Source organism: Streptomyces sp. NPDC001848 (assembly GCF_042891915.1).
Taxonomy (GTDB): Bacteria; Actinomycetota; Actinomycetes; order Streptomycetales; family Streptomycetaceae; genus Streptomyces.
This window is the reverse complement of the sequence record NZ_JBIATP010000019.1, coordinates 1-57,671: the sequence shown is the minus strand read 5'-3', so window position 1 is coordinate 57,671 and position 57,671 is coordinate 1. Positions and strand designations below refer to the sequence as shown.

Below are 57,671 nucleotides of genomic sequence, written 5' to 3'. Positions count from 1 at the left end.
TTGTTCCACAGGCGGCGCGCGGTCATGAGGTCACCGCCGCAGGCGCGGACCCAGCCTTCCACGGTCCGCCAGGAGACGCGGGGGTCTCCGTTGTGAGCCTTGGACAGAGAGCCTTCCGAGACCCCGGACAGCTGAGCGATCTTGTTCAGGGTCATGGGGTCGGTGATCGTGCTGGCGTTGGCCTGCGTGACACGCAGGAACCGCGCGAGGTTGATCACCGGATCGTCCCGCTGGGGCAGCGGGTCGGGGGTACGGGCCATCACCGGTCTCCTTTCCGTCCGGCCCGGGGGCCGGGACCCGTCAGGGCCCCGGCCGAAGGTCCAGGACGTCAGGCGGCCAGCGAGGAGCGGACGTGGTTGGCCAGCAGAGCGATCAGCACAACCCCCGTGACGATCGCCTCGGTGGACTTGCCCATGACCACGAAGGCAACGACGACCGCCGCCACGATCGCCGTGATCGCCACCGACGGCCAGGACACGGCGTTCGCCGTGCGCGTGGTCGTGCCGCCCGCCGTGTCCGCCGCGGGCGGGACAACGCCGTGGACGAGCAGCGGCGCCGAACCAGGCCCCGGCACGGACACCTGATTGGCCGGTACGGTCGGCACGTAGGGCTGCACGGCACCGTCGACGATGATGAACGGCCCCGCCGGTGTAGCGGGCGCGGCCGGGGCGGCCGAAAACGTCGAGCCGGCCGGGACACCACTCGTGTCCTGCACGGAGTTCTGGGTGAAGTGGACCATCCGGCCGTCGACGAGCATGAACGGCTCGGCCCCGATAGAAGGTGTGTTCGAAGGATCGTTGAACTGCACTGGTTGCTCCGGTTCTTCGTCATTTCTGCGGGTTCAGACGGGGCGATCGGCGGCGCCGCCACAGCGGCGCCACCTCGCGTGAACTCCTTTCATCTGTTGGTCCAGACGGGGATTTCGTCGTGCTCGAGAACCCGTGAACTCGTCGCGCGGTTGCAGCCGACACGCCGAGCCCGAGAGGTCCTCGGTACCAATCATGACCTACGCGCTACCACTTCCCAGGGCCGTGAGCCACTTCTGAAGATCACTCACTGGCTCCTGCTCCAGGATCAGTTGGGCATCCCCGCTGCTGAAGCGGCAGTCGAAGCCGCTCAACACCGGTGCGCCGCCGTTGCGTCGAAGACCGAAAACGCGACCCATGAACACCTCCCGCCCTCGACGTATCAGCTGACGCACCCCAACGACACCCCAACGGACCGGCCGCTCGACCGAGTTCCCGACCTCCCTCCCCGGCACCTCGGGGCACCGGCAGAACAAGCCCGGCGCCCCGGCGACCCGGCGATCCGACGACCGAGGCCGACCCGGCCAACGCGTCGGCCGTCACTCCGCGCCGCTCGGCCCCATAGCCTCCCCGCCCGCCACCCCGGACGGCGACCTGCGCCCGAGCGTTACAACGCCGTCGCGCTACTGGGCCTGACGGCCACCGCCGAGGGCAAGCACATCGTCACCGAGACCCTGAAGAAACGGCCCTTCGTCGCGACCTTGCCGATGTCCGAGGGGCCGACATCCTTGCCCGCACCGCACGCCCCTGCGCGGCGGCCGCGTTCAACAACGCGGCGGCACTGCTCGTCCTCGCCCCACGGCAGCCAGACGACCAGGACGATCCCGACGGGCATCGGGGCGGGCAGCCGCGTGCGGTGTCCACATGCTCCTTCGGGGACATGGCGTACAGCCGCGACCTCGTCTTCGGTGAGCAGGGCCTCGCGTGCCCGATCGGCAGGGCGTCGTCTGTTCGGCAAGATCGCGGGGAGCTCGTCGCGCATCGTGCGCCGACCTCGCCGACGGGCTCCGCCCCCGGTGCTGAGAACACAGCGGTGCGGCCACTCGGGGCTGATGACTTCCAGGGTCCAGCCGCCGGCAGCGGTGGTGTACAGCCCACCTCAGAGCCCGGCTATGTGTACTCGGGTCCCGGCGACCGGCCCGAGCCCGGGGCAGGACAGATCGGGCCGTCCGGAATGGTGTCGTCGGGGCCACGTGCGTCAGGCCGCTGAGGATGTAGACCACGGAACGGGCCAGCTCCGCCATCGGCAGGCGGCGATCGGGCACCTCGGAGCGCTGGACCAGGACGTCATAGTCGATCAGCGACAGGTCCGTGCTCCCGCAGCTCCGCGTCTAGGCGCGCGGTGAGCAGGGCGCGCCCCTTGAGGACGCCGCGCTACGCACGTTCCCGGTCGGCATCCAGGAGGTTTTCTGCCGCGGTGGGAATCGTGCGTCCCGGGAGATAGTTGAGATTACAATTATCCGCAGGTGAGCGACCCTCGTTCTGGGTCGCTCCCTGCGCTGGTTCGACCGCGCATTCACTGCCGCCGCCGGATGCACTCCGGCGTCTGGCCATGACCCTTTTGTAGGGATTCCGATGTCATTCGCTGTTGACTCGACCGCCCTGGACGTCTTGTTCCGTGAGGCCCACACCACGCACGGCTTCATCGACGAGCCGGTGACCGATGAGCAGGTGCAGGCCATCTACGATCTGGTCAAGCTCGCGCCGACCGCGTACAACCAGTCCCCGCTGCGCCTGACCGTCGTCCGTTCGCCGGAGGCCCGTGAGCGCCTGGTGTCGGTCATGGCCGAGGGCAACCAGGCCAAGACCGCCGCCGCCCCGCTGGCGGTGATTCTCTCCGCCGACGCCGAGTTCCACGAGGAGCTGCCCCGTCTCCTCCCTGCCTTCCCCGCGGCGAAGGACGCGTTCTTCTCCGAGCGCCCGGTCCGTGAGCAGGCGGCCGTGCTCAATGCCGCGATGCAGGCGGCGTACTTCATCATCGGCGTGCGGGCCATGGGTCTGGCCGCCGGGCCGATGAACGGCATGGACCACGCCGCCATCCAGAAGGAGTTCCTCGACGAAGACCACCTGCCGCTCATGGTGGTCAACATCGGCAAGCCCGCGCCCGACGGCCACCGTCCGCGTTCCCCGCGGCTGGACTACTCCGAAGTCAGCACGACCGTCTGAGCCTGTGTCCCGGAGGGTGCCTCCGACCCGGCCGTACGCGCAAGGCTCGCTCGACGCCTCGCCGCCGGTCCGGGGGCGCCCTCCGGCGCTTGTGCACGAAAGGCACCCGCCCCCCGGCACCAAAGCCGCCGCACGCCGCGTGCGCATGAAGGAGCTGCGCCGCGCCGAGCGTGGTATCTGCTCTACACGGCCAACAAGAAAGAGCGGGCGGCCCAGGGCGGCTCCGATCGTTGGTGAGACGACGTGGCCCAAGCTGAGCCGGAACCACGCCACCACCCCGGTCGCCTATACCCGATGACGCCTCCCGTCGGCGGCGACCCCACGCCCGTTCGGCAGAACCGCGACGGCGAGGTCTACAGCGGCCAGATCCTCGACGACAACGCCGTGCACGCCATGGAGCACGGCGCGGTCTGGGGCACGCACAACGACAACGCCGCTCGCGCGCACGTCACGGCGCTGGCGGCCATGGTGGCCAAGAGGCCGTACACCCTGAAGAAGAAGCCGCTGTCCCACTTGACGGCCGCGGCATTGATCATCGTGCCGACGGCCGCGGCCCAGGGGCGTCATCGCCCCGAGCGCGAGACCGAGCCCGCCGAACAGTTCGCTCAAGCCTGGCTGTCACGGTCATGACCAGGCTCCGGTCACGCGTCCGACGTGATCGTGCACGCGGAGACGTTGCCGGAGCTGGATGGGTTCCACGTCGACACTCAGGTGAGGACGACCTCGACGGGCAGCTGATGCCGTTGACGAAGTTGGAGCGGACCCGCGGTACGTCGCCGGCCAGCTTGATGTCGGCGATCCGCGGGATGAGCTCCTCGAACATGATGCGGATCTCGGTGCGGGCGAGGAGGTCGCCCAGGCACAGGTGGGGACTGCCCTTGCCGAAAGTGACGTGGTCGTTGTTCGTGCGGGTGACGTCGAAGGCGTAGGGGTTGCCGAAGACCTCCTCGTCGCGGTTGCCGGAGGCGAACCACATGACGACCTTGTCGCCCTCCTTGATGTGTTTACCGCCGAGTTCGACGTCGCGGGTGGCGGTGCGGCGGAAGTGGTACACCGGGGAGGCCCAGCGCAGGAACTCCTCGACCGCCCCCGGGATCAAGGAGGGGTCGTCCTTGAGCCTGGCGAGCTGCTCGGGGTGCTGGAGGAGGGCCAGCATGGAGTGGGAAATGGTGTGACGGGTGGTCTCGTTGCCGGCGACGACCAGGAGCAGGTCTCGCTCGGAGAGCGGGACGCCGTCGCGCGGCGTGGTGTTGACCAGCTGGAGACCAAGTCCGTGCCATTGCCGCCCCGCCGTTGCCGGGCCAGCTCGCGCCCGTACTCGAAGACCTCGATCGAGACGGGGAAGCGGAAGGGCAGGTCGCGGTACTTTTCACTCTCCTCGCTGTGCAGGAGCACGTCGGCGTAGTCGGGATCGGTGTTGCCGATGATGCGGTTGCCCCAGTCGATGAGCTGCTGGTTGTCCTCCGGCGGCACGTCGAGGAGGCGGGCGAGAACGTTGATGGGGAAGTCGGCGGAGACGGAGGCCGCGTGTTCCCCGTTCCCATCCGAGCGCTGGCAGCTCTACAGCGCGCACTCATCATTGCTCTGCTCGTTCCGGTCCTGTTGCTCATCACCCTCGCGGCCGTGCCGACCCTCGTCTTGATGCCATTCTTCCCCGGTGGCACGGAACGCATGATCACGCTGCTGCGCACTAATATCGCCTACACGCGTGGGCTGCTGAGCGGTAGCTGCTCTGCATCCGACGGCGTTCACCGGAGGTAGCTGTCGCCGTGCTGAATCTGAGGACAATGTTTCCGCTGGCGGCCAATGGGGCTGGGTGATTCCGGTGGCTGCGTTGGAGTAGTGGCCTGTCGGGTTGTTGCCTCCTCGCGGGTCGCGAATGCCGGCGGTCGTTGACTGCTGGAACGGTACGCGTTCGCCACTCGTCGTCGGTCGACGGGCTGCGCAAGGAGCCGACCGTATCCGTGCTGGCCGTGGCCGAGCAGGAACGGCAGGAGGGTGATCACTCGCAGGCGGGTCTTGGGACAGCGACAGCGCCGCCGACGCGGCGGCCCCCGGATCCGCGGGTACGGCCACGCCGTCGGCGTCCCGGGATGTGGTCCGTGGCTCTGCCGGCAGGGGAGTTGCTTCCCGCCGCCCCTCCAGCGCGGGTGCCTCGGTTCCCTGTCTGCCATGGCCCGGTTGTCGGGCCGCAACGTCTGCGGGGATGAACAGAGGCGCATACCCTGCAACGGTCGGGCGTCCCCGCCGGGCGCCCCCCCAGCTTTTGAACTTCGGCCAAAGCTGCATTGAGCGCTTCCTCCAACTCGGCATGCTCCCGCCCCGGTTGGTGCTGCTCACGAGTCGCAGAGCCGTGTGTCGGGTGCCCACTTTTGGGGGACACCGCGGCACAGGCTCGAGCGGCTACGATCCTCGCAACCCACCCCCGTGCAATTGCATATGGGATTGCATTCCCCGTGTGAGCAGTGCAGTGGTCCGTGTGCGGGCGCCCAGAGGGGCTCGCTCGGTGGGACTTCGTCGAGTGAACAGAGAAGGTGGCACCATTGCAGTACCCGAACGGAGTTCCGGCCGCCGAGATCAACGGGGCAGTGTGGGTGAAGAGCACCCACAGCAACGCCACAGGCGGCAACTGCGTCGAAGTGACGGCTTTGCCCGGTGGAGGCGTCGCGGTGCGTAATTCCCGTGATCCGCAGGGTCCGGCGCTGGTGTACTCCCGCGCCGAGATGACGGCCTTCCTGGCGGGCGCCAAAGACGGCGAGTTCGACCATCTGAGCGCCTGACCAAGCTGACGGCAACCGTCGGACATGCAGAGTGCGAGTCTGCAAAACTGGCGCGGTTCAAGGCCGTTCTGCAGGGGAGCTTGCATGTCCGACGGTTCCGCGGTGCGTGAGGACGCCGTTGCGCCTGTCATTGCCGACAACGGGCAACACGCCAGGCCGGAAGCGGCGGCGCGCCTGCTGGGCGAGGCCTTGCGGCAGGCCCGCAAGGAGCGCCGTTTGGCGCTGCGGGATGTGGCTCCGGTCATTCGTGGTTCGGTATCCAAGCTGAGCCGTCTGGAACGGGGCGAGAGTCCCCCCAAGGAGCGCGACGTGCGTGACTTGGTGGCGTTTTACCGGATGACCGGCGAACAGGCCCATGAGATCGAGAGCCTTCTGCGGCAGGCCAGGGACAGCGCCTGGTGGCAGCAGTACAGCGATGTCACACCGAACTGGCTCAAGCGCCTGATTGGTCTCGAATCGGCTGCCACTCAGATCTACTGCTACGAAAACCATGTGGTGCCGGGGTTGCTGCAGACTGCCGACTACACCCGCTCACTGGTTACCAACGGGCTTCCGGGCGCAAGCCGCGAGGAAGTCGAGCGCCGGGTGCGGCTGCGCCTGGACCGCCAGCGCATCCTGCGTAGCGTGCAACGGCCCGGCCTCGTTGCGATGCTGGATGAGGGGATCCTGCAACGGCCTGTCGGGGGGCCAGCGGTGATGTGGCGGCAGTTGGACCATCTCCTGCAGCTTTCACGCCAGGACGGCGTCAATATTCGCATCGTGCCGTTCGAGCGGAGCGCCAGCGTTGCTCCCAGTTACCCGATCACTCATCTGGTCTTCGGTGACGGTGGCCCCTCCGAACTCATCTACGTGGAGCTCATCGACAGTGCCATGTATCTCAGCCGTACTGCGGAGCTTGAGCAGTACCGGAATGTACTGCTCAACCTTCTGGACGCCTCCGCGCGGATGAAAGAGAGCGAAAGCATGCTGGAGGAAGCCCGGGCCCGCTATGCGGCGCGGGCGGGATATGCCGACCGGTAGGGCCCGTATGGACCGCCGGCGGTCACAAGCGGGCCACGCCCCCCCACTCCACCCACTCGTCTGTCTTGGCCCGGGGCACGACCTCGCTGTCCGGCCGCCAGTCGGTGACGTCCACCAATCCTGGCTCCAGAAGCTGCATGCCGTCGAAGAAGCTCCGCACCTCGTGTTCCTCGCGTACTCTGCCCCAGTGGTCGTCGGTGGCCACACGCATCAGCTCTGTCACTCGCTCGCGCACGTCGGCGCGACGGCTGACGAGTTGGCAGACCACCAGGAAACTGCCGGACGGAAGTCGCTGCGCCACCTGTCGCACCAGTTCGCCGGGGCGGTCACGGTCGGGCAGACAGTGCAGCACGGATACGAACAGGGCCGCGACAGGCTGTGTGAAATCGATCAGGTGCCGTACTTCAGGGTGCGAAAAGATCCTGTCCGTGTCCCGCATGTCGGCGTTGAGGACGAGGGTGTTGTCGTTCTCTTCCAGAACGGCCCGCCCGTGGGCCAGCACGCTGGGGTCGTTGTCGACGTAGACCACCCGGGACCGCTTGTCGACCCGCTGGGCGATCTGGTGCACATTGTCCTGCGTTGGGAGCCCTGAGCCGTGGTCGATGAACTGACGGACACCGTATTCCTGAGCCAGGACCCGTACCACCCTGCGGAGGAAGCTGCGATTGTTTTGGGCAAGCGCCCTGGAGTTAGGGGCGATCTGCAGGAGCTTCTCGCATTCCCTGCGGTCCGCGGCGTAGTTTTCGACGCCGCCCAGCAGCCAGTCGTACATCCGCGCCACACTTGGCTTGCTCACGTCAATACCGGATGTCGCGGCATTTCTCACCCCGTACGTCATTGATCCCCCAGACCGTCCGTCGCTGCGAAAGGCCCATGCTAGGGCGGTCCATGGCGGCTTCCAAGCCACGAACGAGGGAAGCTGAGGGGAGTGAAAATGCGTCCGCCGGGAGAGAGAAAAATGCGCCCCGCGCAGTGCAGGGCGCGCCAGCCTTCGCTTGCTGGTAGGCCCGGGGGAGCGGGAATCTGCCGCGACCGGCACCCCAGCTGCCGCTACGGAGGATCGGGCGGCTTCACCCGCGCCGATGCAGGGTCAGGGGGTGTGCGGTGTCGGGACGTGGCAGCCGGCGCAGCCCAACTGCCGCGGCATCTGGGGGCCGTCCAGGGAAATGGCGGCCTGGAGTACCGCCTGCCACAGCGGTTCAATGTCTTCGCTTTGCCCGCCCAGTGCCCGCACCAGCCGGGCGGTGGCCGGCCAGGGAGGAGCATGATGCCCAGCCAGCACCTGCCCGATACAGGCAGAAGGCAGAAGTGCCTGCCTGCTGAGGCTGTCGAGCGCGGGGGAACCGGCGGCCAGATGCAAGCCGCGCAGCGCGGCCGCCAAATATCCCGCCATGCCTTGTGACGGCAACCGAGGGGAGTGCACGCTCCCGCGGGCGCTCTCCCACAGCACGCGCAAGTCCTCGGCCGCACCAGCGAACACGGTCGCCAGCGTGTACACCTCCGGCCACGCCGGCACACAGCGGCCGTCTAGGACCTGCAGCAGATAGGGCACCTCCAGGCCGGCTTGCTCAGCCGCCTCGTCCACCGACACCCCGGAGCTCAGCTGCAGGTATGCCAGCGCATCCGCCAGGCGCTGGATGGCGCCGCGGCGGTCCGTCTGCCGCTGCCGTGGCGGAAACAGTGCGCGCAGCGTAGGCGTGTCCCACCGGGCACTGGCCTGCGGCGCCGTCATGCCGGCTGCGGCCGCAATCTCCTCCCAGCTGGCTCCCGCCTGCTGCGACTCATACACCGCTGCCGCTGCACACCGCTCGGCCTGCCGCAGGACGCTGTCGAGCAGATCCAGCGTGGCGTGCAGCGGCAACCGCAGCCGCTGCACCGCGACCAGTCGCCCCGCCACAGCCGCCAGATCGCGCGCCGTCCGCAGACTGCTGGGCACCACGACCGGCCGCCCCCGCAGGGCATCCCGTTCCCGCTGAGCCTTCCGGCGGCACACGTCATCGCAGTACTCCCGCCGCCGTCCGCGCCCTTCTCCCGGACGCAGGGGCTGTTCGCAAAATCCGCACTTTCTGCGCTGTGACGGCGTACGCACTGCGCTCCTGTCCCTTCGCACGATCGATCTCGGTGAGACCCCATCGGCAGACTGCATCAACGAGCAGTCCGCCCGAGGGAGCAGCCGCCGGAGCACCCTCCTCCGGCGGCATGCCAAGCGGCGCTACAGGACCTGGACGTGCACGTAATGCACCGAGGACTGGCCTGCCAAGTGGACAGCCGGCAGCAGCAGCCACGGAGTGGCGCCCGGTGCCCCCAGAACCCACAGCGTGATGATCAGCACGATGACCAGGCTCAGCTGCAGACGGATGTCGAGTGCACGCACGCTGCCGGTTTGTGGAATGAGAAGGCGCGGAATGGTATTTTCGCGAGACGCCGGGGGCATGCACAGCAGCCCCCGGAGGAGTCGGGCAGTCATATGGTTAGCAGCCTTTCTGAGTGATTGTCCGCAACAGGGCCCCGGTAGTGTCGCCACACTGCCGGGGCCCGCCCTCGTTGAGAGCGCACGGCTGTTTGCTGGGGAGGAAGCTACCCCCTCATCCTTCCCTGCGTCACGTTAACTTAGCAATTCGGCGCCGTGTTGCCGCGCAAAACCGAGGGGTCAACGCGTACTCCCATCAGGGGAGTCCCCGTTTCTGACGAAAATCACTCCAGACAAAGCCTCAAGCATTCAAGAAGCGATCATATTCGATCTTCCGTATTCACTTTTGGACGGAAACCGGGTGCAGTTGGCCGCGAGGTCGACTGCCTGATCCGTTGCGGCCATCACGCGATGTCCAATTCCTTCACTCTTGCGGGAAACGACGCCTGGAACGGAGGGCATCATTCCGGTCGCCTGCACGTGCACATGCAAAAAATGGAGGCTCCGTGACACGAAACCGCCACCCACACCCCAGCTCGTTGCCCGAGGTAACCCACTGCTCCCCGCAGGGGACGCCGACACTCCACATGCCGGTTCCGCAGCCACGCAAAAGAGCGGGCAACGGCTCACCACCCGACACGTTTTCGTCCGATCCTGCTCGCTGGGTGGGCGGCGACCGCCACAATGAGACAGCGCTGCGAGGGAAAGACAACACCAGCTCCGCTACGCAGGCGAACGAATGTTCTGCCCTCCATGCGCACCGCAGCACGAGCCGGGGGAGTGCATGGCACCACGCAGCATCACAGAAGCCGAAGCAATCCGGGCCTTCTTGGAGCGGGGCGCACACCCCCTCGAGCCCTTCCCCGGCACCCAACGCCCGTGGCGATCACAGTGCCTGCACTGCGGACAGATCAACTCGCCCCGCTACAACGATGTCGTCAACAAGGGCAGCGGACCATGCCGAGGGGCCTGCCGCTCACAGAAGATCGCCAGCAAGCTCATGCACGACAGCACCAAAGCCGCCGCCGCCATGGAAAGCCGGGACTGGCTGCCTCTCGAGCCCTACCCCGGAGCCGCCAAGCCCTGGCGCTGCCGATGCGCGCACTGCGCAGCCATCAAAATCAAGCGACTCTCCCACGTCCGCAAGGGTCGCGCGCGCTGCACCGACTGCGCAGGCAACACCATCAGTGCCGCCACCGCAGCAGCCATCATGACCGCAGCCGACCTCGAACCTCTCACCGACTACCCCGGCCAGCAGCTCCGCCCCTGGATTGCCAAGTGCCTGCGCTGCGGACATCTCGGCACACCCACCCTCGCCTCCGTCCGCATCCGCGGCCACCAATGCTGGGCCTGCCGCGCCGCACCCTTCCCGGCGCGCCAACCCCTGGACGAGAAACAAGCCGTCGCCTGCATGCTGGCCCACGGGCTCCAGCCGCTCGACCCCTACCCAGGCCACACCAACGCACCCTGGAAATCCCGCTGCATCACCTGCGACAACCATTCGACACCAGTCCCCGGTGCCCTCCCGGGGCACCACGGAGCCTGCCCCGTCTGCGCCCGGCAGGGCATCAACCCCAGCGAACCCGGATACCTCTACCTCGTCGTCCACGACAGCCTCCGCGCCCTCGGATGGGGAGTAGCCAATTCCGGCCGACGACACCCCCACCCCGCCTCCTGGCCCTGGCGCCCCCTGGCTCGCTGGCACTTCGCCGCCGCCCAGGACGCCTGGGCCTTCGGACGCCACCTCAAGCAACGGATCCGCAGCAACGGCTGCCCCCCGGTCCCGCACGCCGAGCCGGAAACCGGACCAGCACGCGCACAGACCGCCTCTCTCGACGACTTCTCCTATGAGCAGGCCGTCCGGATCATGGAGGAGGTAGCCGGTCCTGCCTCCTGACGGAGCCAGGACGGTCGCACCTGTCCGCCCTTCGGCCGAATCCTGCCTCGCCGAGGGACCGATACCAGGCAAGTCGGCTTCGACGCCCCCGGCTGAACGGCCGGAAGGCGATTGCTGACGCGCAGGCTCTGCACAGCCCTGGGTGCTACCGAGCGGTGCCGTCTCAGAAGACCCCGGCGCCGATACCTGAATGCCCAGGCAGGGGCCGAGCAGTGTCCTTTGACGGGCAGCCAGCACGCCCCTAAGATCATGCCTAATCCAATATCTGATTCGGCATGCATTGGACGGGGTTGATGCTACTCACGACCGGTCAGGCGGCCGAAGAGCTGGGCTGCGCCGTCACCACCTTCCGCCGTCTCATGCACGCCGGGCTGCTGCCGGACCTGTCCAGGCGCGGAGTACGCGTTATGGTCCCCCTCCACGTCGTCCAAGCACTCAGCACACGGCCACCGACACCACTGGACCGGCTGAACGCCCACGAGGTCGCCGTCCTGCGCATTGATACGGCCCAGCGGACCGACGAGCCGGACCGTGACTGGATTGGCTTTTCCACCTCCCTCACCCCCGGGGACCTCCTCAAAGCTCTGCGCGGCTGGTGGCGCTGCGACCCGGAGAGTGTTGCGTCCGGGGGAGTACTGCCGGTGACGTTGTCGGGCTACGTCGTGGCCGTCCTGACCGGTCTGGAGAAGTGGGAAAAGAACTCCGCGGGCCGTCACGCCTTCCCAAGCGCCCGTCTGGCCGGCTACGTCACCGACCTGGCCACCCCACACGTGGCCATCACCTCCTCCATCGACAGCGACCGCCGACTTGCCGAACTCCTCCTGGGCACACGGCTCGCCTCCCACTCCGGCGGGCCGATCGCCTACGTCCCCACACACACCGCTGGCTGAGCCAGTCCGGACAAGGAACCCCGATGGACGCACAGAGCTACAACTCCGCGCTCGCCGATCTGCGGGCCGTGCGGGACGAGATCAAGAAAGTCCGGACAGCGCTGGCGAGGCTGGAAGCCGACCGCGACAGGCGGATCACCCAGCTGGCCTCTTACAAGAAAGCCAAGGCAGAGCGCATCGCCCCAGCGGCCGGCCTGGGTGTGGCCGACGTCGTCGCGTTGGCTCCCGCCCTTGCCCCCGACAGCCTTGCCGCACACGACGACGCGCCACCGCAGCCTCCGGCTCCAGAGCCGTCCACGGCCCAGGACACTGGCAAGACCAATCCACAGACGCCGCAGCCGGCAGCGATCGCTCCCGCGATGAGCACGGCTGCCCCGCCCTCTGCCGCGCTACCGGCGTCAGCCGAGGCCATGGCCCCCGTCGCACCCGCTGCACCCCGGGAACCGCGCAGCCTGCCCTCCCTTCCCCAAGGAGCCGTCGGCGATGCCTGGTTCACCCACACGCCCGGCCTGGCCTCCACCCGGCCGAATTTCACCCAGCAGGCCCGCATCACCGTCTTCCTAGACGCCACGACCGGCGTGCTGGTCCACCGCAACCAGACCCACCGTCTCGATCTCGGCGCCGCCACTGCAGCCGACATCCTCACCGCCGTCTTCCGCACGATCCCCGATGATGTGGAGCGGATTTACATCACGGCAGGTGACCCTTGGCACCGCGACGCCGACCGCTACCCCTACCTGCGCGACGCCGTCGCCGCCTGGCTGAACGCCCCGATCCAGGGATGGCGCACCGACACCGGCCGCGGCCGCGACCGCATGGCAGGGCACTTCGTCCACGCCCGCAACCCCGTCGGCCGCTACCAGCGCGAGACCGGCGACAGCCACGTCGAGATCCGCTCCGTGGGGGAGTGGTTCGACGTCGACGGCGACGACCCCGCCACCGTCCGGGACGCCTTTGTCCTGCTGTGGCAGGCCCTGCGCCGCCACTGGCCCGACGCAGTCATCATGGGCTCTCCCTCGCAGACCGGCCGTGACCTGTGGACTCGCACCATCCCTACCCGCGGCCAGCACTCCGACGGCTTCCCCGTCCTGTCGGAAGAACTACGCGGCCTGCTCCACGCCACCGCAGGACAAGGCCGCAACGAACTGATCACCCCACCCCGCGTCCCCGAGCAGCTGTCCCAGCTCATCGAATACGACCGCACCTTCGCCTACGCCAAGCACACCTGGAAATCCCCCGTCGGCACCCCCCGCCGCATCACCGCCGCCACCTTCGCCTCCTGGTCCGAGAAAGAGCAGATCCGTGCCCTGTACGGGTGCGGGCACTGGCAGGTGCGGGTCACCGTCCCCGATACCTGGAATCACGTCGGCCTCCTCCCGGCTCCTGCCCCCGGCGACCGCGCCTGGCACTACCCGGCCGCGCCCGGCACCACCTTCACCACCTGGGCTGGCGGCCCCGAAATCCACACCGCCCTGACCAACCCCATCCAGCCGTGGAAGATCGAAATCCTCGACGGCATCCTATGGGAGGACGGCAAACCCCTCGACGACTGGGCCAAGAAACTCAAAGAGACCTGGACCAACCTCTCCACCCAAGCCCACTTCCAAGGCGACCCCCAGCAAGCCCGCGCCGCCCACCTCGCCTCCCGCGCCGTACGCTCCATCCTCCTGTACGGCATCGGCTCCTTCGCCCAGCGCCCGCGGATGGTCACCGGCACAACCCCCCGCACTGCCGAACGCGACGTGCCCCCGGACGCCGAAATCATCGGCTTCGACGACCAGCAGATCACCTGGCAGAAGCCCACAGGCTTCAGCCGCGACCCCAACGCCCACCCCGAATGGGCCGCCGCCATCTGGTCCGGCGCCCGCGCCGCCCTGCTCACTCAACGCCACCGCGACGACGACACCTACGCCGGCGCCCTGCACACCCCGCCCGGCAGCGTCATCGCCTTCCGCACCGACGCCCTCTACCTCACCCAGCCCCAGAACTGGCCCTACCACCACCAGCCCGGCGACTACCTCCTCCGCGGCCACCTCACCGGCCCAATGCCCGCCCCCACCACCGAAGAAGAACTCCTCACCCTGCGGAACGCCGGACGCGCCACCCTCACCGCCACCGGCCAGGAGGCCTGATGCCACCCCGCCCCCGCCGCAACCGCCCAAGAGGCCGGCGCGAGCTGAACGAAGCGGCCCGCCTCGCCGACCGCCTCCAACAAGCCGGCTACACCAAACGCGACATCGCCCGCATCCTCAACCGCGACCCCTCTCTCGTCTCGCAGTTCTACACACGGAACAAAGGCGCCGCCTTCGTCACCGCCTTGCGCGAAGTCCTCACCGCCATCGAGGTCGGCGGCATCACCGAACTGCCCGAACTCGCCGCCATCGCCGCCCGCCACACCACCCGACGCACCACCGCCACCGGCGCCCCCGCCCGGGTGCGCACCAAAGCCGTCCTGATCACCCCCACCGGCACTGGCGCCGGCCGCGTCGGCGCACAGGCCATCGCCTCCGGCTCCACCCGCCTGCGCCCCCTGATCGCCGAAGCCGCCCGCCTCGGCCTGCGCCTGGCCTTCACCGTCCGCCTCGCCAAGACCGGCTACCTGCACCCCTCTGGCAGCCGCACCGACTCACCCGGCATTCGCCGCAACGTCATCCAACGCGCCGACCACACAGAAGAACGCTCCTACGGCTCCGGCCCGACCGGCGGCTTTGACGCCGCCGAGTTCGCCCGCCGCGTCGATGCCGCTGCCGGTGACGTCACCGCCGCGGTACGCCAGTGGCTCGTGGAAACCGGACGTATCCGGGCAGACGCGCAGATCATTCATCTCGAAGTACGTACCTGGCGCCCTCGGTGACCCGGCCGAGCGCGCGGCCGCACGGCGGCCGTTGGGACGCCGCTAGCTGGGTGGACGCTCTGAGGTAACCGCTGCAGGCTGTGATCTTCGTTGGGAGCAGCAGCCAGGGTGGGCCGCCGCTCTGGTGGACTGGCTGCGCTTCGTTGCCTGAGCCGTCCTGGTCCTCGAGCGTAGGCCTGAGGCGGCGCCGCGAGGAAACGGTCAGATCATGGAGCAACACGGTTAGGCATAGCCGGTTTGGTCCTATGGCCTGTGCGGGGCCGGCGTTCGGCCTACCGTGTTCCTGGTGATCCGCTGAGCACGGTAGGACGCCCATTGGAGCCTGTCCCGGCTGGCGACTCAGCATGACCAAACCGGGGGAGCAATGCTTGAGCAACCTGGCCTCGACGCCCTGGCGCAGGCCGCCACTGTCGAGATCGGACCTGTGAATCAGCAAGCCTGCTGGGGGACCGGATTCTTCGTCGCGCCAGGAACTGTGCTGACAGCCGCACATGTGGTCGCGCCTCTCTTCAGGCGGGACCCGGAGGGGATCTGCGAGGTGCGCGGTGGCCTATTCAACAACGGGGCGCCGGCCCGGATGCATTTGGAGCAGTGGCTTGTGACTGATCCGGCCGTCGACCGCATTCCCCCCGAAAAGGATCTCGCCCTTCTGCAACTATGGGACGAGCCAGTCGAACATGAATGCGTCTGGTTATCTGACTCCGCGTCCTGGTACGGCCGGTACGTGGCGTGCTATGGCCACCGCGCTTCGCCGGATGCGACCGAACCCTGGCGCTGGCAGGCGCGGCTGGAGGTCAACGTACGCGATGGCCGATACGGCGTAGTGTTCGCCTCATCCGCCCAAGTCCCGAACGGTGTCGCCGGTGGGCCCTTGGTCGACAGCAACACCGGTGCGGTCATCGGCATGCTCAAGGCGCGCAGGGCAAACAACGACGGAGGGCTGGGCGTCCTCATCTCCGCGCTACGCCGGTTCGGATCCACCTACCAGGAACTTATGAGGGCCCACGATGAATGGCACGGAAACCGTCCGCTGAGCGGAAGCGTCCGCAACTGGGTGGATGAGCAACACAATCTCGTCGCAGTCGATGACAGACTCAGCGCTGGCGGCGACGTGTGGACTCCTCGGGACCGCAGGACCGCTCTGCGACTGCTCGCTGCGCTGCCGCAGCCATCCGACGCCATCACAGTGGCAAGCCTGGCACGCAAAGCGGCGCAAGGCTGGGAATGGGCTGGTGTCACTCCGGAGCTTCTGTGCTGGCGCGATGGCCATGGACTGCTGTACGAGGGTGCCACCCCTAGGCCGTGTATCGAAAAGGCTGGTCAGGACCATTGAGTCCTCGGCAACCAGGACTAGGACCAGCGCCCGATGGCACGCAGTCACTTAATCTCTAAGCTCACTGCTGTCCAAGCCCACGGACACAGCCACTGGTTCATGCTGGGCCTGCCCCTATCACGAGGTAGAACGATGTCGGCCGACGCCGCAGCTCACATCCGCATAGCCCGACCCTCACACGACCTCCGAGCGGCTGAACGCTTCTGGGTTTCAGGTCTCGGCCTCGACGTCCTGTATCAGCATGCGGCGGACGGCACCCCGGGCCGGAGCTCGCTCCTGATGGTCGGCTGGCCCGGGGCCGGCTGGCATCTGGAACTCGTTCACGATCCTGCTGCTCCTTTCGAACCGCGGCCAACCGTTGAAGACCTGCTGGTCATCTACCTCGGCGAACCAGTGCCCGACTCTCTCGTGGAGCAGCTCGAGCGGCACGGCGGGAAGCGAGTGCCCGCCCATAATCCGTACTGGGACACCTGGGGCATGACTTTTCAGGACCCCGACGGCTATCTGCTGGTGCTGTCCACTCGCGACTGGTCCAACTCGTAGACCTCACAAACATGCATGTCAAAGCCACTCGTTGATGGCAGCGACCAGCACGGTCGCCTCGAAGCGGACCGCGAGCTTGTCGTATCGTGTGGCGACGGCTCGGTGTCTCTTGAGCCGATTGATCCCGCACTCGACCGCATGGCGCTCGCGGTAGTCGGCCGGGTCGAAGCGCGGCGGCCGACCGCCGCGGGAGCCGAGCTTTCGGCGGTTGCGTGCCTGGTCAGCCTTCTCCGGGATGGTGCAGCGGATCCCGCGGCGGCGCAGATAGGCGCGGTTCCTGCGGGAGGCGTACGCTTTGTCGGCCCGCACGCGGTCGGGACGGACACGCGGCCGGCCCGCCCCGATGCGGGGCACACGGACCTTTGCCAGCACGGGTTCGAACTGCGGCGAGTCCCCGCGCTGTCCTGCCGTCACCACGATCGCCATGGGCTTTTGACCCTGCTCGACGGCGAGATGCAGCTTGGTGGTGAAGCCGCCTCGCGACCGTCCCAGCCCGTGATCACGAGGCTCGATGAACACGCCGCCTGGTGGCTCCTTCTGCAGGTCGCCCTGCTTGCGGGCCCCGGCCGCATGCTGGTGGGCGCGGCAGACCGTGGAGTCGACGTTCAGGTCCCACGTGATCGCACCCCTCGCATCGGCCAGGGATTGGAGCTGGGTGAGGATCCGGTGCCAGGTGCCGTTCCGCTGCCATCGGCGGAACAGGTCGTAGACCCGGCCCCACGGCCCGTACTCGGCAGGTACATCCCGCCACGGAACACCGGTACGTACCCGGAACCGTATGCCGTCGACCAACCGCCGCCGGGGCCACACCGGCGGCCGCCCCACCCTGGCGCCCTCCGGCAACAACGGCTCCAGCACCGCCCACTGCTCGTCCGTGAGATCTCCCCGACCCATGAACTGAGATCATTCACAGCCCAAGATCCACTTTCGGCACACGGCCTAGACGCGCAGCGACCTTCCTTCAGTACCTGCACCTGGTTGCCGACCACGTAAGGAGCAACGGGGGCGACGTCGAGGAACTCATGGAGTGGATCGACGACCGTCGGCAAACTCTGGGCCTTGGCAGGAGAGCCCGGCGGAACACCGGCAGCAGCAGTGCACCGTCTTCCGGGGCGCGGATCGCTCCGCCGCCACATGCCACCACAAGCGAACCGATCGCACCCCTTGAATGCTGGACGACAGGCGGCGCCGTTTTGGTCGGAGTAGGCAACTACGAATACCTGCCGAACGTACCAGCGATCCACAACAATCTCAGCGACCTGCGACAGCTCCTGGTGTCGGCGGAGTTCGGCATCCCGGAAGACAACTGCCGCGTCCTGACGGACCCACACGACCCCAAACGCGTCCATGCCGCGATCGAGGAGGTCGTGGAGACGGTAGATCCTGTGTCCGGTGCGTTCCTCTTCTACTACGCGGGACACGGTAGATCCCACCCGTCTCACGGACGGCTACTGCTGTCGATGGCGGACACACAAGAGCACCAGACCTATTCCTACTGGAGCTTCGATAACCTCCGGGACCAGATCGCCGAGTCCGGGCTGTCGACCCGGCTGGTCATCCTCGACAGCTGCTACAGCGGCTCCGCCCTGGACCTCCTGGCCGGGCTGACCGACTCCTCAGCGGCCATCCGAGGCACGTACGTCATGACCTCTTCCGGGGCCACCGAGCCATCCACAGCGCCCCTAGGCGCCCGAAACACCGACTTCACAGGCCAGATACTGGCGACACTGATATCCGGGATTCCAGGCGCCGGCCTCGTGATCGATGCCGACGCCCTCTTCGAAACCGTGAGGTCCCACTGCCTGGCCCACGGGCTTCCCGTCCCGACCCGGCAGATCCGCAACGACGGATCACGCATTCCCCTGATGCCTAACAGAGCCCACAAAACTCCCTTGCTGGTATAAGCATGATCGCGGAAGGAACCATGGCAAACACAATTCTCTTGACGGACGGCAGCGGCGGCAAAGCACCCGACGCGCTACGGACCTTCCTCCTGCGCGACCCTGACTTCGCCACAGCAGGCAGAGTGAAGTGGCAGCCGGCACGGCCGGCCAAGCCCGGCGAACTCGGTACTGGCCTGGACATCCTGACTCTGGTGGTCACCGCAGTACTGGCACTGCCCTCCGCCATCGAGACAGTCCGTAGGTGGTGCGCGTCGCCAGGGCAACATGACGTGACTGTGGCGATGAGCGTCGGCGATGTGACGGTCACGGTCACTGCTGGCACCAGCCCCGACGAGATAGCCGCGATGGCTGCGGCCCTCACCGTGTCGACGACGGCTTAATTCCCCACTTTCCGGCTGATGCTGTCGGCGTAATTCCCCACCCTGATGACCACGATTCCCCAGGGGGACGTCCGTCACAGATGGGGATGCCGGTCGCGGTCTCGGCCTGAAGATCTTTCCCCGTGTCGGGTGGTTTGTTCGACCGATAGATCCTTCTTGCGAATCGGTGGGGATCCCCCGGGGCATGCCCGTGCCGGGTTGAGGGTCCGGGCCTACTCGGAGTCGCTGGTGTCCCTTGACCAGCGAGAACCGGGAGGTCGTCGGACGATCCGGATGGCAAGGAGAACGTTCACCGTGACCGACATCGTGGAGATCTACGTCCACTGGTACGCGGGCCGCTCGAAGTCGCAGCTGTCGGCGTCACTCGGGCTGGACCGCAAGACGATCAGGAAGTATCTGGCGCCGGCCGAGGCGGCCGGGATCACCCCGGGCGGCCCGCCCATGAGCGAGACCGACTGGGCGAAACTGATCAAGAGCTGGTTCCCCGAGCAGGCCAACAGGCGGCTGAACCAACTGACTTGGCCGGAGATCGAGCAACACCGCGACTACGTCGTGGAGCTGAGGGACACCTGCACGGTGACCACGATCCACCAGCGGCTGCGCGACGAGCGCAAGCTGAAGGCGTCACTGACGGCATTCCGCCGCTGGGTGCACGAGAATTTGCCGGACGAGGCGGCCCGCTCCAAGGTCACGGTGCTGCGGGAGAACGTCGAACCGGGCTCAGAATCCCAGATCGACTACGGCTTCCTGGGGCAGTGGATCAATCCAACTACTGGTAAACGACACCGGATCTGGGCGTTCGTGATGGTGCTGCCCGCCTCGCGGCACATGTTCGTGCGCCCGGTGGCACACATGGATCAGCACGCCTGGACGCAGGCACATGTGGAAGCGTTCCGGTTCTTCGGCGGCGTCCCACGGCGACTCGTACCCAACAACCTGAAGACCGGGGTCGACAAGCCCGACCTCTACGACCCGAAGATCAACAAGTCGTATGCCGAACTCGCCTCCTACTACGGGACGTTGGTGGATCCAGCTCGCGCCTCGAAGCCCAAGGACAAGCCCAGGGTGGAGCGGCCCATGCCCTATGTCCGCGACTCCTACTGGCGCGGGCGGACATTCACCTCGCTGGAACACATGCAGGCCGAGGCCCTGCTCTGGGCCCGCAACGTTGCAGGTCAGCGGCAGTGCCGGCCGCTGAGCGGCGCTAAGCCGCTGTCGGTGTTCGAGACGGTCGAGGCGCCCGCCCTGCTGCCCCTGCCCGAGACGCCGTTCGTGCTGGCCCGCTGGTCGAAAGCAACGGTCGGCCCGGACATCCACATCAAGGTCGGCCGCACCCTCTACTCGGTGCCCTGGAAACTGATCGGCCGCCGCGTCGACGTCCGCTCCACCGCCACCATGGTGCAGGTCTTCCACGAAGGCGAACTGGTCAAGACCCACGCGGCACTTGAGCAGGGCAAACGCACCGACAAGAACGACTACCCGCCCGAGAAGATCGCCTTCCAGATGCGCACACCGATCTGGTGCCGCGGCCAAGCCTCGCAGGTCGGCGACGCCTGCCGTCAAGTGATCGACCAGCTCCTGGAGGTCAACGCCCTCTACCGGCTCCGCGCTGCCCAGGGGGTACTCGGGCTGCGCAAGAAGTACGGCGACACCAGGCTCGAAGCCGCCTGCGCGAAGGCGGTCGCGGTCGGCGACCCGTCCTACCGGACCGTCAAGGGCATCCTGGTCGCCGGCACCGAGACCGACCCGGAACCGGAGACCGGCGACGCCGGAGCCTCGGCCTTCCTGCACGGGCCCGAGGGCCTGTTCGCCACCGCCATCCCCACGCAGATCCCCGGCGACGTCCTCGCCGACGAGGGTCACGGCGGCGCCGACGCCGAGGAGGCCGACCGGTGAGCGTGATGACCACCGCCCTGCGCGACTCGCTCAAGACCCTGCGGCTGTCCGGCATGCTCGAGACCCTCGACGCCCGCCTCACCCAGGCCCAGAAGGGCGAACTCGGACACCTCGACTTCCTCCAGGTCCTCTGCCAGGACGAGATCACCCGACGCGAGTCCGTCGCCCTCGAACGCCGCCTGCGCAAAGCGAAGTTCGAGCAGCAGGCCACCTTGGAAGGCTTCGACTTCAACGCCTCCCCGAAGCTGCCCGCCGCCCAAATCCGCGACCTCGCGGCCCTGCGCTGGCTCCACTCCGGCGAATCCGTAATTCTGTTCGGGCCGGTCGGTGTCGGGAAGACACACGTCGCCCAGGCCCTCGGCCACCAGGCCGTCCGCCAGGGCGCCAACGTCCGCTTCACCAAGACCAGCCGAGTCCTCGCCGAGCTCGCCGGCGGCCACGCGGACCGCACCTGGGACAAGCGCATGCGCGAACTTATCCGCCCCGACCTGCTCATCCTCGACGACTTCGCCATGCGCCAGATGAACGCCTCCCAGGCCGACGACCTCTACGAACTCGTCTCCGAACGACAGGGCCGGTCCCTGATCATCACCAGTAACCGGGCGCCCAGCGACTGGTATCCCCTCTTCCCCAACCCCGTCGTCGCCGAGTCCCTCCTTGACCGACTCATCAACGCCAGTCACCAAGTCGTCATGAACGGCCCCAGCTACCGGCCCAATAAGCGGCCGAAGGGGCCCGCCGACTCAACCAAGCGCCCGGCCGGCTGACGCCGGTGCATACCCCAGGGGGTGGGGAATTCCCCCGACAGACCCCCTGGGGAATATCGCCGTCGTCGACACACCGCGGCCCTGCAGGACAGCCCTGAGCCAGGGAACCCTCTTTCTGCCTAGACTTCACGGAATCCAGCACGGCCCTCGAATGACCCGAAGGTAAGACCATCCGCCCTGCCGTAGGCCGCATGGCAACTGCGCCTGGTCCCCCACCGCACTGGCACAAGGCTGCGGCTGCTGGCACAGGCGAGACTGGCCGGATCTGGCAATCAGCCGAGGGACGGCGCCAGCCGGATTGTCCACGCAGAACCCGTTGCCGCCACCGTGGTCTTCACTCGGAGTCTGCCTCCTCGTTGCCCGGTGTGGTCGTCTGCTCGGCCGCACCGGGGGCGGTGTAGAAGACGGAGGCACCCTGCTTGGTGCGCTTGGCCTGGTTCTTGGCGACGAGTCCTTCGAGGGTGGTACGCACGACGGTGGCCTTGATGCCGCGCTCGGGATGCGCCTGGCCGAGCGCGGTAGCGACTTCGGCCGCGGAGCGCGGTTCGCTCTGCTCGGTGAGGTGGCTGCGGACGAGTCCGACCAGCGTGGGCTGGGCCGCCTTCGCGGCTGCGGCCTTGTTGCTGGGCTTCTTGGCCGCCGACTTCTTGCTGGTCGCGGCACCCTCTGTGCCGGCTGCCTTCTTCGCGCGCGTCCGCTTGCCAGCGTCGGGCTCAGCAGCGACCTTCTTGCGCGGAGCAGGCACTGCCGCGCCGTCCGAACCGGCTGTGAGCTGAACCGGCGCCGGCGAAAGCCCAAGGGCCTGCTGCACCTGCATCAGCACGGAGTGGTCATGCTGCAGTGCGGCCAGCTGCTCCTGCAGTGCGGTGATCTCGGCACTGATGCGTTCCTGCTCCTTGGCGTTGCGTTCGAGGTCGCTGGTTACCTGTGCGGCGTACTGCGATGTCAGTTCAGTGCCGGCGGTCGTGATGGACATGGGTTGGCCTTTCTCTGGGTTCCCTGGCCGGGCGTGCAGCACCTGTGGTGCAGGCGCAGAGAGCCAAGCGTCTGTGATCTCGGGCTGGGATCCGAGCGGCAGTGGACATGACCGCTGCGCGTGGCCCGGCGTAGAGATAGTACGGATGGGTGGAGCCTGTTGTTCCTCTTGAGTGACGTCTACTTCTCAACCTGAGCTTCACTGGTCCCATGAGTGGGGCTGCCTGGGGCGTGCAGCGTGAGGACTTGAGGCCTGTTGTCGGGGGAGTTGCCACAGGACTTCGTCGGTGTCCCGGTCGTGCTGCCAGGCGGTAAGGATCCCGGTGGCTGCCAACCGGTCGAGGAGGTCCGCAGTCTGGTGGGGTGAGTGTCCGCACAGGCGGGCGAGGACGTCCATATCAGTGCTGTGGTGGACCTGGGTGGACGTATGCGCGGCGAGCACGAGCGCGGTCAGCCGCAGGGCATGCGGTGCGGTGGGCGGCACGAGCAGCGGCGCGGGGTGCAGTGCCCAGTGCGCGGCACGGCGGCGCGCGCTGCGACCGGGAGCCTGGTCCAGGACCGCGGCATCAAGCAGTCGCACCTTCAAGTTGGCCGGCTTGAGATCCGGCATCTCGAGCCAGCCGCTGTGAGCGAGTTCCTCCCACAGTTCTCGGCGTCCGCGCAGACGCATGCTGCTGAGCAGACCTGTCGGCAGGCCGACCTGACCGCGGGTGTCGGCCCGCAGAGCGCACTGCAGGGCCAGCAGTCTGGCGGCAGGTGAGGTGAACCGGGGGAGTGCTGCGGCGAGGTAGGTGAGCATCTCCCGCACGCGCACTCGCTGGTCGGACCTGGACTCGGGTCTGTTGCGTGGGGGAGTCGGCGGGCAGTGGGAAGGGCGTGACGGGAACCGGCCGACCAGCGTGTCCGGCACCACGGCGGTATGACTCGTCGCCGCGGCGCAGGCCGCACAGGTGTCGGCCAGGCGCCAGGTGCGGCCGCCGCGGTCGCGGGTGAGGGCGAGCAGTACCGGTCCCGCGCATCCGCGGTGACGTGGATGCCAGCAGCAGCCTTGCGCCCGGCACTGGCAGGTGCGCAGATGCCCCGGCAGTACATCGGTGCGTGCGTGGCAGGCCAGATGCGCCAGGGCGGCGGATCTCGCAGAGCTTGCCTTGAGGGGAGCAGTGTGGGCGGTGCAGTGCGGGCAGATGAGACTTGGTCCGCCCGCCCGCGGGCGGAGCTCCACCGTCCAGATACGCCGCACCGCGGCATGCGCGCCGGCCAGCCTCATCGGCCTGTCGTCCTCCCATCTGTCCGTGCCGTCGTGGCGGATGCCCCACAGGAGGGCGTCCGGTACGGCCGCACCGTAGTGCAGAGTCCTGCACTACGAACGTCACCCTCCCTCCCGGCAAATAGTGCAGAAGTCTGCACTGACAGGGCAGGGTCCTGCACCGTCGGATGGTGGGGTGACGATCTTGCCGCCCGACCCCGACCTCCCCGCGCTGCGCGTAGAACTCGCGCGCCTGCGAGGCGAGCGCGGCTGGACCTTCGACGAACTCGCCGACCGCAGCGGCCTGGCCCGGCGCACCCTCATCGACCTCGAACACGGCCGCACCACCGGAAGCCTCACCACCTGGCACACCCTCGCCCACACCTTCGACGTGCCCATCGAGCAACTCCTCGGCACCCTCTGCAACGACCACACCCCACCCGGACCGAAGCACACCTGACCCTTCCGCCGCCGGCCGCCCGCCGCGCATGAATCATCCGAACCGGCGAGCCGCACGCGAAAACCCGTACGTCCACTCGTGCGCCCGTTCGCCCCTGCTGGGCCGTTCGCAGGACAGTCCGCTCGCCGATTCAACGGCCATGGCGCGCCGCCTGGCACGGTTCCCGGCATGTGCCCCAACACCTCCCAGGCAGGCTGCCACTGGGACGGCAGCCCCCGCCACCGACGACACCCCCGCCCCCTGCGGGTCGCCGCCACCAGCCCCAGCCGCCTGCTACGCGCCGGCCAGCGCAGCCGCTGCCGCCACTGCGGCAACCTCACCGACCTCTACCAGCGCGCCGACCAGCGTCCCATCGCCCTACACCCCGCAGAACTGCCCGCCGCGCACGTCCCGGCCGCCTGCCGCTGGCACCTCAGCAGCGGCTCTGCCCACCCCCACGGCGACGGCAGTCCCTGGTGCCGCATCCCCCACACCGTGCTCTGCCCCGGCAGCACGCCCACGGCCCGCATCGGCCTGCACCTTCAGTCCGTACGCCGCCACCTCGCCGTCCGAACCCGTCGCCTGATCGACACCGGCACGTTCGCCCCCGCCTCGCGCACCGATAACGCACCCGTTGCAAGCGCCTCCGAGCCCGCCCACGCCATCGTGCAGATGCTCTTGAGCCGCTATCTCGCCGACAGCCCTCTCGAGCACATCCGCTGCGTGGCCCAGACCCGCCATCGTCACCGCTGCAGGAATCCCGTCCTCGCCCCGACCGACCTCAACGGAGTCTGGAGACTGCTGCCCACCGGATCCGAAGGCGGCCAACTCGCTCTGCCCGGCACACAGATGGCCGTCTACGACCTCAGTCACCTGCCCTGCACCGAACAGACGCGCTGGCGCACCCAGCGCTGCCCCGCACTCGCCGTAGCCGACGGTGCCGCCGATCTCAGTCACCTGCCCTGCACCGAACAGACGCGCTGGCGTACCCAGCGCTGCCCCGCACTCGCCGTAGCCGACGGTGCCGCCGATCTCGCTCTGGTCGGCTGGCAAATCTTCGACCCTCTTTTGCACGCGGCCCACATCCGCGCCCATCTGCCCCACACCCCGACTCGCCATCCCCGGAACGGGTGACTATGCCGCACCACGCCCTGGAAATCCTGCTGACCCGGCCCCTTGCCAGGGACGAACTCCGCCACGCCGCCCGCACCTGGCCGCTCGCGGCCAACCACGACGCCACCCGCCTGATGGCCCTCATGGGCGCGAAAACCCCGGACCGAGCCGCCTACCGCCTGCGCCGCCGGCTGAAGGCCGCCCGGCTGCCCATCGACGTGATCACCACCCACTACCCAGACCGGAACGGGCAGATCCTGCTCAACCTCTTCTTCTCGCCGGACACTCACGCCCACCTCAAGAGCGCAGCACGCCGCGCAGGACAGGAACCCGAGCGCTTCATCGAAGGTGCCATCCACCGAGCCCTGGCCGAACACGCCTCCCAGGAAACCGACCGCCTTGATCAGGCAGTACGCCAGCTCCTCGCTCACACCACCCCCGCGTACCTGCTCTCCGCCGTCGGACACGCCCTCACTCGGCTCCCCGAAAGACCCACGCCATGAACCCCACCGACGAACAGACCGCAGCGGCCGATGCCTTCAATGCCGGCGATCACCTGGCCCTGCAAGCTGGTGCGGGCACGGGCAAGACCACCACCCTGGCCCTGCTCGCCCGCGCCACCAAACGCCGCGGCCGCTACCTCGCCTACAACCGGGCCATCGCCCAGGACGCCACCGCCCGCTTCCCTGCCAACGTTCAGTGCAAGACCGCCCACGCCCTCGCCTACGCTGCAGTCGGCCACCAATACGCCCGCCGCCTGAACGCACCCCGCCGCCCCGCCTGGCAGACCGGACAGGCCCTCGAGATCACCAAAGACATCCGCATCGGCGACCGCGACCTGTCACAAAAAACCCTCTCCAACACCACCCTGCGCACCGTGGCCCGCTTCTGCCACACCGCCGACGAAGAGATCACCCGCCACCACGTCCCACACCTGCGCGGCCTGGAAAACAAGGACCTGCACGCCGAACTCGCCGCCCACATCGTCCCCTTCGCTCGCAAAGCCTGGGCGGACCTTCAGAACCCCGACGACGGCTGCGTCCGCTTCGACCACGACCATTACCTGAAAATCTGGGCCCTCACCCGACCCAAACTCCCCGCCGACTTCCTCCTCCTAGACGAAGCCCAGGACACCAATCCCGTCGTCGAACAGGTCTTTCTCGACCAGCGCAGTCACGCCCAACTGGTGATGGTCGGCGACTCCGCCCAGGCCATCTACCAGTGGCGCGGCGCCAAAGACGTCATGACCGGTTTCGAGGGCACCCGCCTTGCCCTGTCACAGTCCTTCCGATTCGGCCCCCACCTGGCCCAGGAAGCAAACCGCTGGCTGCGCATCGCGGGCGCCCCCATCCGCCTGTCCGGCACGCCGACCGTGCCCACCGAACTCGGCCCCGTCGCCTGCCCTGACGCGGTCCTGTGCCGTACCAACGTCGGCGCCATGGCCCAAGTCATGGCCCTGATCTCCGTGGGGCGCCAGGTCGCGTTGGCCGGCGGAGGTGAAAGCTTGCGGGCCCTTGCCCTGGCGGCCCGCGACCTCAAGGAAGGCCGTCGAACCAGTCACCCCGAACTCCTTCTCTTCCCAACCTGGGGAGAGCTGCAGGACTACGCTGCCCACGACCCGGCCGGACGCGACCTGCAGCCTCTGGTCGACCTCATCGACAAGCACGGCACCGACGCCATCCTCGAGGCTGTTTCCCGACTTGCTCCCGAGAAGCAGGCCGAGGTGACCGTCTCCACCGCGCACAAAGCCAAGGGACGCGAATGGCCCTGCGTGACGATCGCGGACGACTTCACCCCACCGAAGGACAGCGATCAAACAGATGAAAGAGGATGCCCTGTCCCCGGTCCGATCGATGACAGCGAGGCCCGCCTCGCCTACGTAGCCGTCACCCGCACCCGTCAGCGTCTGGACATGGGCGGCCTGTCATGGATCGACCACCACCCGGACGGAAACCCAGCCTCGTGATCCACAGCCCGGATCCGGCGAATCCCCCGAAGAGGACTGGCTCCACTCTGTACGCCACTTCCTCGGCCATCCACGGGTCCAAATGAGCTACTCGATGTTCCCGCTCCGTGTCAGAGGTCTTCGTCGTCGACGGGTTCGGGTTCGCGGGTATAGGCGAGGTCGAGGACGTAGCGTTCGGTGACGGGGCAGTTGTTCCAGGCTTGGGTGAGCCAGCCGTCGGGGGAGTCTTCGGGGAGCTGGGCGAGGGTGGTGTTGTAGTAGTCGGCGGTGGCTTGGCGGTTGGTCCACCAGGCGTGGCCTTCGTAGACGCCGGGGCGGGGCAGGGGCATTTCTCCTGCGGGGCCGAGGCTGAGCTGGTTGATGACGAGGATGCCGGTCTCGGATTCGATGCCGATGTCGATGTGGCCTTCGGCGTCGGCTGGTGGGGTGGGTGGGGTGTCCCAGATGCGGATGGTGACGTCGACGTCGATGTCGGGTTGGAGGCTGCGCAGGTACAGGTGGTAGCCGTTGCCGGCTACCACCTGTGTGCGGGCGGCTTTCATGGCGTCGTCGTCGCCGAGGTAGGCATCTGCGTCGTAGACCTCCACGACGCGGCGGCCGGGTGTGGCCTTGCAGCTGTATTCGGCGAGGAGCGCCATGGGTGGCTTGCCTTTCAGACTAGTTGGTGATCTTGACGTAGAAGGGGTCGCCGTCGAGCATGCGGTTGAGGGTGTACATCTCGTCGAGCCTGCGGCCGCCGGCCTCATTGTCGTCGCCCTCGATCAGGCGGACGGAGAACCGGTTGTCGCCCTTGGTCGATCCTTCCTTGGTGGAGGCGAAGGGGTACTCGTCGCACTGAAGGTCAGTGCCGTCGTATTTTCCCCAGACCTTCTCGCATTCCTTGATCGACCGATCCCGGTTGGCCTTCTGTTTTTCCTTGTTGATCAGCCGGTGCAGGGGCTCTGTGGCGCCGGGTACGGTCTTGCCGGGCCAGGAGGGGAAGGTGCGCTCAGGGCGGTTTTGCGCGTCGTAGATGTGCAGGGCGCTTTCCTTGACCGCCGGGTCTTTCTGGCTCATGACCAGCTCCACGCGCGCCTGGGTGAAGACGGTGCCCTTGAACTTGCCGGCGACCTTCCCGGCGTAGTCATAGCGAACGTTGGAGTGGTAGGCGTCGACGCCGTCGGTGTAGGGGGCGGCGTTGGGTGAGGCGGCGCTGAGGTCCATGACGACGTTGGAGTAGACGCGCTGCTGGTTGCCCTGATCGAAGAGGGGGCCCTTGTCGGGCGAGGTGTAGGTGAGGGTCCAGTGCGGTGTGCGGTCCCACTCACCGAGCAGTTCTTCGCGTGCAGTCGTCTGCGGTTCGGTCACCTGGGGGTCCGCGTCGCTGTCGGAGGCGTTGATACTCTGGCGGAAGTGCTGGCCGACGCTCCATTTGGTGGCGTCCTCGGTGGGGATGGCCTGCACGCGGATGTTCTCGATGCTTGCGACGTAGTCGACACGGCGGCTGCCGTCGTAGGAGAAGCCGAGGATCCACATGTCGAACCAGAGCCGACCGATGGCGGTCGTGCCGTTTTTGTCGCGCAGGACCAGGTCATAGGGCCGTTTCTGACAGCTTTCGAAACGGGACTTGATCCAGCCGGTCGCGGAGTTGGCCTGCGCAGCGTGTGCGGTGCATTGCTGGCGCAGGTCCTGCTGGTCGTCGTTCGGTGCGGCCACTGAGTGAGGGGCGGCCAAATGCGAGCCGTGCTTGCGCGCGTAGTCGGCCAGAGGGATGGGATGGTCAAGTCCGCGCAGCTGGCCGGCGGGGACCGAGGAGGTGTCGACGAACGCGCCCGGCTCGGGCGCTTGTGCGGGGGCGGGTGCGGGACGGGCGGCGGTGGTGGCTGCGGTGAGCAGGGTCAGGGCGGCAGCGGTGGCGACACCGCGTGCACAACGTGCCAGTGGGGGCTTCAACTGGGAACTCCTTGGGGGTACGGGCTGGGCGGCTGTCTGCTGCTGAGACTGGGGAACAGCGGTTATGAGGCGTCGCACAGATCACCCCAGCAGGCATCCATCAGCGCACCCGTATGCGCGGAGTAACGGGCGGTGAAGCCGTCAAAGCGTTGGTCGGTGTGCTGCAGACCAGGTGTCGAACCGGTCGAGGTCACTGTCCAGGTGGCGTCACTGCCGGCGGCGCGAAGGCGAGCCTTCGGCCCTGCGGGCGCAGTGGGCGGGGTGAGGGTGAGCGTGTCGGCGGGGACATCGAAAGCAGCCGAGGCTTGGGCGCGGATGTCGGCGGCCGAAACATCCGTGCTGCCGCTGATGTCCTCCAGGCCGCTACTGGCAGGCGGCAAGGCCGCGGCATTGCAGACCCGGACGGTGACCACGCAGTCGGCGAGGCCGGGCACGGTGGCCAGGCAGCTGTCCGGGTCGTTGTCCAGGCAGCTCTGAAGAGCCTGCTGGTCCACACCGTTGAACGTGCCAGGCAGGCTGTCGGCGTCCGGGCGGCGGGCCGGGGCCGGGGACGTCGTGTCCGGCGCGGTGAGGGAGGCTGACTGTCGACGGGGCTTGGAGACCGTCCACTGCGTGAAGTTCGTGGCATCGGCGAGCTTGGTGGTGAAGCAGCTCGGCGGCTTGGAAGTGGTGCTGCACGCGGGCAGCGTGACGGACTTGGCCACGTTGCGGGTGGCCACCTGCTTCCACGCCTTGTTCTCATCCATGAACTGCATCCGGTCCGCGATCGACGGGATGTTGATGTAGCTCGGGCCGGTCACCTCCAGGCCGACATCGATGCGGTTGGGGTTACCGCGCGGCACCTTAAGCTGGCTGGTGGTTGAGCCGACCTTGTTGAAGTCGTACAGCACGTCCCACTGATTGCCGCTGTCCTGGCGGACGGTCATGTAGGTGTGGTTGCGGTTGTCCGGCTTGGTCGGGTTCACACCGGCCGTGATCGCTGTGGTGCGGCCTCCGCTGGTGGTCAGTTCGGACCAGCGCGGCCCGTAGGTGGACGTGGTCTTGCCTGTCTTCTGCGCGTACAGGCCGATCTCGATGTTGGCGGCCAGCGGGCTGCTTTCGGTGTTCGGGGTGACCCGCAGGTAGTTGGACGCCTGCACCGTTGCGCTGCCGGTGTCGGTCTGGTCGAAGGTGATCGGCACGTTGCGCCAGGTCGCGAAGCCGCCGATCATCGGCTCACCCGGCTGGCTGCAGGTCATGGCCCAGAACGTGATGCGTGCGTTGTAGAGGATGCTGCAGGAATCGTTGGGCGGAGCGGCACTGGCCAGCGGCGCCGTACCCAGAATGGTGAGAGCGGTGGCCCCAGCGCACGCCAAAGCCAAGAATCTCGCGCGTAAACGCGACAAGGTTCCCCCAAGAAACGATCAAGTGTGGTCACCGGGGAACCTACCGCCACACCCTCAACACTTGTCCGTTCATAGGATGAGTTGGCTCGATATCCATGCGTGATCCCCATCACTGACTCGTCGTCCACGACAAGGTGAGCCAGAGCAAGTCGCTCGCAGGAATAACGCCTGCTCGTTTTGAGCGCTCCTTGGTGTGACGCTGGCACGCCTTTGCACCCTAGCCCGCGTGGCAGGGCGGCAGCGTGGTAGGGGAGCATTCGTCCAGCAATTGAATGTGGATGAGGGGTCGTCATGCGCTGTGCTTCGAGAACCGCGTTGTCCGTAGTGCTCGCCGCCGCGTGTCTGGCGGGCTGCAGGTCCGCTACGCCTGCCCAATCGCACGCATCGCCGAGCGGGACGGCGGCAGGGCCCGCGGGGACAGCCGCTCCGGGAGGGGCGTCGTCGATCGCGGTCGGGCCCGGCCCGCAGCCGGCCTACACCGTGCAGAAGCAACCCGCGCCGGGCAGCTGCCACTACCGTCACGAGAACGGCGAGCCGCTCCCGGATCCGACGTGCACGCCGGGCGCGACCTCACCGGCCGTCACCCAGGCCACCGTGAAGTCGACGATCTGCCGCAAGAGCGGCTACACCAAGAGCATCCGGCCGCCGGTTTCCATCACCAGCAGGGAGAAGCGGCTCAACGCCGCCTCCTACGGCTACAACGGCCGCTTGGCCGACGCCGAGTACGACCACCTCATCAGCCTCGAGCTCGGGGGCGACCCCAACGACGAGCGCAACCTGTGGGTCGAACCGGCGGACCCGGGCCACAAGACGGGCAGCGGCATCAACAACAAGAAGGACCCGGTCGAGAGCAAGCTGCACACCGCGGTCTGCGACGGCAAGGTCACTCTCGCCGCTGCCCAGCAGGCCATTGCCGGCGACTGGACCACGGCCCTGTCCAAGCTGGGCCTGAGCTGAGCCGCCCGGGCGGGCACCGGCACAGACGCCTCCGCGGTCGTCGGTGCCCGCTGCGGGATGCCGCCTGTCGGACCGAGCCGAATCCCAGGGCTTCGACCTGGCCGCTTCCTGAAGAGACTGCGCGCCTGCGGGGGGATATGGCACCGTGGATGCGAGCCTGGCCCGTCACTCCCCCCGTGGTGACGGGTCAGGCTTGACTCAGCAGGGGAGACGGGGCGGGGAAGATGGTCTCGGTGCTGATCGGTTCCGCGAGCCGCCCGGCCGCTGGCCGCCACCGTGCTGAAGAGATGACGGACACGTGGAAATAGAACTGAACACTGACGGCTGGTTGGAAGACACACGAACGTCCTATGACACCGTCGCCTCGAGCTATGCAGACCAGGTACGCAACCTTCTGGATGAAACACCCGAGGAGCGAGCGGTCCTGGCGCTGTTCGCCGACCTGGTGAGCTCCCGTGGTGGGGGAGCGGTCGCAGACGTGGGATGTGGGCCGGGGCGGATTACGGCTCACTTGTGCCAGCTGGGCGTGGACGCGTTCGGAATCGACCTATCACCCGGGATGATCGAGGTAGCCCGGCGCGACCACCCCGATCTGCGGTTCGAACTCGGCTCCATGACGGACCTCGACCTCGGCGATGGCTCGATGGCCGGTCTGGTCGCCTGGTACTCGCTGATTCACATCCCCGACAAGGAGATCGGCACGGTCTTCCAGCACTTCCATCGAGTGCTGCAGCCGGGCGGACCGCTGCTCCTCAGCTTTCATGTCGGGGACGAGTCGAAGGTAAAGACGGAGGGCTATGGCGGTCACCCGATGAAGGTCCACGTCCATCGTCGCTGGCACGGCCAGATGATTGGCTGGCTCAACGAAGCTGGCTTCACCGTCGAGCAGCACAGGACGCTCACTTCGGCCGAGAGCACGCTTGGGGGAATCATGCTCGCCCGCCGTCAGCCTGACACCCAGTGAAATTTGGGTTTGCTGCACGATCGGATGGCCGGATCGATAGGGAGGGTTGGAGCTGCCGGTGACAACGCGGCCATGGAGTTCTTCTTCAGTCTGCTGCAGAAGAACGTCCTCGACCGTCGTGTCTGGGCTACCCGTGAAGAACTGCGGATCGCGATCGTGACCTGGATCGAGCGGACCTACCACCGGCGCCGCCGAACAAATGTCGCTCGGCCGGCTGACACCCGTCGAATTCGAGACCGTCATGACCACGCCGGCCTCCAGGCCGCGTGACCGAACCTGTCACCCGAACCTGCATCAGACCCACCGGGCGCAGTTGCGGGGTGGCGATCCTTTGCCGGACCGGCCCGTGATCGCGTCGTCGACCGCGCAGACGCACTCTTCGACTCGATCGCTGAAGGGTCGTCGCTTATATTCACTGTTCGTGAGTCTGACGAACTGTAGATGGTGCGCCATGGCTACTGGGTAGCGACGATGCACAATCCCTTTTAGAACGTGCGGCGGCATGGTAGGCCGTGGCCACCCGGAGCAGGAACTCGGTCTCCGCCGCTATGTCAGTGCCCCCCGAGTGGACCAGCCTGGCTAGCTCTACGTGAGGAGGTTCGCCCGCCAGTTTGGCCCGGCGGGCCGCATTCTGCCCTTTCGGTGATCGCGGATCCACGCGCTCCCCGGCGTGAGCGAGGCACCTGTTCGTACGATCCAGGCGGGAGGCGCGCATCAGGTGGCCAGCGATGCGAGATTGTGTCTTCGTGAGTTGATCACGGGTAAGGCGAACTGGAGTGCGGGCAGAGCCGTTGAGCCAGCAGTTCCAAGAGTGTGCGACGAGCTGACGGAGCTCGCCGTTGCCCAGCAGGTCGCGCGTCAGCTGGTCGAACAGCGGTACGTCGGAACGGAACGGGAAGCGGCGCTGGCGCATACTGCCGGGCAGGTCACGGGCTGTGCGGTACTGCTGCTGTCACACCACGAGCGCGGCATGAAGGAGGCAGTTCCGCCCGAGGCCTAACAGCGGATCATGGAGCTGGTGCGTCGAGCGGAGGGGCCGGTCATGGCCAACCAGGTCTGCGGCGAGCTGGGGGCGTCCACTGAGCCGGCTCGCTCGGAGTCGATGCGTGCGAAGCTGAACCGGCTGGCCGAGCGAGACTGGCTGCGCAAGCTGGCCCCTTCCCGACAGTCCTATTCCTCCCCGCACACACTGGACGTGCGCGGGAAGGAATAGACAGTGCGCCCAACATGCACTGCTCGCATCCAACTTGGCACTGACAGCCTGCATCCAGGCCCCCGACCTCCGTCGGACTGCGACCGATGCGGGCCGCGTCAAACTATCCCATGCTGCTGTCAGCCATCTTCGGCCCATCGCCCCTGACCAGCGGTACGCGGGTGCAGCAGAACCGAACGAGGTTGGTGCTCGGAAGTGTCAGAGTGTCGCATCGCCACGCGGTGCGACATGGAAGTCGAACGCGAGAGTTCCAGGATCAAGTGCCGTCGCCCCACCGTCAACGGTGAGCACAGCGCCATTGACATAGGACGCTGCTGGAGAGAGCAACCAGTTGATAGCCTCCGCAACCTCACGCGGTTCGCCCGGCCGGCCCATGGGCAGAAGCCTGGTTGCCTCCTCATACGCAGACTCCACGCTGCCATCCCTCAACTCCGCTTCCACGGCGAAGCGCGCCATACGCCGATCGGCCATCTCGGTCCGTACCCAGCTGGGACACACGGTGTTGGCACGCAGCCCCTGCCGGCCGTAGTCGATGGTGAGAGAACGGCAGAGCTGCAGCAAGGCCGCCTTGGACGTGGCGTACACGGCGTTGCTCGCGCCATTGCGCAGCGCAGATACTGACGCGACGGCAACTACTGATCCACGCGTCTCCAGCAGGTGCGGGATCGCTGCGCGCAAGAGCAGGAGGGGACCGGTGACGTTCGTGCGCATCACCTCCTCCCAGTCCTCCAACGACAGATCCCCGACTGCTCCACTGCGCCCGATGCCAGCATTGAGCACAAGCCCGTCGAGTCGCCCGTACGCCTCCAAAGCGGCGCTAACCAGCCCGTTGGCGGCCTCCGGGTCGCCCACATCGGACGAATATGCCAGCGCCCCGGTCTCCCGTGCCAGGCGCTCCAACGGTTCCAGTCGCCGTCCCGAGACGATCACGCGGTGCCCACCCTGGCGGAGCAACCGGGCAGTGGCCGCCCCAATGCCCGTGCCTCCACCTGTAACGATGACAACTTGCCCGTCCACCACTCCGGTTCACCCTTCTACTCATAGATCACAACGAGCATCCGATCGTAGAAGGGGTTACGAACCCAGCAGCTTCCTGCCGACGATGTTGAGACAGGGTGGCTCACTCGGCCTGTAGCAGACACATGCAACAGTTCGCAGAACCAAGGCCGATAGGCTTCCGTACCGACCGAGCTGGCCGCAGAGTGATCGAGGCACCGCAGGACGGAATGGCGTGCCATTCTCCTGGGACGCGCAAGGGGCTGGCCTCGGAGACGAGTCTCACTGCAAGGGAAGACGTCTGATGGCCGGCGAAATGATCGTGCGAGGCTCTGGCAGACACCTGTTCGCGGCGACATGGGTCCCGAAGGAGGCAAGGCATTCGTTCCGATCGACCTGTCCGAACTCGAGCTACTCCTGCTCTCTTCCCGTGGTGGCACAGCCGGTCTCACCTCCGACGTCGTACGGGCCGTGAGAGAACTCACGACAATCGAACGGACCTTTGCATTGGCTTTGCATGACACGCCGTCATGAGCTGACAACTGGCGGCTAGGGTCGAACAGCCGGGCAGTCGACGGAGGGGGAAGGCGCCAACTCATGGGCGGCAAGGACGAGATACTCGACATCAAGGTCGACGACATCAAGACGGCGGCACCCGCCTTCCACCGCGAAAGCGTCGCACTCGCACACGCCCTGACCACGCTGAAGCAGGGGCTGGCCGCGGCGGGCGCCCCGTGGGGCGATGACGAGCAGGGGCAGAAGTTCCACGCGGCGTACGGCCCGCACGTCACGCGGATCGAGCACTCCGCGCAGATCCTCATCAAGGGCCTGGCCAGCATTCACGCGGGCCTGGCCGACATGGCCGACAAGCACATCGACAACGAGGAACGCATCCGGGGCATGTTCGGCCACGGCACCACGGGTGATGGCACGTGAGCGTTGCGGACAAGGCCCGCAAGGTCGTCCAGGACCTGACGGGCATGTGGTGGCCCGCCGCCGACGAGGACGGACTTCGGGAGGCGGCCCGGGTATGGCGGGCCTTCGCTGACGAGGTCGACGACATCACGGCTGTTGCGAACAAAGCGGCCCGTGGGCTGATCGAGGACAACAAGGGCGAGTCGATCGACGCCTTCGATGTGTTCTGGCGCCGCTACTACGACGGCGGCCGGGGCTGGCTGAAGGATCTGGCCGATGCGGCCCGGGACATGGCCAAGGCGCTGGACTCCTACGCGGATGCGGTGCACGGCGCGAAGAAGCACCTCGAACACGAGCTGGAGATCGTTGGCGCGACCCTCGTCGCGGGCACGGCCCTGGCCGTCTTCACCGCCGGCATGTCCGAGGGCGCTGCGGCGGCCGCGGCGGTGGGCGTCACCGAACTCGCCGCATCTTTGGGTGCGGCGGTGACCGAGGAGGTCGCCGCCATCGCCGGTACCACACTGGCCACGGCTGCCTTTGGCGGGGTGGAGTCGATCACGGTGGACCTGGCTGTCGCCCAGCCCACGGCCATCGCCCTGGGCGAGCAGAAGGGCGGCATCAACCTGCACGAGGCCCGGCGGGCCGGCGTCTACGGCGCACTCCTGGGCGGCGCCCTCGGCGGAGGCGGCTCAGCAGTCCGCGCCGCACGCGACGCGGGAGGCTGGACCGAGCTGCTCGGCGGCGCCCGCATGCCCTCATTCGGCCCCGAACTGGCGGTACCCGGCGGCACGCCCACCAGTCTCGAAGACCTCGGACTGCTCATCAAGGGCGACGGCGAACCCAACGCATGGCCACGCAGCAAACGCAAGGGCCGCGTGAACCCCCGATACCGGGCGGATCTGGCCGGCGACGAAGGAAAGGGAACCCCCCAGTCTCATTCCCACACGCTGGAAAAGCACGTAAAGGTCACCACACGTGACCTACGCGCCCGACTCCGACGGGATACCGAGCGAGAAACCGTCTCACGCTACGTCGACGAGGCATCCGCGCAGAAAGCAACCGACGGCGTGGTGCTGAAGCACCAGAAGGAGATCGACGCCTGGCTCGCCAAGAACAAGAGCCGGAAGCTCGAGCTGGAAGCCCACTTCGACGACCCCACCGGTCTGAGCCTGTCGCGCGCGAACTACGTCCGCGGGTACCCCCCGGAGTGGGTCAAGGGTGCCAGAGTGATCCTCAAGCGCGATCCATCGGCCGAGATGGGCTACCGCGTCCTGACCTCCTACCCCGTCCCCTAGAGCCAGACAGGTCCGACAGCAACGATGACACCAGTGGACGACCGCTTCCACGAACTACGCCGGCTCCTTCGCGCGTACGAGCAGCCCGGCTACGCCTTCGACGACACGGTGGAGGCACCCGGAGTCGCTCTGAGCGCGTACCTGCGGACGACCGCCTTCGCTCCAGAGCGCGCAGCAGCTGCCGCTAGGGAGATCCAGGACCTTCTCACAGTGGGCCTGTTCAGCGACGAGGTTGCCGACGATGTCGAGTTGTTTCCCCACATCAGGCCGCCTCAGGGCGTCAGCGTGGAGGAGTGCCTGCGCGTCGTCCTGCAGCACCTTGAGCGTTTCCTGGCTGCCCCGCCACCGCCTCGGACCTCGGTCCGCCCTGAGATCGCTTGGGAGTGGCGTGAACGGTTCCCGGCACTGGCCCACTTCCTCGGCGCGTACTTCTACCAGGACAGCCTCAAGCTCGAGTACGAGTCACACGAGGAAGCAGTCGACGACTACCTCTCGGGCGAATCGACCGAGGACATCAGGAAAGCCGCATCCGAGATCGGTGAGGTCTTGGACCTGAACCCGTCTGCCGACGAACTTGCCGAAGCAGCAGCGACCCTCGGCCTCAACGAGCCCCCACCCACCGGCTTGTCCCTGCGCCAGTGGCTCATCAACATCCAGGGCGTCCTTACGCACCACCTTCGGGACAGCGTGTCCTGAGAAGGTCCCTGTTGGCACACAGCATGCCGCCTCCCGCCGCCTGATCGGCGGCTTCGCCGGCGTGCTCGGCCGCTGCGTCGGCGGTGCGATTGACCTCGGCGGCGTGACGGCGGATCTCCGCGGCGGCCCGGGCCTCGGCCGCGGCCCCCCGACGACCGCGGCGTCAGTTGGCCGCCTGGTCCGCGGCGGCAAGCGAGGCTTGGCCGGCCTGCTCGGCTGCCTTTGCGGACTTCTTGGCCAGCTCGCCCGCCTTGTGCCTCGGCGGCCTGGTCCAGAGCAGCCTGTACCGCCCCACGGCGGTATCGGGACTGCTGTGACTGGTGAGGAAGTGGGTGATTGGAGTCGGCACGTTTGTCGTATCCCAGCCGCGCAGGCGTGAGGAGCCCCCTCGGCACCATGACGCTTCGGCGTGCGGCTGTGCGCCACCCCGTACGAAGCAGTCGGCGCGGTAGGACACGACCGACTCCGGAGATCTTTTACAGGTCTGATCACAGCCTTCTGCACCACGGCAGTGCGAGGGGAGCCGGGAGGATGAAGTGGTCAGCGACTCGTACGCCGGATCGTCAGCCGTTTTGTCGCCGAGATCCCGCTGACGCGGGATGAACACCGGTTGTGCGGCACCTCAAAGGAGCGCATACGCGGGGCGTGCGCCCCCTTCTCGTTTCATTCGAGCCCCCTGGCGCCGCACCCCTCTGCTCCCCTCCGTCGCCCCTCAAAGTTCCCTGCGGCGGAGACTACTTGCTCTTCACGGAGGACTCCTACGGGACTGAACCGCGGCTCCCACGGTCCCCTTCGGGTCCAGGCCGGGGGACGGGCCCGTAAACACGTGCGGAGGGCGTGCCGGTAGTGTGCTCGTCATCTCCTAAGGCGGTGAACTCTTTTGCCAGGCGTGCCATGCTGACGACTCGGTCGAGGGGGAAGCCGAGGTTGCGGTAGTAGCTGGCGCGGCGTTCGTAGTAGTAGCCGCCGGCGTGGGTGAGGCTCTCCTCGATGTCCTTTTGGATGGATTCGGTGGCCCGTAGGGCGCCGGCGGGCAGCTGGGTCTGGCTGTTGGTGGCCCGGATGATCCGGTCACGCGCTGTACCGGACTCTGGTGCCACCACGATCTTGACCAGGAGGGAGCGGTCGCGGTGCTGGCCGCCGTCCTGGAAGTAGTGGTAGATCTCGTGACTGGTTTGGAGCCCGTTGACGATCTGCGGCTCCCTGATGACGATCCTTTTGCCGGCGATCTGGGCGGCGTCTGCGACGACCGTGACGCCGTTGTTGAACCACCAGAAGTCCTCACCCGTGCCGGACTTGAGGGTCTCCCCGATGGCGTTGTTCACCGCAGTTGACCCTGCATAGTCGCGTACGTTCGACTCGAACAGCTCCAGCCGTAGCGCCTCGTTGTCGGAGGTGATGAAGCGGTAGTACTCATCCAGGCGTGCCAGGCACACGTACCCCTCACCGAGCGACGTGCTCATCGGCGTCTCGGTGAACACCAGCTGCGCGACTGCTTTGGCACCGCGGGCGGTGCGCTCACGTAGGTCCGCAGCGTTGAGGTACTCCACCTCGGCTGCGGCGTCGGAGGTGATCTTTGCGAGTTCCCGGCGCAGTCGGTCGCCCTTGGACTTCACGTTGGGGTGCGGGGTCTCGGCGGCTTTGCTGGCGTAGATCACCTTGACACGGACGTGCGGGAATGAGGACGCCAGCTCCTCGAGGATGTGCAGGAAGCGCCGGGTGCGGTCCAGGAGTTTGGCGTTGGTGTGGTCAACCAGCTCCTCCTCGTCCCTGCTCATGTCCAGCAGCGTCGGCAGATGGAAGTGCAGCTTCTCGATCACGGTTTCCTGGTAGCCCGAAGTGTTCTTCGCTTGCAGGATCACCAGCTCGATCTTGCCGGCACGTGAGGACAGGAACTGATGCGCATCGGCAGTGATGTAGCGCTCGTCCACGAAGGTCCAGATGCCGTCGATGCCGCAATCGTGCGCTCCGTCCACGATGCCGTCCATGATCTCGTCGTTGTCGAGATCCCAGTCCTGCAGGGCCTTGTCGGCAGCGAAGAACGTGAAGAAGTCGTCCCTGCCCTTCTCCGGCGCTAGCTTGCGGTGCTGGTCTTCCAGAATCCGGTCGAGCAACCGCTGGTCGTTGTTCTGCACCGACGTCACGCAAACACCCCCACCAAGGCGACAGAACCCGCGACAGGAAATGGTGTCAGGCCCATGCATTGGTGAAAACCCCACGTACTGCACCGAGTTCCTGTCAGCACCTGACGGACGTTCCAACTGCCCCCCGGAGGGGATGGACGCGTGTCGTGCCCCATCTGTGCACTCCGCCGCTCCGTCCCGCGGGTGCCTGACTATAGGCGGGAGCGCGCAGGCCCGAAGCCATCGCCGCTCGCAACGGTCGCCAGGACCGGGCGTCCCGTTCGTCGGGCGGGACACAGGGCGGGTGCGCAGCTGATGGGAAGCAACTGGAGGAAAACGCCCAGCTGTTGCTCTGTGTCCCTCTAGTATGACTGTCTGCGCTGACGGCTCAGCAGTCTCACCCGCATGTCACACCCCTGTCCGGTGCCGGAACAGGGAGATACGGAGCAGCTCAACCGTGCACCTCAACCGCTTCTCCGCGTGCGGCTTCCGTTCTCTGACACATGTCACGGACATCCCGCTCGGCAGCCCGACGATTCTTGCCGGCCGGAATGACGGCGGGAAGAGCGCTGTCCTTGCGGCGCTGGCCTTCCTGCTGGGCGAGCATCGTCTGACGGATGAGGACCGCACCTACGAGCAGGGCGAGGGCCTCAAAGGGCAGCGCTGCGCGGAAACTTGGGTAGAGGGCGGCTTCACCTTGGACGCGGCGGAGCAGGCTGCCAGTGAGTTGCATTCCGAGCTGCGCATCCGTCGCCGCTCCCGCGCCGGTGAGGCTGCTTGCTGGGAGTACTACGGTTTGGTGCCAACCGACAGCCGCCTTCACGGACTGGGACGACTGCTGAGGAAGGATCTGGCGGACTTGGTCCGCGAGTTCGGTCTGACCCCGTCGGGCACCTTGAAGGAGGATCTGCTGGCCGCGCTTACCGCACACGCCAAGACCTTGCCGCAGACCGAGCAGTGGCAGCCATTGCCGAAGCAGCTCGAGGAGCGCCTGCCGCGGCTGCTGGCCTTCGGAGGCCGGGACGAAAGCCCCGACGACGCCGTCCGCACCGCCCTGAACAGCTGCTATGAGACCTACCTTCAGGATGAAACGCTGCAGGGGCGTGTGCGGGAGATCGAAGCGGAGATCACACAGCGCTTGGAGAAGGAAGCCGACTCGCTGTGCCAGCACATCCGCCAGCACTGCGCCGAGTTCGTCGGAGTGGAGGTCAAGCCGGAAGTCTCCTTCAAGGGCGGCTTCAAGCGTGCTCCACTGGAGGTCTCCAAGGCTGACGGCGAGCCGGTCGATCTCACACGCTCCGGCCAGGGCAGCACCCGCCGTATCGCGCTTGCGGTGTGGGAATGGACCAGCAACCTCCTGGAGAACAACGAACTCGCAGCGGCAGCGGAGCAGGACGAACAGGAGCCGACCCAGACCATCGTCGTTTACGACGAGCCCGACACCCACCTGGACTACCGCCACCAGCGCACGGTGATGGACATCATCCGCAAGCAGTGCGCCCTGCCCCACGTCAACGTCATGGTCGCCACGCACTCGATGAACCTCATCGACGGCGTCGACATCGCCGACGTCGTCCACCTCAAGCTCGGCCCCAACGGCCGAACCCTCGTCGAACGCCTCCAGGACGACACCCACGACGGGATCGATTTCCACCTCGGACGGATTGCGGCCGCTGTCGGACTGCGCAACTCCGTCCTGCTGCACGAACGCTGCTTCCTGGCCGTCGAAGGCCCCACCGAGCAGCAAAGCGTGCCGCTGCTCTTCCGGCTCTCCCAGGGACTGTCCCTGCAAGCGGCTGGCATCGCCCTGTGGGCATGCGACAACAACGAAGGCGCCCTTCACCTGGCCGGATACCTCGTCAAGCACGAGCGCACCGTCATGCTCATGGTCGACGCGGACAGCCGCGCCAACAAGCACTTCAAAACCGAAAAGCTCATCAAAGCCGGCCTCGACCTGACCAAGCAGGTCGCCTATGTCGGCGAAAGCGATGGCTACAAAGAACTGGAAGAGCTCTTCAGCGACGCGCAGTGGGCCGCGGCCGCCAACGCCCACTGGCCCCGTCCGCAGGAGCACTTGTGGGACGCCGACGACTTCGCCGCCCACCGCGGCAGCAAGTTCAGCGACCGCATCCTCTACATGATCAAAGAACAGGCCACGGAGAAGAGCCCCAACGGCAAGGCCGACATGCTCTACGGCCTGGTCTCGATGCTCACCACCGCCGAGGAAGTTCCCACCCAACTACGCGACATCTTCACTGAGGTACAGGCCCTCGCCTGCTGACCCGCTTGTCTTGTGCACGCCGCTGCAGCATGCGTTCCTTGCGCTGCTCGACGGTCGGCGCCGTCCAGGCATGCCACCCGACCTCGGCATTCCATTGCCGCGCATGACCACGGGCTTCGATCCCGCACCACCGGCACCCGCCGGGCGCCACGATGCGTACAGTGCTGGCAGAACGTGGTGATGACATCACATCCTCCTTCCCCCACTGCTTATCTTGCCTCCTACCACTGACAATCACCTGGCAAGCAGAACCGTGCCCGCAGAGAGGCGAGCACCAGCAGGACGGCTCCTTCTCACCCGCCCCCGCCATCCCTGATAAGAGGCTGTTTATCGGGAAAACCGCACGTAGCCACAACCTCAGCAGTTACGGTCTGTGCTCATGCGGTTTCTGCACACTTCGGACTGGCACCTGGGCCGCCGGTTCCACGGAGAAGACCTGATACCCGCCCAGCGTGCCTTCCTCGACCACCTGGTCGACACAGCCCGCACCGAGAACGTCGACGCCATCCTCGTGGCCGGCGACGTCTACGACCGGGCCATCCCCAGCCTGGACGCTGTACACCTGTTCAACCGCGCCCTGCACCAGCTCGCCGACCTCAACGTGCCGATCATCATGATCAGCGGAAACCACGACTCGGCCCACCGCCTCGGCGTCGGATCCGGCCTCTTCGCCCGCGCCGGGATCCACCTGCGCACCGACCCGGCCACCTGCGACGTCCCGGTCCTCCTCAACGACACCGACGGCCCGATCGCCGTGTACGGCATCCCCTACCTCGAGCCGTCCATGGTCCGTACCCAACTGGAGGCGGAGGCCGCCTCCCACCGCGCGGTGCTGACCGCCGCCCTGAACAAAATCCACGCCGACCTCACCAACCGCCAGCCAGCCGGAACCCGCTCGGTGGTCATCGCCCACGCCTTCGTCACCCCCGGCACCGGCCCAAGCGACGAACCGCAGTTGGAAGAGTCCGGCAGCGAACGCGACATCAGCGTCGGCGGTGTCGCCCACGTCGGCGCGGACGTCTTCGACGGCATCGACTACGTTGCCCTCGGCCACCTCCACGGCCCCCAGAAGGTCACCGACCGAATCCACTACAGCGGCTCCCCGCTGCCCTACTCCTTCTCCGAGGCCGCCCACACCAAGTCCTTCACCCTGGTCGACCTCACCCCCGGCACCGCCCCCGCCGTCACCCGCCTGCCCTGCCCGACCCCCCACCGCCTGGAACGCATCGAAGGCCTCCTCGAAGACCTCCTCACCAACCCCGCCCACGAGCCGATAAAGGGCGCCTGGCTTGAGGTCACGCTCACCGACCCGGCCCTGCCCTTCGAGGCCATGGCCCGGCTGCGCCGCCGCTTCCCCCACACGCTCAGCCTCAAGCATCAGCGTGCCTTCATCCCCGCCCAGGCCACCGACACCCCCACCTACACCGAACGCCTCCGCGGCCGCAGCGAACTCGACATCGTCTGCGACTTCATCGCCGACCTGCGCGGCACCGGCCCCACCCCCGACGAACACGCCCTGCTCCAGCAGGCCGTCGACGCCGCCCGCGTGAACGAACTGCAGAAGGAAACCGTCTGATGCGCCTGCACCACCTCACCCTGCAGGCCTTCGGACCCTTCGCCGGCACCCACACCATCGACTTCGACGCACTGTCCGCCGACGGCCTGTTCCTCCTGCACGGCGACACCGGCGCCGGAAAGAGCACCCTGTTCACCGCCATCTGCTTCGCCCTGTACGGCGAACCCCCGGTCGACCGCGACCTGATGCTGCGCAGCCACCACGCCCCAGCCGACCTGATCACCCAGGTCACCTTGGACGTCACCATTGCCGGCCACCGGCTGCTCATCGACCGCGTCCCCCAGCAGATGCGCCCCAAGAGGAACGGCACGGGCGATACCCTCCAGAAGGCCGAGACCCGGCTCAGCCGGTGGACGACTGACTCCCTCGGTCAAGGCCACTGGGAACCCTCCAGCAAGTCCCACCAGGAAGCCGGCAAGGAGATCAAAGACCTGCTCGGCATGAGCCGGACCCAGTTCTGCCAAGTGGTTCTCCTGCCCCAGAACGAGTTCACCAAGTTCCTCTACGCCGACGCGGGCAAGCGCCGCGAACTCCTCGGCAAGCTCTTCCACACCGACCGGTACGCCTTCATCGAACGCTGGCTGAACGACCACAGCCGCACCACCCAAAAGAACCGCGACGCCGCCCGCGACGAAGTGCTGCACCTGGCGGCCCGCATCCACCAGGCCGCCGGCCCGGACCTGAAATCCCAGCATGACGCCCCCACCCCCGACGCCGAGCACGCCCTGACCGGCCCCGCCCTGACCTGGGCCAAGGACCTCATCCAGGCCAGCCAGGCCGACGCCCTCGCAGCCCAGGCCGACGCCGAGACGGCAAAGAAGAACCAGCTCACCCACCAGGGCCTGGAAGCCGCCGCCCGCGAACTCCACAGGCGGCAGACCACCCACGCCGCCGCCCGCGAGCAGCTGGACCGGCTGGACGAGCAAACCCCCCACCAAGAAACCCTGGCCCGGCGCCGCGAACAGGCCCGGCGCGCCCAGCAGCTGGCACCGCTGCTGCACGCCGTCGGCACCGCCCGCGCCGACCACACCCACGCCCAGGACACCGAAAGCGCCGCCCGCTCCCAGCTGCCCCCCGAGCACGCCACGCTTCAGGCCACCGACCTGGCCACGGCCGGACAGCGCGTACGCGAGGACATCGCCGTGCTGAACACCCTGCTTCCCGAGGAAGCCACCCTCCACCAACTCACCGCCGAACTGAAGCGCATCGACGACGAGCGGCAGGACTTCACCCTCCAGCAGCGCACCGCCCGCGACTGGCTCGAACAGGAGACCACCCAGCGCGCCGCCCTGGAAGCCCGCCGGGAAGCCGCCCGCCAGGCCGAGGAAGAAAGCCGTCGCCACCAGGCCCAGCTGGAAACCCTGAACGGCCGCGTGGCCGCCGCCGAACGCCGCGACGCCCACCTTAAGCAGATCACCACCACCGAGCAGCGCCTGGCCGCCGCGAAGACCGAAACCGAGCAGGCCGCCCAGGCCCACATCGACATCCGCCGCCGACGCACCGAGGGCATGGCCGCCGAACTGGCCGCCGGCCTCACCGACGGCGCGCCTTGCCCGGTGTGCGGCTCGTGCTCCCACCCGGCGCCCGCCCAGGCTCCCGACGGGCAGCCCACCCGCGAGGACGAACAAGCCGCCGAGGAAACCCACCAGCGAGCCCAGCAGCAGCGCGACGCGATCGCGGCCGAGCTGCAGCAGTTGCGCGAGAACGCCGCCGGTGCCATCGGCGAAGCCGGCGACACCCCGCTGACCGACCTCAAAGCCGAACACAAGGCACTCACCGCGCAGCTGGCCGACGCCCTCCAGCATGCCGCCGACCGCAGGACGGTTGAGGAGGAATTCCTCGCGCTGGACCGCGAACACGCCACCATGACCGAGCAGGACAGCGTCGCCACCGCCGGCCTGTCCGCCCGCAACGCCACCTACGACACCCTGTCCCAGCGTCAGGCCGAGCTCACCGAGAAACTCCACGCCGCCCGCGGCGCCGCCCCCACCCTGGCGGCCCGCATCAACGACCTCACCAGCACCGCCGACCAGCTCGAGCAGGCAGCCGAGGCATCCCGCACCGCCGCCACCGCCACCCAGACCCTGCACACCCGCACCAGCGAGGCCACCGACGCAGCCACATCCCAGGGCTTCGACACTCTCGCTGCCGCCGAACAGGCCCTGCTCAGCGAACAGGACCTGGGCGACCTCGAGGAAGAGATCAACCAATGGCGCGAGGCCCGCGCCACCCACCAAGCTGTCCTCGACGACCCCGTCCTACAGGAAGCCGCCGCACAGCCGGCCGCCGATGTCGAAGCTGCGGCAGCCCTGCGCGCCGCAGCAGACGACCAGCACGCGCAAGCGGTCACCACCGCCAGTACCGCCCAGGCCCGCACCACCGCACTCACCGACCTCACCACCACCCTGGCCGGGGTCGTCGAGCGCCTGGAAGCACTCGAGCAGGCCCACAGCACCGCCCGCCACCTCGCCGACCTGGCCACCGGCAACGCATCCGGCACCCGTGTACGCATGCAACTGGAGGCCTACGTCCTGGCCGCCCGCCTCGAACAGGTCGTTACCGCCGCCAACACCCGCCTCCGCCTGATGTCCGAAGGCCGCTACACCCTCCGCCACTCCGACCACCAAGCCGCCCACGGCGCCCGCTCCGGCCTCGGCTTGGAAATCACCGACTCCTGGACCGGCCGCCCCCGCAAGACCGACACCCTCTCCGGCGGAGAATCCTTCTTCGCCTCCCTGTCCCTCGCCCTCGGCCTGGCCGACGTCGTCACCCACGAAGCTGGCGGCAACCCCCTGGACACCCTCTTCATCGACGAAGGCTTCGGCACCCTCGACGACGACACCCTCCACAACGTCCTCGACGTCCTGGACTCCCTACGCGCCCACGACCGCACCGTCGGCGTCATCAGCCACGTCCCCGAACTACGCCGCCGCATCACCCAGCGCCTCCACGTCCGAAAAGGCCCCACCGGCTCCACCCTCGCCCACCTGACCGAAGCAGCCGAATAACCTGAACTCCAGGAGAGCGGAGCTCTCACCCCGCCCTCCTGGAGCACCCAGCCGACCCCCACGGAGCGCTACACCTCCATGGCCCCCGACATCGAGCTACGGCCCCACCAAAAGGAAGCCGTCGCTGCCACCGCCGCCACGCTCCGCGACCACGCCCGCGCGAGCGTGATCGCCGCCTGCGGCACCGGCAAAACCCTCATCGCCGCGCGCACCACCGCCCGCATTGCCCCCCGCGGCCGAGTCCTGGTGCTCCTGCCGACCCTGGACCTGCTCTCCCAGACGATCCACTCCTGGCGCGCCGCCGGACGCAAAGGCACCACCATCGCCGTGTGCTCCGCACGCCAGGCCCTCGACCACGAACCACTCGGCACCGACATCCCCCTCACCACCGACCCCGGCGAGCTGACCGTCCTCGCCACCCCGCCCCACTCCGGCCCGATCACCGCATACGCCACCTACGCCTCCCTGCCCGCCGTGGTAGCCGCCCACCGCGACCACCGCCTTCCTGCCTGGGACCTAGTGGTCATCGACGAGGCCCACAGAACCGCCGGGCGCCTCGGCAAGGCCTGGGCAGCTGTCCACCACGACGACCAGGTCCCCGCCGCCCGCCGCCTCTATCTGACCGCCACCCCCCGCATCTGGGACCCCGAGGACGCCCAGGACGGCGACGGTGCAGAGATGGTGGCCTCGATGGACGACGAAAGCTTGTTCGGCCCCGTCGCCTACCACCTCAACCTCTCCGACGCCATCGACCTCGGCTTGCTCGCCGACTACCAGATCCTCGTCCCCGTCGTTACCGACCAAGACCTGCGCGACTGGCTCGCCACCGGACCCGGCGCTGGCGTCGACGGCCTGCGCCTGGCCGGCCGCCAGGTCGCCGCATTGCGTGCCATCCGCGACCACCGGCTGCGCCGCATCCTCACCTTCCACCACCGCGTTGCCGACGCCCGGGCCTTCGCCACCACCCTGACGGACACTGCCGCCGCGCTCCCCGCCGAGCTGCGGCTCGAGGGGCTTTGGGCGGACTGGATTAGCGGCAGCCATCCCCCCCGGGTCCGCCGCCGTCTCCTGCTCGAGTTCACCTCTCACACCACTCCCGACACGCCGGCCGTCCTGTCGAACGCCCGCGTGCTGGGGGAGGGCATCGACGTCCCTGACATCGACGCCGTCGTCTTCGCCGACCCCAAGAACAGCCCCGTCGACACCGTCCAGGCCGTCGGCCGCGCCCTGCGCCAAAAGCCCGGCGCCGGCAAGAAGGCCACCCTCGTCGTCCCCGTCTACCTCACCCCCGACGAAGACCCCGACGACCTCCTCGGCGCCGACGCCTACACCCCGCTGTGGCGCACCATCCAGGCCCTGCGCGCCCACGACGACCGCCTCGACGCCCGCCTGTCAGACCCCCGCACCCACCGCCTCACCACACCCCCCGAAGACCCTGAAGCCTGGCTCCGCTTCGACCGCCCCACCCAGGCCGATGAAGTCGCTCTCGCCCTCTCACTCCGGGTCCTGGCCCCCAAGAGCGCCGAATGGCGCCGTGGCCTCGCCGCAGCCCGCAGCTACCGTCACACCCACCACCACCTCGACGTCCCCCAAGCCTACGAAGACACCACCGGCTATCCCCTGGGCCGCTGGCTCACCTGGCAACGCCACCTGCACACCAAGGGCACCCTGGACACCGCGCGCGTCCAGGCCCTCGAACGCCTCGGCATCATCTGGGACCCCCGCCAGCAAGCCTTCGACCGGGCACTGGCCCACGCCGCCGCCTACGCCGCCCGCCACGGCCACCTCGCCGCCCCCGTCGAGGAAGTCCATGACGGCTTCCCCCTCGGCCGCTGGCTGGCCACCCAGCGCACACGTGCCGAGAGCCTCACCGAGCAGCGCGCCGCTGCCCTCACTGCCCTGGACCGGTGGTGGAACCCGCCCTGGCCGATCACCTGGCAACGGGCCTACCACGCCGCCCGTCAGAACCTGGAACACAACGAGACGGCCTCCCAGGCACAGAAGTGGCTTGAGGCCCAGCGCGCCCAATCCGACCGCCTTCACCCCGAACAGAAGGGCCTGCTGAAGGAGCTGGGACTCGTCGACCTGCCCGGCACGTCCTCATCCCCGGCGGGGGAGAGCCACCTGCCGGCGCGCGAGCGTGCCTTCCAGCGCGGGCTGGCCGCCGCACGGGCATTCCGAGAGCGGGAAGGTCACCTCAACGTCCCCCAGCGCCACATCGAGAAGATCGAAGGCTACCCCGTGCGCCTGGGCCAGTGGCTGAGCAACCTGCGCCGCCGCCGCTCCAGTCTCAGCCCACACAGGCAAGCAGCACTGTCCGAACTCGGCCTGTAAGCAGCGAGCTCACCTCCTCGAAGGAGGACCGGTTGACGCCATCAGCTGGCATGCCAGCGAGAGGTTCAAGCCAATGGCCTGACTGCGCCCTGGCGGAGCCGCTCGGCATGCCCACACTCCACAGCAGGGAGGAACCCATACCGGCCGGCGCAAGAGGGGGCGTACATGGCGGCCAAGCGCAAGAACAGAACTGTCCGCAGACGCCGTACCGCCCGGTACAAGGCGGCAGCAGGCGTGCTCGCCGCACTGGTCCTGCTGGCCCTGCTGCGCCCGGTGATCTGGCTGTATATCGGCGCAGTCCTTGCCGCCGCGGGAGTCGGCTGGATGGTGTGGCGACTATGGCGCACCGACGGGCTGCTGCGCAGCTCGGACGCCGCCTGGAGACGACAGGAGGAGATCGCAGCGGGACGGCGGACGCTGGCTGCGATCGACGCCATGTCCGGAACTCAGTTCGAGGAAGTGGTCGCTGAGTTGTGCCGCCGTGACGGCTGCACACAGGTGCGCCGAGTGGGCGGGGCCGGAGACAACGGAGCCGATGTGCTCGGCCGGCTGCCAGACGGCCGGACCATGGTGATCCAGTGCAAGCGATACGCACCCCACCGGACGATCGCCAGCCGCGAAGTACGCGACCTGCTCGGAGCAAAGGTGCATTTCACCGCGGATGTGGCCATCTTCGTCGCCACCACACGGTTCAGCCGCCAAGCCGAAGCGTTCGCCGTCGATCACCACATCCTCACCCTGCACCGTGACTTCTTCGGCCTGTGGAACAGCGGGACACCGCTGCTGTCGTTAGCCGAAGTCAACGGACGCGGACAAGGAGAAGCCCGCCACCGAGCACGCTGGAAACAGACCTACTCCAAGTGACCTCATACCGCGCCGTGAGGGACGAGGCGGGAAACGCACAGAGCGCCCGCCCCGCCCCATCAAGCCCAGACGAAGCCGGTCAGCAGCCACCAAGCCATCAGGTGCGTCGGCACGAGCCTGGAAACCGCCGTGCACGCCACAGCCGCGCCTACTCGCCGAACCCTTCCTGATCGACGAAGCCGGGATGCTTCTCATCAGCGCTCTTGGCGAGATGCAGGGGCGCAGGAAGGTTGGTGCGCCCATCCCACATGGCGGCCTGCTCGGAGATCCGCGCAGCAAGACCCACCAGTTGTTCCTCGCGCCAGCCACCACGGTGGGCGACCACGTATTCGGTGCGGGTCATGGCGTGGAAGGGAGCGCCCATCTGAGCCAGTTGTCCGCCGGGCAGGGTGCGGCGCGTGTACTGGGTGCCGGTGCGCTGGCCGCCGGCGTGCTGGCGGGACTGCCCCGCAAACAGCCAGGACACCACGCCCCCGTGATCGTGACGGTAGAGGATCTTCTCCGGCATGACCGGCTGCAACGGGTTGGTCGGCAGCTTGCCCCCTCCGCCGATGCGCCGTGACGGCTGGGGTGTGCCCTGCCCGTTGCCGACCCTGACGACCGCCACATCCCACCCCTGGGCGATCAGACTCTGCCCGGGAACAGCGCCGTCCCCGAGCCGGTCGTTGCACAGCCCAGGCCAGATCCGTTCACGCTCCTCGGCGAAGACGATGATCGGATACCGGTCAGTGAGCGCGGCCAGCGCCCGGTCCACATAGGTGCGCACGTTGTCCGGGCCCCCGTGGTCCTCCCGCAGGTGATGCCCTCTTTTACCGATGGGACCGGCATGGTGCAGAGCCCGTGCCTGGGCCAGAGGGCGCCAGCCCTGGTCGCTGTACATGAGGGTGGGCCAGTGGGCGTCCTCGCCGAGCGGGATCCGCATGGCGACCAGTGTGACGGCCAGCACGGCCGGTTTGCGGGGGCGGCCGGGGCGTTCGTCGAAGCGGTGGTAGCGGGTCCACAACCCCACCGCCACGGCCTCCCGGTCAAGGGCGGTGTCACGCGCGTTGCGGTGGAAGGCGGTGGCGGCCAGGCGGTTGTCGATGATGCCGGAGTCGGAGTGCAGGCTGCCGAGCGCGATCTGCACCGCGTGGTCGTCCTTGTAGGCGATGTCCGGCTCCGGCAGACCGGCGTTGCGGGCCTTGGCCCGCGCGACTTTTTCGGGCGTGTTCAGCCGGTAGGGGTCGCCGGGGTCGGAGTCCATGGTGATGAACTGCGAGGGGATGCCGCGCTCGGCGAAAAGTCCTTTGAGCGCGTGCTTGGCGTCCGTCACCCCCGTCTCCTTCTCCTGCTCGGTGAGGTAGCGCGTCTCGCACAGGGCGGTGACCAGGGCGCGCCCGGCACCGGGCTTGAACCAGGGCAGCGTGTTCAGGATCAGGCTGCGGTCGTGGCTGCCGTGGCGGACGAGTTCGGGCAGCCGCACTGCCACGAGCTCGTACCCGGGCGCTAGGACTACCGGCTGCTCGTCGGGCAGGTCGGCCAGTTCGGGCCGCGCATAGTCGCGGGTCAGCTGCCCCATCACCCGTGTGCGCCACTCGGCCGACTCGTACAGCACGACGGTGCGCACCGTGTCGAAATGTGCGGCAGCCATGGCATCGGCCATCTTGCCGGCCGGCACGTAGGGCGGCAGGCTCCCGCCCGGCTTGCTGATCTTGATGGATGTTCCGGCGTAGACGACGGGTTCCTGGCCGAGGACGCGTGTGGCGTGTTCTTCGAGCCGGGCGTGGAACATCGCCCCGGCGCCCTTGTCGATCGGGTGCTTGCCCGTGCGGTGCACCCCTCGCACCTCTGTCAACTCGTCCAGCCCCGTCAGGGGCGGCTGGGGCAGGCGGCCGACGCCGCAGGCCTCGACGATCTGTGCCGTCGCCCCGCGGTAGCGGACGGCCGCGGGCTGCATGAATCCGTCGGGGCCCTTCTCCCACCGGGTGGTGATCGGGGCCTTGAGGATGATGTCCGGGTTGACGGGATGACGCAGCAGAACGTTGCGGATGCCCTTGTAGTGGGTGGCGACGCGCGAGATACGCGCCGACAGATGCGCAATAAGAGTCTTTCCGCCGGGAGCGGGTTCGACCTCGATGTGGATGCGTTCCATGGCGTAGCCGGCGATGCGCCGGCGTTTGCCGCTCTCCTCGTCGATCCACGTCCTTTCGTGGACCAGCGGGGCCTGCCACGCCAGCAGGTCGCCCTCACTGTCGAGATGGAACCGCAGCGGAGGCAGCGACTCGTCGAGTGGGAGCGGCTGGGCGGCCAGCATGCTCGCCAGCCGCCACCCGGCCACCCGAAACGCCCAGCGGGGACCGGTGATCCGTCCCATGGCGTCGCGGTGCAGCAGGGAACTGAGCGGTTGGGGCCCGTCGTCGGACAGCTGCAACAGGGCGGCGAGGGTGTCGCGGCCTTCATGCCCGTCCAGCCGCGTCTCCCACTCCCGCATCAGGGTGCGCACCACGGCCTCGTCCAGCGCCCCGGGCGTGACGATCACGCTTCGCCCGGCCCATCGGCCGGTCCTGGCGGGCCGGTCGGGGTTGGTGAAGACCAACCGCTCACCGGTCACGGCGCGCGCCGCCGTCTGCAGGGACGCGATCGGCTGCACGGCGTCCTTGCCCCGCGGCTTGGGCAGCCGCCGCCAGGCCGGCGCGAGTGCCTCGTCCTGCGGATAGACGTGCACCGTGCCCAGCAGCCGGTCATCCAGCGGGAAGGACAGGGTGAACAGGCGGCCCCGGTCGTCACTCACCATTCGCCCATCTCCTCTTCCTCGTATCCGGTGGGGGAGTGCTCCGCCAGCCCCAGCAGGGCGTCGGCCATGGTGGTGCGGTAGACGGCGTCGATCAGCGGCATGTGGTCCTCGTCCTGCCATTTCCCGCGCAACTGCTTCAGGAGGGCGGGCAGCGTGGAGTCTGCGGCGGTATGGGTGAAGGCGGCGTCCAGCAGCCGCAGCCGCCCGTGGTCCCCACCGCGGCGGGTGCGCCCGCCCAGCTGGATCAGCCGGGTCAGGATCTCCGCGACGACGGCGAGTTTGACGTCATCGCCCAGCGACTTGAAGTAGCCCTGGCCGCTGCGGATGTCGTCGAAGATCTGGCCCGCCTTGATCCGCAGCCGCTCCAACTCCCTGGCGGGATTGGGGCCCGGCCGCCGCTGGCGGTAGGCGAGGGAGTTGACCAGGGAGAGCAGCACCGGGGGGTCTTCCATCACCGGGACGGGCCGGTTGACCAGGCAGGCCACATGCAGCAGGGAGCGCCCGTCACGGTCGACGATGTTCAGGCCGCGCTCGACCCGGGCCATGGGGGCGATCAGGTACCGGCACCTGCCGTGGCCCACGGCGTGGGGGAACTGCTCGAGCCGGTTGCTGGGGATGGGCACCCAGCCGGGCGGCATCCGCTCCAGCGCAGCCATGTCCTGCGGCCGCACCGCCACACAGATATCCGATGCTGCGACCCCCACGTCGATCATGCCGCGAGCGAGCGCGGGACCGGCGTCGTAGGCGGTCGGCGCGAGCAGCGCGTACGCGCGGTGTGCGGTAGCGGGATCGGCGGCTACCGCGTCGAGCTGCGCGGGAAGGTCTTGGCCGACACTGCGCCCCATGGCCATATAGGCGCGTTCCCGGCTTTCTCCTTCGGTGCCGGACACCACGATGCCCGCCCCGTCGTGCTGGCCGGCCTGCAACTCGACGGTGAGGCTTCCGTTGACGTCGTCCGGCACGTACCAAGTCGGCTCCGGCAGGAGGTGATGACGGGGCGCGTACGGCATGAACGCCGTTGCGGACATCCCGATCACCGCCCGGCGGGTGCCGGTATGGGCGAGCGCGGTCACCTCTCCCAGGTAGGCGAGGTGGGCGTGCGGATCCCCGACATAGGACTTCAGCCGCAGCGCCGTCTGGTGCCGGTCGGCCGGGTCGAACGTCTCGGAGAACGCGAACAGCGCACGCCCCAAGGGGCCGTAGGGGGCAGCTCGCCACGGCACGTGCGAGGCCAGCGCGTCCACCAGGCCGTTGCCGGCGGAGATCCCCGCCCCCTGCAGCGGCGCCGCGACACCGACGATGCGGTGCAAAATGCTGCGCATCTCCTCCAGGTACGCCCGCCGGGCCGCCAGCAGCGCCAGGGAGTACAGCCGCTTGTCGTCCTTCTCACCGGTGATCGCAGAGAACGCGTCCCCGATGCGCTTCAAAGTAGCGTGGGTGAGCCGGTCCGAACCGCCGACCAGATCCGTGACCGAGGACAGCAATTCCCGCAGCTCCGCCAGCCCCTTGACCTCATCAGCCAACTCAAGCGGCCCCTCCCGCTTGTAGAGCTGGTTGACCGCCCGCATCTGCTGCTCAGTGGGCCGCTTCCCGGCTTCCAGCTTGAAGATCCGGGAGGCGAACAGACCATCCCAGCGGCGCGGCACCACCATGCTGCGCCTCTCCCGGTCGGGATGGATGACCCCGCCGACGAGGTGGGACACGTAGGACTCGGCCAGCCACACCAGGTGGTTAATCAGCGGCCGCAGATACTGCTCCAGACTCATCGGCAGCCGGTGGCAGTGCCGCCGGAACTGGCTGTCGAGATCCCGCACTGGGGTGTGCTCCGCACCGTCCTGGGCCAGCAGTACCTGACGGGCCGCCTGCTCGAACGCCTGCGCCTGCAATGCATCGGCCTCATCGATGATCACCAGATGGCTGCGGTGCAGCAGGAGTTGCTCGGTGGTCATACGCCGTCCCGGGGCGGGCCGGCCCGCCACCGGCGCGTGGATGTGCCCGGTGAGGAAGTTCGCATGGTTGGTGACGAGGATGTCCGCCGAAGCTGCGGCCCGGTGGTGGCGGAACTTCCCGCATCCGCCGCGCCACGGGCAGGCCATAGCTTTATCTGCTTTGGCCCCGTTCGGCTTGAGCTGGTCGCATGGCTCCTGGCCCGGCTTCCAGGCATCCACCGCTTCGGAGGAGGTGGTGGCGTGCCCGGTCAGGGGGCAGCTGTAGGACATCTCCCGGTACACCCAGGTCCTGAAGTCCGCATCGTCCTGCGGGTTGCCGGCCGTCTGCTCGGCCAGCTCCTGCATGGAGGCGGGGGAGACGACCGGCGTGACCTGTGCGGAGATCTTCAGGTCGGCCAGGTCCTGCCGCAGACGGTACACACTGGCCAGGACCTGCGCGTTCTGCGGAACGACCAGCGAGATCACCCGGCCCTGCTGGGCGCACCACACCGCGACGAGTTCGCTCAGGACGTTCTTGCCCATGCCGGTGGGGGCGTGGAAGACCCGCAGAGGCCCGGCCTGGATGCGCAGGAGCTCTCCCACGTCCGTGCCGTCGCGGCCGCGGGCGTATCGCCTGATGTCCGCGACCGCCTTGCGCCGGTAGTCCTGCCCGCGCAGCTCATCGAGCCGGCCCGCGATTTCGTCCAGATCGGTGAAAGGGATCACCACCTCGTCCATGACCGGGGCGTCGCCCAGCTCCTGCACCACGCTGGGCGCAGGGGACCCTTGGTAGTCGAGGTCGTAGAAGACGTCCACCACCCGACCGGAGGGGCTGAGCGGATCCCGGATCCGCAGGTCGCTGACGTAGGAGCCGGGCGGCGCAGGCTTGGGCTGAGACTGCCCCTTGGCCGCGTTGTCCTCGAGCTCGTCCAGCAAGGCATCGATGAGGGCTTCCTCGTCGCCCACGGGCAGGATCAGCACCTGCTCCTCCCCGTCGGCCGGGGCGAACTCGACCGCCTCACCGCTGTCCAGGACCGCTGCCGTCTCCGTGACAAATACCGAATGGGAGGCAAGGACGGCAGGCCGTTGCCGCAGCATCCGGGTGATCCGCACCTGATCGGGCAGAGGCAGAGCAGGCCAGCCGTCCCACAGATGCATCTGGCCCGTGGCCAGGAAGTGCGCATCAGCAAGATCCACCACACGCCGCCATGCCGCCTGCTCCTCCGGTGCCCGATTGGGGAACACACGCGCGGCCAGCAGGATCGCCGCCCGCAGCGTCAGCGGCACACTGACGGAGTACCTCGCGTTCTTCGGCGACGTCATGCGCCCATCCCCTTCAACCGCTTCGTCACGGCCGCCTTGAAACGGCTGACCGTGAACACGCTGTAGCGCTGCCCGTCAGCAGTCCGCAGCGCATCGAGCCCGGACTGCAGCTGATGGACCTGGCTGCGCCGGTAGTTGGGCACGACCACCGTCTCCCCGGCAGGCGGCCGGTCGATGATCGTCTGCGCGTCCTGGTGGTCTTTGACGTCCACCCGCCAGCGATGTCCGTCCGCCAGGTAGACGCCGATATCCCACTCGTCCAGGTTCTCCCAGCGCTCGACCCGCACCCCCTCCTGCTTCTCCAGCCACTGCATCAGGCCCACCTCACTCAGCCCGGGACAGGTGATGTACCGCCACACCCCCCAGTCCAGGCACAACACGCCCTCCGCCGGCTCCGCAGCCGTCGCCAACCGGCCCCGCCCACCGGTCAGTACAGGCGGCCCACCCCGCTTGCCACTGCCCGCGACCAGACCGAACCGGCTCTGATGCGGCGGATACTCACACCGCAACTGCCCACCCCGCAGCACCATCGGATACCGGCACTGCGGACACGGCCACAACCACGACGACGCCCCCACCCACACCCGGTCCGAGGGAACAGGCCGATACACGTCCATCCGGGCCGCGCCCCGCCGCGAGTACTCCTCGACCAACGCCCGCTCCGTGCCGTACGGCACCTCCGTCAGCATGGTCCGCGCCGCCACATAGCCAGCCTGCCCGCTGGAGCGGATGTGCCGAAAGGCAGCCCGCTCCGTCTGCTCAGCCGTCTGCCGAACCCACGCCGGAAGCCACGTTCCCCCGAGATCGAAGTATCCGTCGTCCCCGTACAGGGCCTCCAGATAATTCATCCCCGCCTCGAAGGCCTCCTCGGTCAGCTCACCGTTGTCCGTCAGGACAACCAAATCCCCCATGGCCGACGGCAGTTCGTCCCACGCCAAAGGCACCCAGTCCCGCAGGCGAACCGGCAGCAAGTCGATCATCTCGGCAGGCGTCGAAGGGCCGGCCCCCACCGGCAGGCTCGACAACAACACCCCGTGCATACGGGACAGCTCCCGCCATGCACGAGGTTCCTCAACCCGGTTGATCCACGCCGCACTGGCCCGCAGAGCAGCGGTAATGATCCTCCGAGCGGCAACATGTTGACTGACAGGCACAGCTCATCACCCCTCCACGCCCCACCAGTGGTATTCGGGGCAATTCCAGACGGGCCAACAACTCAGGGAACCTACACGCCGGGTCTGACAACGCCCCCGAAAACCAACGAAGACGAACCCCGCGACAGCGGGGCACCACAAGAAACCGGACATGCCGTCAGTCATCTCGGGGGGCCATCAGGCCCCCGGCCCATTCCCGTCCTGTTGGCCCGTCAGGGCCAAAGCCTCACCCCAGCTCAGAAACACCGAGAGGGGAGGGGAACCGGATAACTGTCTAACAAACCCTTACGACATCACGGCGCCGCAGGCGCCGACACGTACCCGATCCCTGCCCGGCAGGGCAGGGAATCCCAACCCACCCGAACTTCACTGTCATGCCGCCAGGCATGACAGTCCGAACTGGCGACAGCGGGGCCGCCAGGCCCCGCTCTGTCGGTTCCCGTTGGCCCGTCAGGGCCAACCCAGCCAACACACAGTCATGCCGCCAGGCATGACGAAGCGTCACCTTACGGGCCGTCAGGCCCGTAGTTGGCCGCCAGGCCAACTAAAGAGCCGACAGGCTCTCCGCC

Annotated in this window: 48 protein-coding genes and 2 pseudogenes (1 of these 50 running past the window's edge); 31 read left to right on the top strand and 19 right to left on the bottom strand. The window is 67.8% G+C overall.

All coding sequences use genetic code 11. The features are described 5' to 3' along the window. The 3 genes from ACFYZJ_RS32285 to ACFYZJ_RS32275 form a co-directional block, all read right to left on the bottom strand. On the bottom strand, window positions 1–260 hold the beginning of the coding sequence (locus ACFYZJ_RS32285) for a helix-turn-helix domain-containing protein (protein ID WP_388573895.1). 754 nt of this gene lie to the left of the window's left edge; the window shows 260 of its 1,014 coding nt (coding positions 1–260); the start codon lies at window positions 258–260; its stop codon lies beyond the left edge, outside the window. Between the two features lie 68 nt (window positions 261–328). Further along, entirely contained in the window at window positions 329–808 is a 480-nt protein-coding gene (locus tag ACFYZJ_RS32280) for a hypothetical protein (RefSeq protein WP_388573893.1), read from the bottom strand. 605 nt (window positions 809–1,413) lie between these two features. Further along, complete coding sequence (locus ACFYZJ_RS32275; RefSeq protein WP_388573891.1) at window positions 1,414–1,788, bottom strand: hypothetical protein; 375 nt, start codon at window positions 1,786–1,788, stop codon at window positions 1,414–1,416. Between the two features lie 593 nt (window positions 1,789–2,381). Here ACFYZJ_RS32275 and ACFYZJ_RS32270 point away from each other — a divergent pair. After that, a complete protein-coding gene (locus ACFYZJ_RS32270; RefSeq protein WP_388573889.1) occupies window positions 2,382–2,972 on the top strand; it encodes a malonic semialdehyde reductase in 591 nt (196 codons plus the stop codon). 294 nt (window positions 2,973–3,266) lie between these two features. Beyond that, a complete protein-coding gene (locus tag ACFYZJ_RS32265) occupies window positions 3,267–3,602 on the top strand; it encodes a DUF3105 domain-containing protein (RefSeq protein ID WP_388573887.1) in 336 nt (111 codons plus the stop codon). A gap of 106 nt (window positions 3,603–3,708) precedes the next feature. On the opposite strand, the pseudogene ACFYZJ_RS32260 reads toward ACFYZJ_RS32265, so the two are convergent. Next, window positions 3,709–4,496 (bottom strand): annotated as a pseudogene (locus tag ACFYZJ_RS32260) (cytochrome P450); the annotation flags it as partial. A gap of 1,019 nt (window positions 4,497–5,515) precedes the next feature. Between ACFYZJ_RS32260 and ACFYZJ_RS32255 the strand changes: the two are divergent. Continuing rightward, on the top strand, window positions 5,516–5,752 hold the full coding sequence (locus ACFYZJ_RS32255; RefSeq protein ID WP_388573885.1) for a DUF397 domain-containing protein: 237 nt from the start codon (window positions 5,516–5,518) through the stop codon (window positions 5,750–5,752). 84 nt (window positions 5,753–5,836) lie between these two features. After that, complete coding sequence (locus ACFYZJ_RS32250) at window positions 5,837–6,772, top strand: helix-turn-helix domain-containing protein (RefSeq protein WP_388573883.1); 936 nt, start codon at window positions 5,837–5,839, stop codon at window positions 6,770–6,772. A 22-nt stretch (window positions 6,773–6,794) separates the two neighbouring features. Here ACFYZJ_RS32250 and ACFYZJ_RS32245 read toward each other — a convergent pair whose 3' ends face one another. The 3 genes from ACFYZJ_RS32245 to ACFYZJ_RS32235 form a co-directional block, all read right to left on the bottom strand. Then, the gene (locus ACFYZJ_RS32245; protein ID WP_388573881.1) at window positions 6,795–7,610 is read right to left on the bottom strand and encodes an SAM-dependent methyltransferase; all 816 of its coding nucleotides are present in this window, start codon (window positions 7,608–7,610) and stop codon (window positions 6,795–6,797) included. A gap of 252 nt (window positions 7,611–7,862) precedes the next feature. Next, on the bottom strand, window positions 7,863–8,711 hold the full coding sequence (locus tag ACFYZJ_RS32240; RefSeq protein ID WP_388573880.1) for a hypothetical protein: 849 nt from the start codon (window positions 8,709–8,711) through the stop codon (window positions 7,863–7,865). 273 nt (window positions 8,712–8,984) lie between these two features. After that, window positions 8,985–9,146, bottom strand: a complete 162-nt coding sequence (locus ACFYZJ_RS32235; protein WP_388573878.1) for a hypothetical protein — start codon at window positions 9,144–9,146, stop codon at window positions 8,985–8,987. Between the two features lie 1,036 nt (window positions 9,147–10,182). Here ACFYZJ_RS32235 and ACFYZJ_RS32230 point away from each other — a divergent pair. From ACFYZJ_RS32230 to ACFYZJ_RS32205, 6 genes are all read left to right on the top strand, one after another. Further along, complete coding sequence (locus ACFYZJ_RS32230; RefSeq protein WP_388573876.1) at window positions 10,183–11,079, top strand: hypothetical protein; 897 nt, start codon at window positions 10,183–10,185, stop codon at window positions 11,077–11,079. A 293-nt stretch (window positions 11,080–11,372) separates the two neighbouring features. Then, the gene (locus ACFYZJ_RS32225; protein WP_388573874.1) at window positions 11,373–11,969 is read left to right on the top strand and encodes a helix-turn-helix domain-containing protein; all 597 of its coding nucleotides are present in this window, start codon (window positions 11,373–11,375) and stop codon (window positions 11,967–11,969) included. Window positions 11,970–11,992: 23 nt separating this feature from the next. Continuing rightward, the gene (locus tag ACFYZJ_RS32220; RefSeq protein ID WP_388573872.1) at window positions 11,993–14,101 is read left to right on the top strand and encodes a hypothetical protein; all 2,109 of its coding nucleotides are present in this window, start codon (window positions 11,993–11,995) and stop codon (window positions 14,099–14,101) included. Next, window positions 14,101–14,823, top strand: coding sequence for a helix-turn-helix domain containing protein (locus tag ACFYZJ_RS32215; RefSeq protein ID WP_388573870.1), 723 nt, complete (start codon window positions 14,101–14,103; stop codon window positions 14,821–14,823). Before ACFYZJ_RS32220 ends, ACFYZJ_RS32215 begins: the two co-directional genes overlap by 1 nt. Before the next feature lie 364 nt (window positions 14,824–15,187). Then, complete coding sequence (locus tag ACFYZJ_RS32210; RefSeq protein WP_388573868.1) at window positions 15,188–16,156, top strand: serine protease; 969 nt, start codon at window positions 15,188–15,190, stop codon at window positions 16,154–16,156. A 132-nt stretch (window positions 16,157–16,288) separates the two neighbouring features. After that, complete coding sequence (locus ACFYZJ_RS32205) at window positions 16,289–16,699, top strand: VOC family protein (protein WP_330235270.1); 411 nt, start codon at window positions 16,289–16,291, stop codon at window positions 16,697–16,699. Between the two features lie 18 nt (window positions 16,700–16,717). Here the strand turns inward: ACFYZJ_RS32205 and ACFYZJ_RS32200 are convergent, their stop codons facing one another. Then, window positions 16,718–17,593: an IS5 family transposase gene (locus ACFYZJ_RS32200; RefSeq protein ID WP_388573865.1), complete on the bottom strand. Its 876-nt coding sequence runs from the start codon at window positions 17,591–17,593 to the stop codon at window positions 16,718–16,720. A gap of 128 nt (window positions 17,594–17,721) precedes the next feature. Here ACFYZJ_RS32200 and ACFYZJ_RS32195 point away from each other — a divergent pair, with 128 nt between their 5' ends. The 4 genes from ACFYZJ_RS32195 to istB all read left to right on the top strand — a co-directional run bounded on the left by ACFYZJ_RS32195 (window position 17,722) and on the right by istB (window position 21,646). Next, on the top strand, window positions 17,722–18,603 hold the full coding sequence (locus ACFYZJ_RS32195; RefSeq protein WP_388573864.1) for a caspase domain-containing protein: 882 nt from the start codon (window positions 17,722–17,724) through the stop codon (window positions 18,601–18,603). A 20-nt stretch (window positions 18,604–18,623) separates the two neighbouring features. Next, window positions 18,624–18,983: a hypothetical protein gene (locus ACFYZJ_RS32190; protein WP_388573862.1), complete on the top strand. Its 360-nt coding sequence runs from the start codon at window positions 18,624–18,626 to the stop codon at window positions 18,981–18,983. 294 nt (window positions 18,984–19,277) lie between these two features. Next, window positions 19,278–20,879 (top strand): IS21 family transposase, encoded by a 1,602-nt coding sequence (gene istA / locus ACFYZJ_RS32185; protein WP_388573860.1) that lies wholly within the window; start codon window positions 19,278–19,280, stop codon window positions 20,877–20,879. A gap of 5 nt (window positions 20,880–20,884) precedes the next feature. After that, entirely contained in the window at window positions 20,885–21,646 is a 762-nt protein-coding gene (gene istB / locus ACFYZJ_RS32180; protein WP_388574013.1) for an IS21-like element helper ATPase IstB, read from the top strand. A 334-nt stretch (window positions 21,647–21,980) separates the two neighbouring features. On the opposite strand, the gene ACFYZJ_RS32175 is transcribed toward istB, so the two are convergent. Both ACFYZJ_RS32175 and ACFYZJ_RS32170 read right to left on the bottom strand, forming a co-directional pair. Continuing rightward, a complete protein-coding gene (locus ACFYZJ_RS32175; RefSeq protein ID WP_388573858.1) occupies window positions 21,981–22,622 on the bottom strand; it encodes a hypothetical protein in 642 nt (213 codons plus the stop codon). Between the two features lie 198 nt (window positions 22,623–22,820). After that, complete coding sequence (locus ACFYZJ_RS32170) at window positions 22,821–23,429, bottom strand: hypothetical protein (protein WP_388573856.1); 609 nt, start codon at window positions 23,427–23,429, stop codon at window positions 22,821–22,823. Window positions 23,430–24,063: 634 nt separating this feature from the next. On the opposite strand from ACFYZJ_RS32170, the gene ACFYZJ_RS32165 reads away from it, so the two are divergent. The 4 genes from ACFYZJ_RS32165 to ACFYZJ_RS32150 all read left to right on the top strand — a co-directional run bounded on the left by ACFYZJ_RS32165 (window position 24,064) and on the right by ACFYZJ_RS32150 (window position 27,385). After that, on the top strand, window positions 24,064–24,327 hold the full coding sequence (locus ACFYZJ_RS32165) for a helix-turn-helix transcriptional regulator (protein WP_388573854.1): 264 nt from the start codon (window positions 24,064–24,066) through the stop codon (window positions 24,325–24,327). Window positions 24,328–24,495: 168 nt separating this feature from the next. Then, window positions 24,496–25,440, top strand: coding sequence for a DUF6083 domain-containing protein (locus ACFYZJ_RS32160; protein ID WP_388573852.1), 945 nt, complete (start codon window positions 24,496–24,498; stop codon window positions 25,438–25,440). 2 nt (window positions 25,441–25,442) lie between these two features. Next, window positions 25,443–25,922: a hypothetical protein gene (locus tag ACFYZJ_RS32155; RefSeq protein WP_388573850.1), complete on the top strand. Its 480-nt coding sequence runs from the start codon at window positions 25,443–25,445 to the stop codon at window positions 25,920–25,922. After that, the gene (locus tag ACFYZJ_RS32150) at window positions 25,919–27,385 is read left to right on the top strand and encodes a UvrD-helicase domain-containing protein (protein WP_388573848.1); all 1,467 of its coding nucleotides are present in this window, start codon (window positions 25,919–25,921) and stop codon (window positions 27,383–27,385) included. Before ACFYZJ_RS32155 ends, ACFYZJ_RS32150 begins: the two co-directional genes overlap by 4 nt. 110 nt (window positions 27,386–27,495) lie before the next feature. On the opposite strand, the gene ACFYZJ_RS32145 is transcribed toward ACFYZJ_RS32150, so the two are convergent. From ACFYZJ_RS32145 to ACFYZJ_RS32135, 3 genes are all read right to left on the bottom strand, one after another. Beyond that, window positions 27,496–28,023: a hypothetical protein gene (locus ACFYZJ_RS32145; protein WP_388573846.1), complete on the bottom strand. Its 528-nt coding sequence runs from the start codon at window positions 28,021–28,023 to the stop codon at window positions 27,496–27,498. Between the two features lie 19 nt (window positions 28,024–28,042). Next, window positions 28,043–29,317, bottom strand: a complete 1,275-nt coding sequence (locus ACFYZJ_RS32140; protein WP_388573844.1) for a NucA/NucB deoxyribonuclease domain-containing protein — start codon at window positions 29,315–29,317, stop codon at window positions 28,043–28,045. A 62-nt stretch (window positions 29,318–29,379) separates the two neighbouring features. After that, the gene (locus ACFYZJ_RS32135; RefSeq protein WP_388573842.1) at window positions 29,380–30,702 is read right to left on the bottom strand and encodes a hypothetical protein; all 1,323 of its coding nucleotides are present in this window, start codon (window positions 30,700–30,702) and stop codon (window positions 29,380–29,382) included. A gap of 291 nt (window positions 30,703–30,993) precedes the next feature. Here ACFYZJ_RS32135 and ACFYZJ_RS32130 point away from each other — a divergent pair, with 291 nt between their 5' ends. The 5 genes and pseudogenes from ACFYZJ_RS32130 (at window position 30,994) to ACFYZJ_RS32110 (ending at window position 33,836) form a co-directional block, all read left to right on the top strand. Continuing rightward, window positions 30,994–31,659 carry a hypothetical protein gene (locus ACFYZJ_RS32130; RefSeq protein ID WP_388573840.1) on the top strand — a complete coding sequence of 222 codons (666 nt, stop codon included), beginning with the start codon at window positions 30,994–30,996 and terminating at the stop codon, window positions 31,657–31,659. Window positions 31,660–31,969: 310 nt separating this feature from the next. Next, a complete protein-coding gene (locus ACFYZJ_RS32125) occupies window positions 31,970–32,623 on the top strand; it encodes a class I SAM-dependent methyltransferase (protein WP_388574011.1) in 654 nt (217 codons plus the stop codon). 24 nt (window positions 32,624–32,647) lie between these two features. Then, window positions 32,648–32,873, top strand: a pseudogene (locus ACFYZJ_RS32120) (IS3 family transposase); the annotation flags it as partial. Between the two features lie 561 nt (window positions 32,874–33,434). Further along, on the top strand, window positions 33,435–33,623 hold the full coding sequence (locus ACFYZJ_RS32115) for a hypothetical protein (protein WP_388573838.1): 189 nt from the start codon (window positions 33,435–33,437) through the stop codon (window positions 33,621–33,623). 18 nt (window positions 33,624–33,641) lie between these two features. Then, window positions 33,642–33,836, top strand: coding sequence for a hypothetical protein (locus tag ACFYZJ_RS32110; protein ID WP_388573837.1), 195 nt, complete (start codon window positions 33,642–33,644; stop codon window positions 33,834–33,836). 198 nt (window positions 33,837–34,034) lie between these two features. On the opposite strand, the gene ACFYZJ_RS32105 is transcribed toward ACFYZJ_RS32110, so the two are convergent. Continuing rightward, window positions 34,035–34,856 carry an SDR family NAD(P)-dependent oxidoreductase gene (locus tag ACFYZJ_RS32105; RefSeq protein WP_388573835.1) on the bottom strand — a complete coding sequence of 274 codons (822 nt, stop codon included), beginning with the start codon at window positions 34,854–34,856 and terminating at the stop codon, window positions 34,035–34,037. A 573-nt stretch (window positions 34,857–35,429) separates the two neighbouring features. Here ACFYZJ_RS32105 and ACFYZJ_RS32100 point away from each other — a divergent pair. Genes ACFYZJ_RS32100 through ACFYZJ_RS32090 form a run of 3 tightly spaced genes read left to right on the top strand, consistent with a single transcriptional unit; the run spans window position 35,430 to window position 37,738 of the window. Then, window positions 35,430–35,768, top strand: a complete 339-nt coding sequence (locus ACFYZJ_RS32100; protein WP_388573833.1) for a WXG100 family type VII secretion target — start codon at window positions 35,430–35,432, stop codon at window positions 35,766–35,768. Then, window positions 35,765–37,042 (top strand): RNase A-like domain-containing protein, encoded by a 1,278-nt coding sequence (locus ACFYZJ_RS32095; protein WP_388573831.1) that lies wholly within the window; start codon window positions 35,765–35,767, stop codon window positions 37,040–37,042. Before ACFYZJ_RS32100 ends, ACFYZJ_RS32095 begins: the two co-directional genes overlap by 4 nt. A 24-nt stretch (window positions 37,043–37,066) precedes the next feature. Next, window positions 37,067–37,738: a contact-dependent growth inhibition system immunity protein gene (locus ACFYZJ_RS32090; RefSeq protein ID WP_388573829.1), complete on the top strand. Its 672-nt coding sequence runs from the start codon at window positions 37,067–37,069 to the stop codon at window positions 37,736–37,738. Between the two features lie 163 nt (window positions 37,739–37,901). Here ACFYZJ_RS32090 and ACFYZJ_RS32085 read toward each other — a convergent pair whose 3' ends face one another. Then, window positions 37,902–38,033: a hypothetical protein gene (locus tag ACFYZJ_RS32085; RefSeq protein ID WP_388573827.1), complete on the bottom strand. Its 132-nt coding sequence runs from the start codon at window positions 38,031–38,033 to the stop codon at window positions 37,902–37,904. A 463-nt stretch (window positions 38,034–38,496) separates the two neighbouring features. Further along, window positions 38,497–39,882: an AIPR family protein gene (locus tag ACFYZJ_RS32080; protein WP_388573826.1), complete on the bottom strand. Its 1,386-nt coding sequence runs from the start codon at window positions 39,880–39,882 to the stop codon at window positions 38,497–38,499. Between the two features lie 436 nt (window positions 39,883–40,318). Here ACFYZJ_RS32080 and ACFYZJ_RS32075 point away from each other — a divergent pair, with 436 nt between their 5' ends. The 5 genes from ACFYZJ_RS32075 to ACFYZJ_RS32055 all read left to right on the top strand — a co-directional run bounded on the left by ACFYZJ_RS32075 (window position 40,319) and on the right by ACFYZJ_RS32055 (window position 49,924). Further along, complete coding sequence (locus ACFYZJ_RS32075) at window positions 40,319–42,142, top strand: ATP-dependent endonuclease (RefSeq protein WP_388573824.1); 1,824 nt, start codon at window positions 40,319–40,321, stop codon at window positions 42,140–42,142. Window positions 42,143–42,521: 379 nt separating this feature from the next. Next, a complete protein-coding gene (locus ACFYZJ_RS32070) occupies window positions 42,522–43,718 on the top strand; it encodes an exonuclease SbcCD subunit D (RefSeq protein ID WP_388573822.1) in 1,197 nt (398 codons plus the stop codon). Then, a complete protein-coding gene (locus ACFYZJ_RS32065; protein WP_388573820.1) occupies window positions 43,718–46,726 on the top strand; it encodes an AAA family ATPase in 3,009 nt (1,002 codons plus the stop codon). Before ACFYZJ_RS32070 ends, ACFYZJ_RS32065 begins: the two co-directional genes overlap by 1 nt. Before the next feature lie 78 nt (window positions 46,727–46,804). Further along, on the top strand, window positions 46,805–49,060 hold the full coding sequence (locus ACFYZJ_RS32060; protein ID WP_388573819.1) for a Helicase associated domain protein: 2,256 nt from the start codon (window positions 46,805–46,807) through the stop codon (window positions 49,058–49,060). Between the two features lie 165 nt (window positions 49,061–49,225). Next, window positions 49,226–49,924: a restriction endonuclease gene (locus ACFYZJ_RS32055; protein WP_388573817.1), complete on the top strand. Its 699-nt coding sequence runs from the start codon at window positions 49,226–49,228 to the stop codon at window positions 49,922–49,924. Between the two features lie 148 nt (window positions 49,925–50,072). Here the strand turns inward: ACFYZJ_RS32055 and ACFYZJ_RS32050 are convergent, their stop codons facing one another. Genes ACFYZJ_RS32050 through ACFYZJ_RS32040 form a run of 3 tightly spaced genes read right to left on the bottom strand, consistent with a single transcriptional unit; the run spans window position 50,073 to window position 57,102 of the window. Next, window positions 50,073–52,697: an RNaseH domain-containing protein gene (locus tag ACFYZJ_RS32050; RefSeq protein ID WP_388573815.1), complete on the bottom strand. Its 2,625-nt coding sequence runs from the start codon at window positions 52,695–52,697 to the stop codon at window positions 50,073–50,075. Beyond that, entirely contained in the window at window positions 52,691–55,948 is a 3,258-nt protein-coding gene (locus ACFYZJ_RS32045; protein ID WP_388573813.1) for a hypothetical protein, read from the bottom strand. The genes ACFYZJ_RS32050 and ACFYZJ_RS32045 overlap by 7 nt, the downstream gene beginning before the upstream one ends. Further along, window positions 55,945–57,102: a hypothetical protein gene (locus tag ACFYZJ_RS32040; protein ID WP_388573811.1), complete on the bottom strand. Its 1,158-nt coding sequence runs from the start codon at window positions 57,100–57,102 to the stop codon at window positions 55,945–55,947. The genes ACFYZJ_RS32045 and ACFYZJ_RS32040 overlap by 4 nt, the downstream gene beginning before the upstream one ends. Between the last annotated feature and the right edge of the window lie 569 nt (window positions 57,103–57,671).

Bases quoted from the DNA above. Each gene is read 5' to 3' on its own strand.
- ACFYZJ_RS32275 (WP_388573891.1), bottom strand. From the start codon at position 1,788: ATGCGCGACGAGCTCCCCGCGATCTTGCCGAACAGACGACGCCCTGCC.
- ACFYZJ_RS32270 (WP_388573889.1), top strand. From the start codon at position 2,382: ATGTCATTCGCTGTTGACTCGACCGCCCTGGACGTCTTGTTCCGTGAG.
- ACFYZJ_RS32265 (WP_388573887.1), top strand. From the start codon at position 3,267: ATGACGCCTCCCGTCGGCGGCGACCCCACGCCCGTTCGGCAGAACCGC.
- ACFYZJ_RS32250 (WP_388573883.1), top strand. From the start codon at position 5,837: ATGTCCGACGGTTCCGCGGTGCGTGAGGACGCCGTTGCGCCTGTCATT.
- ACFYZJ_RS32245 (WP_388573881.1), bottom strand. From the start codon at position 7,610: ATGACGTACGGGGTGAGAAATGCCGCGACATCCGGTATTGACGTGAGC.
- ACFYZJ_RS32230 (WP_388573876.1), top strand. From the start codon at position 10,183: ATGCACGACAGCACCAAAGCCGCCGCCGCCATGGAAAGCCGGGACTGG.
- ACFYZJ_RS32225 (WP_388573874.1), top strand. From the start codon at position 11,373: ATGCTACTCACGACCGGTCAGGCGGCCGAAGAGCTGGGCTGCGCCGTC.
- ACFYZJ_RS32220 (WP_388573872.1), top strand. From the start codon at position 11,993: ATGGACGCACAGAGCTACAACTCCGCGCTCGCCGATCTGCGGGCCGTG.
- ACFYZJ_RS32215 (WP_388573870.1), top strand. From the start codon at position 14,101: ATGCCACCCCGCCCCCGCCGCAACCGCCCAAGAGGCCGGCGCGAGCTG.
- ACFYZJ_RS32210 (WP_388573868.1), top strand. From the start codon at position 15,188: ATGCTTGAGCAACCTGGCCTCGACGCCCTGGCGCAGGCCGCCACTGTC.
- ACFYZJ_RS32205 (WP_330235270.1), top strand. From the start codon at position 16,289: ATGTCGGCCGACGCCGCAGCTCACATCCGCATAGCCCGACCCTCACAC.
- ACFYZJ_RS32200 (WP_388573865.1), bottom strand. From the start codon at position 17,593: ATGGGTCGGGGAGATCTCACGGACGAGCAGTGGGCGGTGCTGGAGCCG.
- ACFYZJ_RS32195 (WP_388573864.1), top strand. From the start codon at position 17,722: ATGGAGTGGATCGACGACCGTCGGCAAACTCTGGGCCTTGGCAGGAGA.
- ACFYZJ_RS32190 (WP_388573862.1), top strand. From the start codon at position 18,624: ATGGCAAACACAATTCTCTTGACGGACGGCAGCGGCGGCAAAGCACCC.
- istB (WP_388574013.1), top strand. From the start codon at position 20,885: ATGACCACCGCCCTGCGCGACTCGCTCAAGACCCTGCGGCTGTCCGGC.
- ACFYZJ_RS32175 (WP_388573858.1), bottom strand. From the start codon at position 22,622: ATGTCCATCACGACCGCCGGCACTGAACTGACATCGCAGTACGCCGCA.
- ACFYZJ_RS32160 (WP_388573852.1), top strand. From the start codon at position 24,496: ATGTGCCCCAACACCTCCCAGGCAGGCTGCCACTGGGACGGCAGCCCC.
- ACFYZJ_RS32155 (WP_388573850.1), top strand. From the start codon at position 25,443: ATGCCGCACCACGCCCTGGAAATCCTGCTGACCCGGCCCCTTGCCAGG.
- ACFYZJ_RS32150 (WP_388573848.1), top strand. From the start codon at position 25,919: ATGAACCCCACCGACGAACAGACCGCAGCGGCCGATGCCTTCAATGCC.
- ACFYZJ_RS32145 (WP_388573846.1), bottom strand. From the start codon at position 28,023: ATGGCGCTCCTCGCCGAATACAGCTGCAAGGCCACACCCGGCCGCCGC.
- ACFYZJ_RS32130 (WP_388573840.1), top strand. From the start codon at position 30,994: ATGCGCTGTGCTTCGAGAACCGCGTTGTCCGTAGTGCTCGCCGCCGCG.
- ACFYZJ_RS32100 (WP_388573833.1), top strand. From the start codon at position 35,430: ATGGGCGGCAAGGACGAGATACTCGACATCAAGGTCGACGACATCAAG.
- ACFYZJ_RS32090 (WP_388573829.1), top strand. From the start codon at position 37,067: ATGACACCAGTGGACGACCGCTTCCACGAACTACGCCGGCTCCTTCGC.
- ACFYZJ_RS32070 (WP_388573822.1), top strand. From the start codon at position 42,522: ATGCGGTTTCTGCACACTTCGGACTGGCACCTGGGCCGCCGGTTCCAC.
- ACFYZJ_RS32065 (WP_388573820.1), top strand. From the start codon at position 43,718: ATGCGCCTGCACCACCTCACCCTGCAGGCCTTCGGACCCTTCGCCGGC.
- ACFYZJ_RS32060 (WP_388573819.1), top strand. From the start codon at position 46,805: ATGGCCCCCGACATCGAGCTACGGCCCCACCAAAAGGAAGCCGTCGCT.
- ACFYZJ_RS32055 (WP_388573817.1), top strand. From the start codon at position 49,226: ATGGCGGCCAAGCGCAAGAACAGAACTGTCCGCAGACGCCGTACCGCC.
- ACFYZJ_RS32050 (WP_388573815.1), bottom strand. From the start codon at position 52,697: ATGGTGAGTGACGACCGGGGCCGCCTGTTCACCCTGTCCTTCCCGCTG.
- ACFYZJ_RS32045 (WP_388573813.1), bottom strand. From the start codon at position 55,948: ATGACGTCGCCGAAGAACGCGAGGTACTCCGTCAGTGTGCCGCTGACG.